The 55,894-nt window shown below is 67.5% G+C and carries 52 protein-coding genes and 1 tRNA gene (2 of these 53 running past the window's edge); 20 read left to right on the top strand and 33 right to left on the bottom strand.

Annotation, left to right across the window (positions count from 1 at the left end):
- The 4 genes from CXY91_RS05135 to CXY91_RS05120 form a co-directional block, all read right to left on the bottom strand.
- Nucleotides 1–1,049: the 5' portion of a GNAT family N-acetyltransferase gene (locus CXY91_RS05135; RefSeq protein ID WP_100959563.1), read on the bottom strand. 37 nt of this gene lie to the left of the window's left edge; only the first 1,049 of its 1,086 coding nucleotides appear in the window; it begins with the start codon at nt 1,047–1,049; its stop codon lies off the left edge, out of view.
- Between the two features lie 204 nt (nt 1,050–1,253).
- Nucleotides 1,254–2,387: a CobW family GTP-binding protein gene (locus CXY91_RS05130; protein ID WP_100959562.1), complete on the bottom strand. Its 1,134-nt coding sequence runs from the start codon at nt 2,385–2,387 to the stop codon at nt 1,254–1,256.
- Nucleotides 2,388–2,402: 15 nt separating this feature from the next.
- Complete coding sequence (locus CXY91_RS05125; protein ID WP_100959561.1) at nt 2,403–3,311, bottom strand: EamA family transporter; 909 nt, start codon at nt 3,309–3,311, stop codon at nt 2,403–2,405.
- A gap of 14 nt (nt 3,312–3,325) precedes the next feature.
- Nucleotides 3,326–4,894, bottom strand: coding sequence for a D-alanyl-D-alanine carboxypeptidase family protein (locus CXY91_RS05120; RefSeq protein ID WP_100959560.1), 1,569 nt, complete (start codon nt 4,892–4,894; stop codon nt 3,326–3,328).
- Nucleotides 4,895–5,080: 186 nt separating this feature from the next.
- On the opposite strand from CXY91_RS05120, the gene CXY91_RS05115 reads away from it, so the two are divergent.
- From CXY91_RS05115 to CXY91_RS05095, 5 genes are all read left to right on the top strand, one after another.
- Nucleotides 5,081–5,983 carry a DMT family transporter gene (locus CXY91_RS05115; protein WP_100959559.1) on the top strand — a complete coding sequence of 301 codons (903 nt, stop codon included), beginning with the start codon at nt 5,081–5,083 and terminating at the stop codon, nt 5,981–5,983.
- Between the two features lie 68 nt (nt 5,984–6,051).
- Complete coding sequence (locus CXY91_RS05110; protein WP_199777357.1) at nt 6,052–7,005, top strand: glycoside hydrolase family 19 protein; 954 nt, start codon at nt 6,052–6,054, stop codon at nt 7,003–7,005.
- Between the two features lie 11 nt (nt 7,006–7,016).
- Nucleotides 7,017–7,388 carry a DUF4087 domain-containing protein gene (locus tag CXY91_RS05105; RefSeq protein WP_199777356.1) on the top strand — a complete coding sequence of 124 codons (372 nt, stop codon included), beginning with the start codon at nt 7,017–7,019 and terminating at the stop codon, nt 7,386–7,388.
- Nucleotides 7,389–7,608: 220 nt separating this feature from the next.
- Complete coding sequence (locus CXY91_RS05100) at nt 7,609–8,778, top strand: acetyl-CoA acetyltransferase (RefSeq protein WP_100959614.1); 1,170 nt, start codon at nt 7,609–7,611, stop codon at nt 8,776–8,778.
- Between the two features lie 61 nt (nt 8,779–8,839).
- Nucleotides 8,840–10,033 (top strand): MFS transporter, encoded by a 1,194-nt coding sequence (locus tag CXY91_RS05095; RefSeq protein ID WP_158673267.1) that lies wholly within the window; start codon nt 8,840–8,842, stop codon nt 10,031–10,033.
- Between the two features lie 3 nt (nt 10,034–10,036).
- Here the strand turns inward: CXY91_RS05095 and CXY91_RS05090 are convergent, their stop codons facing one another.
- A complete protein-coding gene (locus tag CXY91_RS05090) occupies nt 10,037–10,300 on the bottom strand; it encodes a BolA family protein (RefSeq protein ID WP_091837072.1) in 264 nt (87 codons plus the stop codon).
- Between the two features lie 287 nt (nt 10,301–10,587).
- On the opposite strand from CXY91_RS05090, the gene CXY91_RS05085 reads away from it, so the two are divergent.
- Together CXY91_RS05085 and CXY91_RS05080 are read left to right on the top strand one after the other, a co-directional pair.
- Nucleotides 10,588–11,271: a J domain-containing protein gene (locus tag CXY91_RS05085; protein ID WP_349236577.1), complete on the top strand. Its 684-nt coding sequence runs from the start codon at nt 10,588–10,590 to the stop codon at nt 11,269–11,271.
- Between the two features lie 72 nt (nt 11,272–11,343).
- Complete coding sequence (locus CXY91_RS05080; RefSeq protein WP_248307360.1) at nt 11,344–12,213, top strand: urea carboxylase-associated family protein; 870 nt, start codon at nt 11,344–11,346, stop codon at nt 12,211–12,213.
- Nucleotides 12,214–12,395: 182 nt separating this feature from the next.
- Here the strand turns inward: CXY91_RS05080 and CXY91_RS05075 are convergent, their stop codons facing one another.
- Both CXY91_RS05075 and CXY91_RS05070 read right to left on the bottom strand, forming a co-directional pair.
- Complete coding sequence (locus tag CXY91_RS05075; protein WP_100959555.1) at nt 12,396–13,400, bottom strand: trypsin-like serine peptidase; 1,005 nt, start codon at nt 13,398–13,400, stop codon at nt 12,396–12,398.
- A gap of 369 nt (nt 13,401–13,769) precedes the next feature.
- Nucleotides 13,770–15,755: a protein meaA gene (locus tag CXY91_RS05070; protein WP_100959554.1), complete on the bottom strand. Its 1,986-nt coding sequence runs from the start codon at nt 15,753–15,755 to the stop codon at nt 13,770–13,772.
- Nucleotides 15,756–15,947: 192 nt separating this feature from the next.
- Between CXY91_RS05070 and CXY91_RS05065 the strand changes: the two genes are divergently transcribed.
- Nucleotides 15,948–17,180 (top strand): aminotransferase-like domain-containing protein, encoded by a 1,233-nt coding sequence (locus CXY91_RS05065; RefSeq protein WP_100959553.1) that lies wholly within the window; start codon nt 15,948–15,950, stop codon nt 17,178–17,180.
- Between the two features lie 31 nt (nt 17,181–17,211).
- On the top strand, nt 17,212–17,883 hold the full coding sequence (locus CXY91_RS05060; protein ID WP_100959552.1) for an RraA family protein: 672 nt from the start codon (nt 17,212–17,214) through the stop codon (nt 17,881–17,883).
- 7 nt (nt 17,884–17,890) lie between these two features.
- On the opposite strand, the gene CXY91_RS05055 is transcribed toward CXY91_RS05060, so the two are convergent.
- The 7 genes from CXY91_RS05055 to CXY91_RS05025 all read right to left on the bottom strand — a co-directional run bounded on the left by CXY91_RS05055 (nt 17,891) and on the right by CXY91_RS05025 (nt 23,102).
- Nucleotides 17,891–18,583, bottom strand: a complete 693-nt coding sequence (locus CXY91_RS05055) for an SDR family NAD(P)-dependent oxidoreductase (protein WP_100959551.1) — start codon at nt 18,581–18,583, stop codon at nt 17,891–17,893.
- Nucleotides 18,584–18,597: 14 nt separating this feature from the next.
- Nucleotides 18,598–19,911, bottom strand: coding sequence for an MFS transporter (locus tag CXY91_RS05050; RefSeq protein ID WP_100959550.1), 1,314 nt, complete (start codon nt 19,909–19,911; stop codon nt 18,598–18,600).
- A gap of 47 nt (nt 19,912–19,958) precedes the next feature.
- Nucleotides 19,959–20,357 (bottom strand): MarR family winged helix-turn-helix transcriptional regulator, encoded by a 399-nt coding sequence (locus tag CXY91_RS05045; protein ID WP_100959549.1) that lies wholly within the window; start codon nt 20,355–20,357, stop codon nt 19,959–19,961.
- Between the two features lie 204 nt (nt 20,358–20,561).
- The gene (locus CXY91_RS05040; protein ID WP_100959548.1) at nt 20,562–21,053 is read right to left on the bottom strand and encodes a DUF1178 family protein; all 492 of its coding nucleotides are present in this window, start codon (nt 21,051–21,053) and stop codon (nt 20,562–20,564) included.
- A gap of 66 nt (nt 21,054–21,119) precedes the next feature.
- On the bottom strand, nt 21,120–21,983 hold the full coding sequence (locus CXY91_RS05035) for a carbon-nitrogen hydrolase family protein (protein WP_100959547.1): 864 nt from the start codon (nt 21,981–21,983) through the stop codon (nt 21,120–21,122).
- Nucleotides 21,984–21,993: 10 nt separating this feature from the next.
- Nucleotides 21,994–22,254: a glutaredoxin 3 gene (grxC, locus tag CXY91_RS05030; protein WP_091836122.1), complete on the bottom strand. Its 261-nt coding sequence runs from the start codon at nt 22,252–22,254 to the stop codon at nt 21,994–21,996.
- 47 nt (nt 22,255–22,301) lie between these two features.
- A complete protein-coding gene (locus CXY91_RS05025; RefSeq protein ID WP_100959546.1) occupies nt 22,302–23,102 on the bottom strand; it encodes a ComF family protein in 801 nt (266 codons plus the stop codon).
- Between the two features lie 179 nt (nt 23,103–23,281).
- Between CXY91_RS05025 and CXY91_RS05020 the strand changes: the two genes are divergently transcribed.
- The 5 genes from CXY91_RS05020 (at nt 23,282) to CXY91_RS05000 (ending at nt 28,732) form a co-directional block, all read left to right on the top strand.
- Nucleotides 23,282–24,400, top strand: coding sequence for an alkene reductase (locus tag CXY91_RS05020; protein ID WP_100959545.1), 1,119 nt, complete (start codon nt 23,282–23,284; stop codon nt 24,398–24,400).
- A 121-nt stretch (nt 24,401–24,521) separates the two neighbouring features.
- Nucleotides 24,522–24,596: transfer RNA gene (locus tag CXY91_RS05015), tRNA-Glu, on the top strand.
- Between the two features lie 380 nt (nt 24,597–24,976).
- Entirely contained in the window at nt 24,977–25,726 is a 750-nt protein-coding gene (locus CXY91_RS05010) for an ABC transporter ATP-binding protein (protein WP_100959544.1), read from the top strand.
- A 1-nt stretch (nt 25,727) separates the two neighbouring features.
- Entirely contained in the window at nt 25,728–27,260 is a 1,533-nt protein-coding gene (locus CXY91_RS05005) for a hypothetical protein (protein WP_158673265.1), read from the top strand.
- Nucleotides 27,261–27,724: 464 nt separating this feature from the next.
- Nucleotides 27,725–28,732, top strand: a complete 1,008-nt coding sequence (locus tag CXY91_RS05000; protein WP_100959542.1) for a DUF2891 domain-containing protein — start codon at nt 27,725–27,727, stop codon at nt 28,730–28,732.
- Between the two features lie 120 nt (nt 28,733–28,852).
- Here CXY91_RS05000 and CXY91_RS04995 read toward each other — a convergent pair whose 3' ends face one another.
- The gene (locus CXY91_RS04995; protein ID WP_100959541.1) at nt 28,853–29,302 is read right to left on the bottom strand and encodes an RrF2 family transcriptional regulator; all 450 of its coding nucleotides are present in this window, start codon (nt 29,300–29,302) and stop codon (nt 28,853–28,855) included.
- Between the two features lie 38 nt (nt 29,303–29,340).
- On the opposite strand from CXY91_RS04995, the gene CXY91_RS04990 reads away from it, so the two are divergent.
- Entirely contained in the window at nt 29,341–29,748 is a 408-nt protein-coding gene (locus CXY91_RS04990; RefSeq protein ID WP_349236576.1) for an amino acid ABC transporter permease, read from the top strand.
- Nucleotides 29,749–30,066: 318 nt separating this feature from the next.
- Here the strand turns inward: CXY91_RS04990 and CXY91_RS04985 are convergent, their stop codons facing one another.
- Nucleotides 30,067–31,161 carry a YeiH family protein gene (locus CXY91_RS04985; RefSeq protein ID WP_100959539.1) on the bottom strand — a complete coding sequence of 365 codons (1,095 nt, stop codon included), beginning with the start codon at nt 31,159–31,161 and terminating at the stop codon, nt 30,067–30,069.
- 172 nt (nt 31,162–31,333) lie between these two features.
- Between CXY91_RS04985 and CXY91_RS04980 the strand changes: the two genes are divergently transcribed.
- Nucleotides 31,334–32,227: a LysR family transcriptional regulator gene (locus CXY91_RS04980; protein WP_100959612.1), complete on the top strand. Its 894-nt coding sequence runs from the start codon at nt 31,334–31,336 to the stop codon at nt 32,225–32,227.
- Nucleotides 32,228–32,257: 30 nt separating this feature from the next.
- Here CXY91_RS04980 and CXY91_RS04975 read toward each other — a convergent pair whose 3' ends face one another.
- Entirely contained in the window at nt 32,258–33,175 is a 918-nt protein-coding gene (locus CXY91_RS04975) for a LysR family transcriptional regulator (RefSeq protein ID WP_158673264.1), read from the bottom strand.
- A 148-nt stretch (nt 33,176–33,323) separates the two neighbouring features.
- Here CXY91_RS04975 and CXY91_RS04970 point away from each other — a divergent pair, with 148 nt between their 5' ends.
- The 4 genes from CXY91_RS04970 to CXY91_RS04955 all read left to right on the top strand — a co-directional run bounded on the left by CXY91_RS04970 (nt 33,324) and on the right by CXY91_RS04955 (nt 37,528).
- A complete protein-coding gene (locus CXY91_RS04970; protein ID WP_158673263.1) occupies nt 33,324–34,904 on the top strand; it encodes an ABC transporter substrate-binding protein in 1,581 nt (526 codons plus the stop codon).
- 65 nt (nt 34,905–34,969) lie between these two features.
- Nucleotides 34,970–35,923: an ABC transporter permease gene (locus CXY91_RS04965; RefSeq protein WP_100959537.1), complete on the top strand. Its 954-nt coding sequence runs from the start codon at nt 34,970–34,972 to the stop codon at nt 35,921–35,923.
- Complete coding sequence (locus CXY91_RS04960; protein ID WP_100959536.1) at nt 35,920–36,774, top strand: ABC transporter permease; 855 nt, start codon at nt 35,920–35,922, stop codon at nt 36,772–36,774. The genes CXY91_RS04965 and CXY91_RS04960 overlap by 4 nt, the downstream gene beginning before the upstream one ends.
- Before the next feature lie 82 nt (nt 36,775–36,856).
- Entirely contained in the window at nt 36,857–37,528 is a 672-nt protein-coding gene (locus CXY91_RS04955) for a GDSL-type esterase/lipase family protein (RefSeq protein WP_100959535.1), read from the top strand.
- A 21-nt stretch (nt 37,529–37,549) separates the two neighbouring features.
- Here CXY91_RS04955 and CXY91_RS04950 read toward each other — a convergent pair whose 3' ends face one another.
- The 16 genes from CXY91_RS04950 to CXY91_RS04875 all read right to left on the bottom strand — a co-directional run.
- Complete coding sequence (locus CXY91_RS04950) at nt 37,550–39,184, bottom strand: isochorismatase family protein (RefSeq protein ID WP_100959534.1); 1,635 nt, start codon at nt 39,182–39,184, stop codon at nt 37,550–37,552.
- 12 nt (nt 39,185–39,196) lie between these two features.
- Nucleotides 39,197–40,045, bottom strand: a complete 849-nt coding sequence (locus CXY91_RS04945; RefSeq protein WP_091838459.1) for an N-acyl homoserine lactonase family protein — start codon at nt 40,043–40,045, stop codon at nt 39,197–39,199.
- A gap of 18 nt (nt 40,046–40,063) precedes the next feature.
- Nucleotides 40,064–40,945: an amidohydrolase family protein gene (locus tag CXY91_RS04940; protein WP_100959533.1), complete on the bottom strand. Its 882-nt coding sequence runs from the start codon at nt 40,943–40,945 to the stop codon at nt 40,064–40,066.
- The gene (locus CXY91_RS04935) at nt 40,942–42,057 is read right to left on the bottom strand and encodes a vWA domain-containing protein (RefSeq protein ID WP_100959532.1); all 1,116 of its coding nucleotides are present in this window, start codon (nt 42,055–42,057) and stop codon (nt 40,942–40,944) included. The genes CXY91_RS04940 and CXY91_RS04935 overlap by 4 nt, the downstream gene beginning before the upstream one ends.
- Nucleotides 42,054–42,938: an AAA family ATPase gene (locus CXY91_RS04930; protein WP_100959610.1), complete on the bottom strand. Its 885-nt coding sequence runs from the start codon at nt 42,936–42,938 to the stop codon at nt 42,054–42,056. The genes CXY91_RS04935 and CXY91_RS04930 overlap by 4 nt, the downstream gene beginning before the upstream one ends.
- A 4-nt stretch (nt 42,939–42,942) precedes the next feature.
- Complete coding sequence (locus CXY91_RS04925; protein WP_091838469.1) at nt 42,943–43,986, bottom strand: xanthine dehydrogenase family protein molybdopterin-binding subunit; 1,044 nt, start codon at nt 43,984–43,986, stop codon at nt 42,943–42,945.
- 1 nt (nt 43,987) lies between these two features.
- Nucleotides 43,988–45,757, bottom strand: a complete 1,770-nt coding sequence (locus tag CXY91_RS04920) for a xanthine dehydrogenase family protein molybdopterin-binding subunit (RefSeq protein ID WP_248307359.1) — start codon at nt 45,755–45,757, stop codon at nt 43,988–43,990.
- Between the two features lie 199 nt (nt 45,758–45,956).
- Entirely contained in the window at nt 45,957–46,439 is a 483-nt protein-coding gene (locus CXY91_RS04915) for a (2Fe-2S)-binding protein (protein WP_100959531.1), read from the bottom strand.
- A 10-nt stretch (nt 46,440–46,449) separates the two neighbouring features.
- Nucleotides 46,450–47,271: an FAD binding domain-containing protein gene (locus CXY91_RS04910; RefSeq protein WP_100959530.1), complete on the bottom strand. Its 822-nt coding sequence runs from the start codon at nt 47,269–47,271 to the stop codon at nt 46,450–46,452.
- 1 nt (nt 47,272) lies between these two features.
- Nucleotides 47,273–47,725, bottom strand: a complete 453-nt coding sequence (locus CXY91_RS04905) for an SRPBCC family protein (protein ID WP_100959529.1) — start codon at nt 47,723–47,725, stop codon at nt 47,273–47,275.
- Nucleotides 47,726–47,727: 2 nt separating this feature from the next.
- Nucleotides 47,728–48,165, bottom strand: coding sequence for an SRPBCC family protein (locus CXY91_RS04900; RefSeq protein WP_100959528.1), 438 nt, complete (start codon nt 48,163–48,165; stop codon nt 47,728–47,730).
- Between the two features lie 11 nt (nt 48,166–48,176).
- Entirely contained in the window at nt 48,177–51,074 is a 2,898-nt protein-coding gene (locus CXY91_RS04895; protein ID WP_100959527.1) for a flotillin family protein, read from the bottom strand.
- 172 nt (nt 51,075–51,246) lie between these two features.
- A complete protein-coding gene (locus CXY91_RS04890; RefSeq protein WP_100959526.1) occupies nt 51,247–52,128 on the bottom strand; it encodes a phosphoenolpyruvate hydrolase family protein in 882 nt (293 codons plus the stop codon).
- A complete protein-coding gene (locus CXY91_RS04885; RefSeq protein ID WP_100959525.1) occupies nt 52,125–54,368 on the bottom strand; it encodes an ABC transporter permease in 2,244 nt (747 codons plus the stop codon). Before CXY91_RS04885 ends, CXY91_RS04890 begins: the two co-directional genes overlap by 4 nt.
- A complete protein-coding gene (locus CXY91_RS04880) occupies nt 54,361–55,149 on the bottom strand; it encodes an ABC transporter ATP-binding protein (RefSeq protein ID WP_100959524.1) in 789 nt (262 codons plus the stop codon). Before CXY91_RS04880 ends, CXY91_RS04885 begins: the two co-directional genes overlap by 8 nt.
- Nucleotides 55,146–55,894 carry the 3' portion of a branched-chain amino acid ABC transporter permease gene (locus CXY91_RS04875; RefSeq protein ID WP_100959523.1) on the bottom strand. It continues 340 nt past the right edge of the window, so the window shows 749 of its 1,089 coding nt (coding positions 341–1,089); its start codon lies off the right edge, out of view — the gene reads right to left on this strand; the stop codon is at nt 55,146–55,148. The genes CXY91_RS04880 and CXY91_RS04875 overlap by 4 nt, the downstream gene beginning before the upstream one ends.

The following is a 55,894-nucleotide window of genomic DNA, read 5'->3' as shown; positions in this document are numbered from 1 at the left end:
GGGCGGCGCGTAGCTTTCGCCGTCACGGAGAGGCGGACGTCACCGAGGCGCTGCGACAGCGTGACGGCGTTGAGGCCGGGCAGGTCGGCGAGAATCTCGCGCTGGCGGCCGCGGCGGCCGAGCCAGGCGACGAGCTGGGCCAACGGGGCGAAGCTGGCGAAGCGCTCGTCCTGCGCGCCCGAATAGAGCCAGAGGCGCGGGCTCTTGCCGATCAGGATTGCGCCCGCGACCGGCTTGTCGTCGAGGCTCAGCAGGCCGACCCGGCAGCGATTGCCGCGCGCCAGATTGCGGGTCATGGCGCGCAGGAAGGCGCTTTCGCGGATGTCCTGCAGCGCAGCGCCGCCGGCGCGCGCCAGCGATCCAGAGGCTTCGAGCGCCAGATGGAGCTCGACCATGTCGCGCAGGTCCTGGCGCGAGACCGATTCGGCAAAGGAGAGCTTGCCATGGCGTGACAGGCCGTGACGCAGGGCCGCGAGATCCGGCGTCGGCGGGGAGGCTGGTGCGGAGGCCGACTCAATGGCAGCGGCATGGCTGGTGCGCTGGGCTGCCTGCAACAGGCCGTGCAGCAGCGGGCCGTCGAGATCGAGACGGCTCAGCTGCAGGGTCTGCGTATCGGCGAGTCCCCAGCGGCCAGGCGCGTGGAGCAGGGCAGCGACGACGCGTTCCACCTGGTCGATGTCGATCAGCGGCGTGGCGAGGCCGAGCCGGGGATTGTTCCAGCCGATCAGCTCGTCCTGGCCCAGCAGCCTGCGCCTGAGGCGGGCCGGCACGAAGCCGAGCAGGCGACGTGGGGCGGTGGGGCCATCCCAGAACAGCAGCACGGAGACGTCTCGGAAATCGACGAGATGCTGCGCGGCGGGCAACGCGAAATCGGGCTCGCAGAACGGGTTCAGCTCGATGGCGCGGCCGGCGAGGTCGCGCCATTCGGCCTCGATGGCGGCGCAGGCAGCGAGCGGGCGGCGCTCGATCGTGAGGCCGGCCGGGCTGGAGACGGCAGTCTTCGGCACGGTCTCCTCCGGCGCAGCCGGGAATGCAGCGAGGTTCGGCATGGCGCAGCCCTTTCGCGGCTCGCCCCGCTTCGGTGCGCTTCCGTGCCGGATCGGCACGTGGACGCGGGGCGGGACAGGGTCTGCGCGTGACGAACCAAGAAGCGGGCCGTCGGGATGTTGAGAATAGCCACTCGGCGTCATTCTGGGCTCAGCCCTGCGGGCTGCCTCGGAAAGACGCAGGAGAGCCCCGGTGCTCGGAGCCAGTCAGGCGGGATGGTGGTGGTGAGGCTCGGACTGGGCGGGCGCGGCGCGGCCTAGGAAGGCCGACCAGAGGCGAGCCACCGTCTCTTCTTCCAGATCCTTCACGATCAGGACGAGGCGGGAGCAATGGTCGGTGTCGGGCCAAGCCGGCAGCAGCACCGGCGGGTGCAGGATCTGCTGGACGGCATGGACGAGGAGCGGGCCTTCGGGGTGTTCGGCGAGTGCGACCAGCCCCTTTAGCCGCAGCAGCTTTGCGCCATGGGTCGAGCGCAGCAGGGTCCAGAACAGGTCGAAGGTCGCCTCGCGGATCGGCGCCTCGGCGGTCAGGGTGAAGGCGCGGATGCTGGCGTCGTGGCGATTGACGTCGTGGTGATGATGATGGTCATCCCCGCCGTGATGATGGTGGTGCCCGTCGGCGTCGCCATGATCGTGGTCATGGTCGTGATCATCGCCGCCCAACGCTTCCGCTGCGAGCCAGCGGCGCAAGTCGTCCGGGCGTTCGGCGATGTCGTAGAGGCCGGCGCCGATGATCGCTTCGGCAGGGGCTTCGGGCGCGAGGATTGCAATACCCGGATTGAGTTCGCCCAGCCGCTTGCGCAGCGCCGCGACCGCTGCGCCGTCGGTCGCGATATCGGTCTTGCTCAGAACCAGCCGGTCGGCGGCGACGACCTGGCGGAGCGCCTCGGGATGGGCGTCGAGCGTCGCCATCCCGTTGACCGCGTCGACCAGCGTGACGACGCCGTCGAGCCTGAAGCGCATGGCGAGATAGGGGTGGTTGATCAGCACATTGAGGACCGGCGCAGGGTCGGCGAGGCCGGTGGTCTCGATCACCAGGCGCCTGAACGGCGCGACGCGGCCATTGTCGAGGCGGCGCAGCAGGTCCTCGAGCGTGACGATCAGGTCGTCGCGGATGGTGCAGCACAGGCAGCCCGAGGCGAGCAGGATCATGCCGTCCTCGATGCCCTCGACGAAGAGGTGGTCGAGGCCGATCTCGCCGAACTCGTTGACCAGCACGACCGTGTCGGCCAGTGCCGGGTCCTTGAGCAGACGGTTGAGCAGGGTGGTCTTGCCGGCGCCCAGGAAGCCGGTCAGCAGCGTCAGCGGGATCGGTTTGGGGCGGACGGACTGCTCGGACATCGGTGGTCAGTTTCCCTACACGGCCACCGCCGGCAATCGGCGGGCTCGCTTTTGTTCCAATATTACATTGGCGATGATCGCGGCGACGACAAGGGCACCGCCGGCATATTGCAGCGCGCCGACGCGCTCGCCGAGGAAGACCGCGGCGATCGCGACGGCGAAGACCGGCTCGGCGCAGAAAGCGAGCGCAGCTGGGCCGGGCGCGACGCGGGCGAGCGCCATCACCTGGAGCAGGAAGCCGATCAGATAGCCACCGATCGTCACCGCGACCGCGACCGGTGCGAGCAGCAGCGCCGAAGGCAGCTGGAACAGGCCGGTGAGAGCGAGGATCGCCAGCGTCACCGGCAGGATGACGAGATGCGACCAGAACAGTTTTGGAATGGTGCCGGTGTCGGCGCAGCGCGCTGCCGAGAAGAACTGCACCGCGGCCAGCACGCTGGCGGCGAGCGCGAGAGCCAGCCCGCGCGGGTCGAGCCCGTGCCAGTCGGGCCCGACCACCATGGCGACGCCGAGAAAGGCGACAAGCGCGATCACGACCCGGTCGAGGCTAAAGCGGGCTGGGGTGAGGAACGGCTCGGCGAGAACGATCAGGATGGGAAAGGTATAAAACACCACAGCCGCCACCGTGATCGGCAGGAAGGCGACCGAGGAGAGATAGGCGCAGGCGGTGAGCGCCGTGCTCAGGCCGAACAAGGCGAGCGCCGACCAGCGCCGGCGCGGCACGACGAGGCTGGCGCGCCAGATCAGAGCCGCGCCGATGACGAGCGCCAGCATCAGGAAGACGCGGTAGAAGACGATGAGCGGCCCGCTCAATCCGGCATGGCCGGCGAGCTGGGCGCTGACGATATTGGTGCCGAAGGCGGCGGCGGAGCCGAGCGCCAGCGCGAGGCCGCTCTGGGCCGAAGAGGCGCCGCGCTCGTGCATGTTAAGCCGTTGGATCAGGCGTCGGGCTTGGAGGCGTCAGGCTTGGCGGCGGGCTTCGTCCCAGGGCGGGCCGCAGGCTTCGCCAGCGGCTTGGCCTGCGCCTGACTCGGCTTGGCCTTGGCAGGCTCCGCCTTTTCCTGCTTCGACCTGGTCAGCAATGGCTTGGCAGCCGGCTTGTTCGCGGCCTTGATTCCGGCGGCTGCGCCCGGGCGCAGGCTGGCGGGCGTCGCGGCGCCGGGCTGGATCGCGCCCTGCAGGCGCATCGGGCCGGAGCCGAGCGCCGCAGTAGCGGGCGTCTCCTCCTGCGTCGGCGTGACCGGCGCGAAGGCGGAGGAGGCCGGCGGGATCGCGCCATTGCGCGAGAAGGTGCGGTTGCCGGCGACGAGCCCGGCGGCGACGGGCGCGCCCGGCTGGATCGTCTCGCGCGCGACCTGGGTGTCGGGCCTGGCCACGACATTGGCGGCGAGCGGCGCCGAGGCAGAGCCCGGCGTGCGGCCGAAGGAGACCTGGATCGGCTCGAACTTGGCGCGAGGGCCGAGCGTGATGCGGCCGGAGGGCGCGCGGGTCAGCACCGAGCCGGAGGAGCCGCCCTGCGGCACTGCCGCGGCAAAGCGGTCGGAGGTTCCCTCGGCATTGCCGCCGACGCCGCTGTTCGTCGAAATGAAGCTGATCGGCCCCGATGTCTCGGCGTCGTCGCCGAGCGCGTGGCCGCCGCGGCGGACGCTGTCGCAGATGCTGTAGGCACGCCCGCCATTGCCGGACGGCATGCCGGTAACGCTGCCGCCGAAGCCACCCCATTTGCCGAAGCCGTCGTCGAGCAATTGCGCTGCCTTGACGGTGCGCTCCGCACCGGAGCTGGCGCCCATCACGACGGCGATCAGCGTGCGGCCATTGCGCGTGGCGGTGGTGACGACATTGAAGCCGGAGGCGCAGACGAAGCCGGTCTTCATGCCGCTGACGCCGTAATAGCGGCCGACCAGTCCGTTGGTGTTGTTGAGCACCTGCTTGCCGAGCTGGACCGCGCCGGTGTTCCAGTAATCGGAGTAGCGACCGAATTCGCTCATCAGGGCCATGGCGAGCACGGCGAGGTCGCGGGCGCTGCTCTGCTGGTCAGGATGGTGCCAGCCATTCGGGTTGACGAAATGCGTGTCGTTCATGCCGAGCCGCTGGGCCTCGGCGTTCATCATCGAAACGAAGGTCTCGACATTGCCGCCGACACCCTCGGCGATGACATAGGCGATATCGTTGGCCGACTTCACCATCATGATGCGCATGGCGTTGTCGAGCGTGATCTCCTGGCCGGCCTTGATATAGACCTTCACGCGCGGCTGGCTGGCGGCGAGCTTCGAGGCCGGGATCGCGGTCTCAAGTCCGATCCTACCCTCGCGCACGGCCTTGAGCGCGAGATAGAGCGTCATCATCTTGGTGGTGGAGGCCGGATGCCAGGCCTGGGTCGGGTTCTCGCTCGACAGGACGGCGCCGCTCGAGGCGTCGACCACGATGCTGGTGCCGGCTTGCGCCGGGACGGCGGCAGCGAGGAGCGTGGCGAGCGTGACGCCGGCGGCGAGACGGAATGAGATCATCGGCTGAGGTCTGAACCTGTCTTGGCGGGGGCCTGGGGCTTCAACGCGACGCTTGAGGCATTTTCGAGACGGCGGGCGACAATCCTGCCTCGCTCATGACGCATACCTACCCTTCATCGGGTGATTTGCCTAGCGTGGCGTGGCGGTCCAAAGCAATGCGGTGCTCTTTCTACGGGACCTCCGCGCGTGAGCTTCAGCCTTCTGTGGATACCGGTGACGCTTGCCGCCTCGCTGCTCCAGACCGCGCGCAACCTGACCCAGCGCTCGCTGACCGAGGTGATCGGCGTCGTCGGGGCGACGCAGGTGCGCTTCCTGTTCGGCCTGCCCTTCGCGCTGCTCTTCCTCGTTCTGGTCTGCCTCGCCAGCGGCGCCCTGCCGCCCGTGCCCGATCTGCGGGCCTTCGGCTTCGCCGTCTTCGGTGCGCTGACGCAGATTCTCGCCACCGCGCTGATGCTGGCGGCGATGCGCGAACGCTCCTTCGCGGTGACGACAGCCTACACCAAGACCGAGCCAGTGCAGGTCGCGCTGTTCGGGGCGGCGCTGCTCGGCGACGCGCTAGGCTGGCCGAAGTTCGCGGCGATCGTCGTCGCCACGGCCGGCGTCGTGCTGATGTCGTGGAAGCCGGGCGACAAGCTCAGCGCGGCAGGGATGCGGCCGGCTGCGCTCGGGATCGGTGCCGGCGCCTCCTTCGCGCTGTCGGCGATCGGCTTCCGCGGGGCGATCCAGACGCTGCCGGAAGGGCACTTCCTGATGCGGGCGACGACGATCCTCGCTCTCGGGCTGGCGCTGCAGACCCTGCTCCTGACGCTTTACATGCTCGTCGCCAACCGTCCGGCGCTGATCCTCAGCCTGCGCAACTGGCGTCGCTCGCTCACTGCCGGCTTCCTCGGCGCTGCCGCCTCGCAATGCTGGTTCCTCGGCTTCTCGCTGACCACGGCGGCCAATGTCCGCACGCTTGCGCTGGTCGAGGTGCCGCTGGCGCAGATCGCCTCGCGCCGGATCTTCTCTGAAGGCACGAGCTGGCGCGAGCTCTTGGGCATGGCGATGATCGTCGCCGGCGTTGGCGCTCTACTGCTGCTGGCGATTTAAAAAACCGAGCCACTTATTTGTCGCAGTCGCTCCTTACGCCCGAACCGACGGGCCTATGGAGATGGATGATGGCGGCTACCTATCACTACGTCGGAACCTACGACGAACGCATCTTCGAGCGGGAATTCCGGGACCGTTTCGGCAAGAAGCCGCGCTACAACGCCAACGCGATTCCCGACCTTCTGGTGCTGCTCCGCCTGATCAACAGGGACACCAGCATCACCGATATCCGCTGGGCGGCCTATATGCTGGCGACCGTCGCCTGGGAGACGACGAGCCCGGTCACGCAGTTCGTCCAGGCCAAGAACAAGAAGGGCGAGCCGTTGGTCGACAAGGCCGGCAATGCGGTGATGCTGAAGCGTCGCGCCTGGCTGATGACGATGGCGCCGGTCGACGAGGTCGGCCATGGCAAGGGCCGCAAATATCACGAGCCGGTCAAGGTCGCGACGCTCGCCGATGGCAGCGTCCGCGTCACCGAGCAGGATGGCGACCAGTTCAAGATCACCGCAAGCGGTGCGATCTCGAAGCTGACCAAGGGTGCCAAGATGGGCACTGTCGATGGCGGCGCCGCGGTCAAGGCCTACAATGACGATAACGGCACCGAGCTCGCCTATTTCGGGCGTGGCTATGTCCAGCTGACCTGGTGGTCGAACTATGCCACGACCGGCGCCGCGATCGGGCAGGGGCTCAATCTGCTGCTCGACCCGGAACTGGTGAAGACCCCCGCCATCGCCTATGCGGTGATGTCGCATGGCATGCTCACCGGCGATGGGTTCGCCAATGGCCGGAAGTTCTCGACCTATTTCAGCGGCAAGTCCCGCAACTATGTCGGCGCGCGCGCCATGGTGAACGGATCCGACCACGCCAAGGACATCGCTGCGATCGCCGAAGTGTTCGAGGCGGTGCTGCTGGCGGCCGGACCGAACCGGCCCATCACCTTCGCGCCACCGATCGATTCCAGCCTCGCCGGCATGCCGCTGCCGGGAGCCCGGTTCACCAGCCAGTCGAGGTTCTTTCAATGATCGGCCGGTCAGTGGCCGCTGCTGCGGCCACCCTCATCTTCGCGGCCGGCGTCGCCATGGCGCAGCAGCCAGGCAGCGCGCAGCGCTGCGGCTGGCTCGACAATCCGAGCCCGGGCAATGCCTCGCTCTACGACAGGGACGGCGAGTGGACGATCGCCGTGCAGGGTGGGCATCAGGCGAAGGGCGACTGGCCGCCGCCCTACAAGGCGGGCGAATGGCGCAAGAGCGGGAACGGCAGCTATGGCTATGGCTGCGCCTGCATGACGGTGAAGGTAGACGCCGAGGAGAAGAACGTCATCGAGATCGTCTCGGCCAAGGCGCGCCCGCTGGCTGCGTGCCGGAAGGACAAGGCACTGTCGAAGGTCGAAAAGACGCTGCGCTAGCCTTGCGGGTCGGAAGTCGCGCGAGGGGGTCGCGTGACATCTCGTCATGTCCTGACCGCAGGGCCGGTCGGCGCTCGCTCGCCGCGGGCTCTTGATCCGCTTGACTTCGCCCGGTTTCGTGGGCCTTTCCTCGCACAGGAGGAATGCGCGCTTGACGGCTTGTGGCCACGGGTGCGTGGAGGCAGATGTAGTGTATCTGCACATCAACCAGGAGATGGCTATGAGCGCTGCAATCGTCGGCTGGGCCCACACGCCTTTCGGTAAGCAGGATACCGAGACCGTCGAGAGCCTGATCGTGCGCGTCGCCACCGACGCGCTGATCGATGCCGGCATCACCGCCGACCAGGTCGACGAAATCGTGCTCGGGCATTTCAACGCCGGTTTCTCGGCCCAGGACTTCACCGCCTCGCTCGTGCTGCAGGCCGACCCGGCGCTGCGCTTCAAGCCGGCGACCCGCGTCGAGAACGCCTGCGCCACCGGCTCGGCAGCCGTCCATCAGGGCGTGCGTGCCATCAAGGCCGGAGCGGCCAAGGTCGTGCTGGTCGTTGGTGTCGAGCAGATGACCACGACGCCCGGCCCGGAGATCGGCAAGAACCTGCTGAAGGCTTCCTATCTCGCGCAGGAGAGCGATGTGCAGGGTGGCTTTGCCGGTGTCTTCGGCAAGATCGCCTCGTCCTATTTCCAGCGCCATGGCGACCAGTCGGATGCGCTCGCCATGATCGCGGCCAAGAACCACAAGAACGGCGTCGACAACCCTTATGCCCAGATGCGCAGGGATTTCGGCTACGCCTTCTGCCGCGAGGAGAGCGAGAAGAACCCTTACGTCGCCGGCCCGCTGAAGCGGACCGACTGCTCGCTGGTCTCGGACGGCGCCGCCGCGCTGGTGCTCGCCGACGAGGAGACCGCCAAGAGCATGCGCCGCGCCGTCGGTTTCCGCGGCATGGCCCATGTCCAGGACTTCCTGCCGCTGTCGCGTCGCGACATCCTGAAGTTCGAGGGCGGCGCGCGCGCCTGGCAGCAGGCGCTGGCCGCTGCTGGCGTCGCGCTCGACGATCTCTCCTTCGTCGAGACGCATGACTGCTTCACCATCGCCGAGCTGATCGAATACGAGGCGATGGGCCTGACCAAGGAAGGTGATGGCGCCCGCGCCATCAAGGAAGGCTGGACCCAGAAGGACGGCAAGCTGCCGGTCAACGTCTCCGGCGGCCTCAAGGCCAAGGGCCATCCGATCGGCGCGACCGGCGTCTCCATGCATGTGCTTTCCGCTATGCAGCTCGTCGGCGAGGCGCCGGAGGGCATGCAGGTGAAGGATGCCCGCCTCGGCGGCATCTTCAACATGGGTGGCGCTGCCGTCGCCAACTACGTCTCGGTGCTCGAGCGGGTGAAGTGAGGCGAGGGGCTGCCGGCGAACTCACGTCGGCGGTCATCCAGAAATTGGCCGGAGGGGCGGCGTGATCATCTTCTTCGCGCTGCTGCCTGCCTATGTGCTGTCGATCTTCTATCGCTCCTTCCTGAGCGTGATCGCCGCGCCGGTGATGGGCGACCTGCGCATCGGGCCGGCGGAGTTCGGCATGCTCGGGGCCGCCTGGTTCATGGCTTTCGCGCTGGCGCAGTTCCCGGTCGGCTGGGCGCTCGATCGGCTCGGGCCGCGCCGGACGGTGGCGGTGACCATGGCGGTCGGCAGCGTCGGCGCCTTCCTGTTCGCGCAGGCCGGCAGCGCCAATACCGCCACAGCCGCGATGGCGCTGGTCGGAATCGGCTGCTCGCCGATCTTCATGTCGTCGCTCTATCTGTTCGCGCGGACTGAAGCGCCGGCACGCTTCGGCCTGTTGACCTCGATCTTCATCGGCCTCGGCTCACTCGGCAATCTCGTCGGTGCTGCGCCTTTGGCGCTGGCGGCCCAAGCCTATGGCTGGCGCCCGACCATGCTCGCCTTTGCCGTGGCCTTCCTACTCGCAACCGTGCTCGCAGCAGTGCTGGTGCGCGATCCACCTGAGGTCACCGACGCTTCGGGCAAGCATGAGGGGCTGCTGCAGGGGCTGAAGAGCATCGCAGCGATCGGGCCGCTCTGGCTGCTCGCGCCGATCACTCTCGTCGGCTACGCGATCATCGCGACGGCGCGGGGGCTCTGGATCGCGCCTTACATGATGCAGGTGCACGGGCTCGATGGCATCGCCGCCGGCCATGCCGCGCTGGGCATGGCGACGATGATGGTCGTCGGCGCCTTCGTCTATGGCGCGTTGCAGAAGCGGGCGGGCCGCAGCAAGGCGCTGGTCGCCTGGGGCACCGTGGCTACGGGTATCGGATTCGCACTGCTGGCAGTGATTGGTGCGCAGTCGCTGGCCGGCGCCATCCTGCTCTTTGCGATCGTTGGTGGCACAGGCTTCACCTATGCGATCCTGATGGCGCATGCGCGTGAGTTCTTCCCGGCGCATCTGGTCGGGCGCGGCATGACTTTCGTCAATTTCCTGTTCATCGCCGGGGCGGGGCTGATCCAGTGGGGCTCCGGCTGGTTCGTCGCGGCGCAGCGGGCCGATGGGCGCGATGCCGCACTCGCCTTCGCCAACATGCACTGGGGCTTCGCGGCGCTGCTGCTGGTCTCGACCGCGATCTATCTGGCTGCGCCGGAGCGCAAGGCGGCCTGAGGTTCAGGCCTCGCCCGGGGCACGCGCCGCGATCGCCAGTGCGTGCACGCTACCGGCGAGTTCCTCGGAGAGCGCAGCGTTGACCAGGCGATGGCGTTCGAGCCGGCTCTTGCCGGAGAAGGCGGGCGAGACGATCTCGACTCGGAAATGCGTCTCGCCGCCCTCGCGCCAGCCGGCATGGCCATGATGCTGGTGGGATTCGTCGATCACCCTGAGATGCTCCGGTGCCAGCTGCGCGGTGAGCTTGCCGGCGATCCGGTCGGCCATGGTCGGCATGGATGCTTCTTTCGTGAGTAGATGGAGCGCTGACGCCCCTTGGTGGCGAGAACACCCATTCGCGCTCGACGGTCAAGATCGAGCGTGTGCAGCGCTGCCTCATTGGAGCCGGATTCTCCGGGCTCTCATGTCGAAGCCCGCACTCGCGACCGGGGGCGATGCCGCGTGCGGCCGTTGAGTTCGAAGCGTGGAAATACTATCTAGGGGGCATCCCGGCCGCTTCGGCTGAACCGGGTTCCTTAAGCAATCAGGGTCAAGCTGCCGCCAAGGCGATCGGCTTGCTGCAGGCGCGGAGCGATCCGCGCGGCGGTCGGCTTGTCGGCGCAGCGTTCAACCCGCATAACCATGAGACGATGAACTTCAGCTCGCGCCTTTTCGACCGGATCAGGATCGGCCCTTCCGAGGCGGAAGAGGTGGTCGAGGCAGATGCGCGTCTTTGCGACCATCCGGGTTGCACGAAGGCGGGCGAGTTCCGCGCGCCGATGGGGCGCGGCAAGGAAGGCAAGTTCTTCCAGTTCTGCCTCGAGCATGTGAAGGCCTACAACGCCACCTACAATTACTTCGCCGGCATGAACGACGAGGCGCTCGCGGCCTATGCCAAGCAGGAGGAGATCGGCCACCGGCCGACCTGGAAGCTCGGCGTCAATGCCAGCGCCGCGCGGATGGCGCAGCGCGGGCGCGAGGCCGGCGGGCCGGAGATGCAGGATGCCTTCAACCTGTTCCGTGGCCGCGCCGGCCGCCAGCCGGAACGGGCCGAGCCCAGAGTCGGTGTCCTCGCTAAGAAGGCGCTGGAGACGCTCGACCTCGACGAGAGCGCCGACCGCGCCGCGATCAAGGCGCGCTACAAGGAGCTGGTGAAGCGCTTCCATCCCGATGCCAATGGCGGCGACCGCTCACGCGAAGGCCGGCTGCAGGAAATCCTCAAGGCCTACCAGACGCTGAAGAGCAACGGGCTGGCCTGACATGTCGCAGTCTGGACCGGGCTCGTCGGTCCCGATAGAAAACCGCGGACATATCAGTCGGCGGAGCACGTCATGGCCATGGATTCGCAGGTGATCGCCCCCGCCGATGCGGAGGAGCGTCGGCGCAAGCCGCCGGTCGTGGTCTACCCCAACGGCAGCCTGCCGGGTGCCGACATGGGGATGTTGGCGCGTGCCCGCCAGACCTTGACCAAGCGCGACGAGATCATCGTGCCGCCGCGCGAGGCCGGCAGTTTCCGCGTGCCGAAGGGCCACTTCTTTCGGGTCGTCAGCATCGAGGGGCCGCAGGTCGGCGACCTCAATCTGTGGAACGCGGACGATCTCGACGAGCGCTTCTTCAGCGGCAAGACGCGCGCCCTGCACGCGACCCATGTCGGACTGGGCGACCGGCTCTGGAGCAACCTGCCGCATCTGCGGCCGATGGCGACGATCACCCATGACACGCTCGGCTGGTACGGCTTCGACCAGGACGGCGCCGGCGTGCACGACGTGATCGGCACGCGCTGCGATCCCTATACCCACCGGCTGCTCGGCGATGGCGGCGACTACCATCATTGCTGCCATTCGAACCTCGCCCGCGCGCTGGGAAAGGCAAGGGGGCTGCCGGCACGTGAGGTCGAACATCACGTCCATGACGTGCTTAACGTCTTCATGTGCACGGGCTTCACCCGTGACACGCAGCAGTACTTCATGAAGGCGAGCCCGGTCCGGCCCGGCGATTTCCTCGAATTCTTCGCCGAGATCGATCTGCTCGGGGCGATCTCGGCGTGTCCGGGCGGCGATTGCGGCCAGACCCATTCGAGCGACGTCGCCGTCTGCCATCCGCTCAAGGTCGAGATCTACGAGGCCGATCCTGCCGCGCTCGCGGGCTGGCACTCGCCGAGGCGCAGCCCTTACGGGCGCAGCCATGGCGAGCAGGGCTAAGGCTGGCCGCTTGCGTCATGGTCGGGCTTGTCCCGACCATCCACGTCTTCGCTTCGTTGATCAAACTCGGTGTTCAAGACGTGGATGCTCGCCACAAGGGCGAGCATGACGCGCTGGAGAATCGTCGTGGTCATGGGTTCCGGGTTCGCCGTTCCACGGCGCCCCGGAATGACGAACCCGCTTCAGTTCTTCAGCAGCGAGTTCATCCCGTCGGTGTCGAGATTGTCGGAGCCGCGCACGCTGCTGCGCTCGGTCGAGCTCGGCTGGTCGTCCTGACCGCCGCCCGAGGCGACCGCGCCGCCGCCGTCCGCGGCCGGGGCCTGCCCGCCCGCGCCGGCCATCTTGCGCAGCAGCGGGCTGGCCTGGAGCAGTGCGGTCATGCTGGTCGCGGTGTTGTAGCTATTGGGGTCGTTGGGAGCGAGGCCGCCCTGCTTGTGCAGCGCGACGCCCGCATTGCCGGCGTTGTAGAGCAGCGAGCCCGACGAGCCGCCGAGCGTGTCGCAGCGATGGCGCATCTCGGCTGCGTCACCCTGCTGGCGGGTCGCCATGCAGCGGAAGCGGCTCATTACTTTCGGCCGCCCTGCCGGGTGGTGGATCACCATCAGCGAGGGGGCGCCGCCGGTCGGCGTCGCCGCGAGCTTGACCGAACCATAGGTCGCGGTCGGATTGCCCTTCGCCTTGGCGATGGCGTAGTCGAGATTGGCATTGAACTCGACGGGCTTGGGGTCGAGCTCGAAGACCTTGGCGCCTTTGCCATCCTGCGTCAGGAAATCCATGACGATGATGGCGCGCACCGGTGTCATCTCGCCGCTCTGCGGCAGGCAGTGATGGTTGGTGAGGACATAGTCGCCGGGGAGCAACTCACCCGTGCAATGGGCGCCTGACTGCTTGCCGGTCTTGTTGTCCTTCAGCAGGATGTCGATGCGCCCGACGGGCTTGGCCATCCTGGCGAGCGGGTCGCGCTGGTCGAGCTCCGCGATCGGCTCGAAGGCACCCTTGTTGTTCTCGATGTGGGTGGCGGCGTCGCCGGTGCTTTGGCGCCGGGGCATGCTCACCTTGCCGAAATCGCTGGGGTCGAAGCCCATCGTCTGAGCCGCGGCGGGCCCCGCCAGGGCAAGGCCCACGGCGCCGATGAAGGCGGCGCGGATGTTGGTCCCGGTCAAATTGGTCTGCAGCCATGCGGGCATGCGCTCATTCCTCTCCTCAGCGAATCCCTTGCGGCCCTGCCGCCTGCCGCCTTCCAGCCCGATCAGCGCCAGGACTATGGCGACAATCGGAGCGGTTTCGGGACGATAATCATCCGCACGCGCTTGGGGAAGCCTGAGCTCTTTTCGCGCCGGCGGAGAGCTGGGGACGCCGGTCGGGTCATGCGCTTGTCCCGCCTTGAAAAGCGCTGGTCATCCCGGGCGACCGCAGGGAGACGCGGGATCCATTCTGGAACCTCTTTCGGAAAGGCTCCGGAATGGATCCCGGATGGGCGCGGCTACGCCGCTTGTCCGGGATGACGATGATTGCTGTAGAGCCCTAACCTATTGCGAACTCGGTGATCCTAGCCCTCAGCCCTTCTTCGCCGAGAGCCCGGCGACGTCGGCGATGATGCCGTCGAGGGCGAAGTCCTTGGGCGTATAGACGCGCGCCACGCCCATGTTCTTCAGCGCGTTCTCGTCGTCAGGCGGAATGATGCCGCCGACGACGACGGGAACGTCCATGCCGGCAACACGCAGCCGGGCGGTGACGTCGCGCACCAGCGGCAGATGCGAGCCGGAAAGGATGGAAAGCCCGATGATGTCGGCTTGCGTCTCCCTGGCCTGCGTCACGATCTCCTCGGGCGTCTGGCGGATGCCGCCGTAGGAGACCTGCATGCCGGCATCGCGGGCACGCACCGCGATCTGCTCCGCGCCGTTCGAGTGGCCGTCTAGCCCCGGCTTGCCGACGAGGAAACGAGGTGGGCGGCCGAGCCGCTCGGCCGCCTTGGCGACGGCGGCCTTGACGGTGGCGAGCCCGGCGTCGTCGCCGAGCTTGGTGGTGTCGACGCCGGTCGGGGCGCGGTATTCGCCGAAGATTTCGCGCAGCGTTTGCGCCCATTCGCCGGTGGTGACGCCGGCCTTGGCGCAGGCGATCGAGGCCGGCATCACGTTGCGATCTTCTTTCGCCGCGCTGGCGAGCTCGGTGAGCGCGGCTTCGACCGCCTTGCCGTCGCGCGCGGCCCGCCAGGCCTTCAGCCGGCCCACCGCCTCGGTCTCGACCGAATCCGGCACTGTGACGACGGCGCCGTCGCCGGCCGAGAGCGGCGAGGGCTCGCTGGTGGTGAACTTGTTGACGCCGACGACGATCTGCTCGCCGCGCTCGATCGCCTCGATGCGGCGCGCGCCGTTCTCGACCAGCGCCATCTTCATGTAGCCGCTCTCGACGGCGGCGAGCGCACCGCCCATGGCGTCGATCTTCGCCAACTCCTCCAGCGCGGCCGCCTTCAGTTCCTCGACCTTGGCGTCGATCTCCTTCGAGCCGTCGAAGATGTCGCCGAATTCGAGCAGATCGGTCTCATAGGCCAGCACCTGCTGCATACGCAGCGACCATTGCTGGTCGAAGGGGCGGGGCAGGCCGAGCGCCTCGTTCCAGGCCGGGAGCTGCACGGCGCGGGCGCGGGCCTTCTTCGACAGCGTCACCGCCAGCATCTCGATCAGGATGCGGTAGACATTGTTCTCGGCCTGCGGCTCGGTCAGCCCGAGTGAGTTGACCTGCACGCCATAGCGGAAGCGGCGATGCTGCTCCTCCAGGACGCTGAAGCGCTTCAGCGTGATCTCGTCCCAGAGATCGACGAAAGCCCGCATCTTGCAGAGCTCGGTGACGAAGCGCATGCCGGCATTGACGAAGAAGGAGATGCGGCCGACGACGCTGCCGAACTCCTCGGGCGCGACCTCCGGCCGGGCCCTGATCGACTCGAGCAGGGCGATCGCGGTCGCCAAGGCGAAGGATAGCTCCTGCACCGGGGAGGCGCCGGCCTCCTGCAGATGGTAGGAGCAGACGTTCGTCGGGTTCCATTTCGGCAGTTCGCGCGCCGTGAACACGACGATGTCGGTGGTCAATCGCATCGAGGGGCGCGGCGGGAAGACATAGGTTCCGCGCGACAGGTATTCTTTGACGAGGTCGTTCTGGGTGGTGCCCTGCAAGGCAGCGCGGTCGGCGCCCTGCTCGTCGGCGGTGGCGATGTAGAGCGAGAGCAGCCAGGCCGCCGTCGCATTGATCGTCATCGAGGTGTTCATCTGCGCCAGCGGAATCTGGTCGAACAGCGCCCGCATGTCGCCGAGATGGGTGATGGGAACGCCGACCTTGCCGACCTCGCCGCGCGAGAGCACATGGTCGGGGTCGTAGCCGGTCTGGGTCGGCAGGTCGAAGGCGACGGAGAGGCCGGTCTGGCCCTTGGCGAGATTGGTCCGGTAGAGCTTGTTCGATTCGGACGCGTCGGAATGGCCGGCATAGGTCCGGAAGATCCAGGGCTTGTCGCGCTGGGCCTGATTCCGAAGCGGATCGATCGCGTTCATGGTCGCTCCCTGCCGTGCCGTCTTGCCGTGCTCGTGCAATCTCGATTGTTGCACTGCAGCGAAGATAACGCCAGTGGTTCGCGGAAGTCGCGCCAGACGTTCGGATAAGGCGCGCAGCCATGCGTCCAAGCGGGTTTCTCGCCGCGGCGCGGGTCTATAGCTTCGCCCGATCTCGTCTTCAGCAGAGTTTCGATGACGCAATCTCCTTCGCCTCGGCCGGCTTTCGCCAGCTGGCTCTCGACCGGCAACAGCATCACCCAGCAGTTCATGGCGATCGGCGGGCGGCCGGATGTCGTCAGCCTCGCCGGCGGGTTGCCTGCCTCCGAAATCTATCCGGTCGAGGCGATCGCCGCCGCCCAGGAGCGGGCGCTGACGCGCTGGGGCACGCAGATCCTCGAATACGGGGCGATCGAGGGGCTGCCGGCGCTGCGGGCGGCGATCGCCGAGCGCTTCAGCGCCACGACCGGGCGCCGCTTCGGATCTGAGAACGTGCTTCTGACGACGGGCGCGATGCAGGGGCTCGACCTCGTCGGCAAAACGCTGGTCGACCCCGGCGAGCTGATCCTCTCGCAGTTCCCGACCTATCTCGGAGCGCTCGACGCCTGGCGCCCGCGCATGCCGCGCTATGAGAGGCTCGACTGGAGCCTGGAGGCGCCTGGACAGAATGCGGCGCTGCGCCAGGCCAAGTTCGTCTATGCCGTGCCGAACTATTCCAACCCGACCGGCGTGCTGGTGCCGCAGGATCAGCGCGCTGCCCTGCTCGACAAGGTCGAGGCGGCCGGGACCTGGCTGCTCGAGGATGACCCCTATCTGCCGCTGCAGTTCGACGAACCGGCCGGACCGAGCCTTCTCGCCCATCATGCGCAGCGCCATCCGAACGGTGCCTATGCCGGGCCGGTGATCTATCTCGGCACGCTGTCGAAGAGCCTGGCGCCGGGCCTGCGCGTCGGCTGGGTCGTGGCCGAGGCCTCGCTGATTGCGCCGCTGGCGCTGGCCAAGCAGTCGACCGACATCGCCTCCAGCCTGCTGACGCAGGCGATCGCGCTGGAGATGATCGAGAGCAATTTCGAGGCGCAGCACATCCCGAAGATCGTCGCGACCTATCGCGAGCGGCGCGATGCGCTCTGCGCCGCGGCAACCACGCATCTCTCCGACTGGTTCGAGTGGGAGGTGCCGCCGGGCGGTATGTTCGTCTGGATGCGGGCCAAGGACGAGGCGATCGACACCGATGCGCTCTACACTCACGCTCTGGCCGAGAACGTCGCCTTCGTGCCGTCGAGCGTATTCGACCCGTCCGGTGGCCTGAAAAGCGCGATGCGGGTCAATTTCACCCGCTCGCCGCCGGAGGTGCTGGTCGAGGGTGTGCTTCGGCTGGAGCGGGCGGTGCGCCGCCTGCTCGCCGAGCGGACCGGCCGGGCGGCCTGAGTTGACTTAAAGAAAAACCGAGGAAACGCCGATGCCGACCCGTCTCGTCACGCCCGCCCATCCGCGCCTGCCGCAAGCCCTCATCGACGCCTGGCAGGCGGTGCCGAGCTCGGTGATCGCCGACCAGCTCGGCGGCAGCGGCCATGCCGATCCGGCCATCCGGCCGACCCGGTCCTTCGCGCCGGGCAAGCGTTTGGTCGGCCAGGCGATCACCGCCTGGTGCGAGCCGGCCGATTACGGGCCGGTGCATCATGCGATCAACGTGGCCGAGCGCGGCGATGTCATCGTGGTCGCTGCCGGCGGGCGCAAGGATGCGGCGATGATCGGCGACCTGCTTGGCGGTGCCGCCCGGCGCAAGGGCATTGCCGGCGTCGTGGTCGACGGTGCGGTGCGCGATGTCGGGCCGGTGTCGCAATGGCCGGACTTCGTCTTCTTTTCGCGCTGGATCATGCCGCGCGGCCCGTCCTCCATGGAGCGCGGGATCGTCAACGGGCCGATCGTCTTCGGCGGCGTCGCCGTCCAGCCGCATGACCTCGTCGTCGGCGACGATGACGGCCTCGTCTTCGTGCCTCATGGCCTAGTCGAGGCGAAGCTCGCGCCGTGCCTGGCGCGGGTGAAGGCCGAGGCCGAATGGGAGGCGCTGCTCGCCGGCGGTGCCTCGACGGTCGAGACCTTCAAGGTGCCGCCGATGGAGAAGGCCTGACCGGCCTCTAGAAGCTCTCGACCCAGGGCCTGAGCTCGACCTCGAGCGACCAGGCGCTGCGCGGCTGTCGGAGCACGTCGAGATAGCTCTGGGCGATGGCGTCCGGATCGAGCGTGTTGTCGTTCGCATCGGGGTGGCGGCTGCTGCGCACGGCGCCGTCTATGACGAAATGCGCGACATGGATGCCCTTCGGTCCGAGCTCGCGCGCAGCGCTCTGGGCAAGGCCGCGCAAGGCGAACTTGCCCATGGCGAAGGGCGCCGACAGCGCAAAGCCCTTGATGCCGGCGGTCGCGCCCGTCAGCAGGATGGCGCCGCGGCCATGCGGCTGCATGCGTTTCGCCGCCTGCTGCGTCACCAGGAAGGCGCCATAGGCCGTGACGGCGAGCGCCTGCGCGACCGCTGCGGGATCGAGCTCGGCGATCGGCCCACGCAGGCGGCCGCTGGCGTTGTAGATGACTACGTCGGGCTCGCCGATCTCAGCGTCCGCCGCTTCGAACAGATTGGCGACTGCAGTCGGATCGGACGCATCGACCTGGAAGGTCGCAGCGCCCGTCTCGGCTGCGAGCGCGGCGAGCTTCTCGGTATTCCGGGCGGCAAGGCCGACCTTGACGCCTTGCGCCGCCAGGGCGCGGGCAACAGACGCACTGATGCCTGAGCCGGCGCCGACGATCAGGGCGCTGCGATAGGGCAGGGAGGTCATCGCGAGGTCTCCGTTCAGGCGGTGGCTGGGATCGGCTTGGCCTCGCCGCCGCGCATCATGATGCAGAAGCCGGCGGCGAAGAGGCAGAGCGCGCCGGCGATGAAGAAGGCCGGCAGGTAGCTGTCATAGACGGTGCGGCTGAAGCCGGCGCCATAGGCGGCGAAGGCGGCACCGAGCTGGTGGCCGGTGAAGACCCAGCCGAAGACGAGCGTCGCCTTCTCGCCGAAGCGGTCGGCGGCGATCTTGATCGTCGGCGGCACGGTCGCGACCCAGTCGAGCCCGTAGAAGATCGCGAAGATCGAGAGGCCGTAGAAGGAGAAGTCGGTAAAGGGCAGGAACAGCAGCGAGAGGCCGCGCAGGCCGTAATACCAGAACAGCAGCCAGCGGCTGTCATAGCGGTCCGAGAGCCAGCCGGAGCCGACCGTGCCGAGGAAGTCGAAGATGCCGATGACTGCGAGCACGCTCGCCGCCGTCACCGCCGCCATGCCGTAATCGCCGCAGAGCGCGACGAAATGGGTCTGGACCAGCCCGTTGGTGCTGGCGCCGCAGACGAAGAAGGTGCCGAACAGAATCCAGAAGGTGCTGGTCTTCGCCGCGTCGCGCAGAGCGACGATCGGCGAGGCGAGCATCGCCCCGAGGCTGGCGGCTTGCGCCGGGGCCGGCACGATCTGCGTTGCGCCAAACGGGGCAAGGCCGACATCGGCAGGCCGGTCGCGCATCAGAGCGAGGATGCCGACCGCCGCAAGCGCGATCATGCCGAGCACGAAGGTCATGGCTGCGCGCCAGCCGACCTGCTCCGTCAGCGCTGCGAGCAAGGGCAGGAAGACGAGCTGGCCGGTCGCGGTGCTGGCGGTGAGCAGGCCGACGACGAGGCCGCGGCGCTGTACGAACCAGCGCGTCGCGACGGTGGCGCCGAGCACCATGGCGGTCAGGCCCGTACCGAAGCCGAGCACGAAGCCCCAGAGCACCACCAGCTGCCAGAGCTGCGTCATGAAGAAGGAGCCGATGATGCTCGCCGCGATCAGGCTGAGCGCCACCAGCGCGACGGGGCGGACGCCGAAGCGGTTCATGAAGGCTGCGGCGAAGGGCGCCATCAGCCCGAACAGCAGCAGCCGGACCGCCAGCGCCGAGGAGATCTCGGAGGTCGCCCAGCCGAATTCCTTCTGCAGCGGCAGGATCAGCACGCCCGGCGCGCCGACGGCGCCGGCGGTGACCAGCATGGTCAGGAACGTCACCGCCGCGACGGCCCAGCCATAATGGATGCCGCGCCGGGCGAACGCGGCGGCGAGGCCGACAGGTTGAACTGGTTCTGCGAGATCGGTCGGCATGAAAGGCCCCTTCTTTGCGGGTATATACCCGTATCTGTTTCAGAAAATCAGAGCGAATCGAGCGCGGTGTGCAGTTGCCGCATGAATTCGACGCCGAGACGGTCGTCGAGCGATTTCTGGGCGCCGTCCCAGAGAGGGGCGCCATCTTCCAGAACCTTGTGGCCGGCCTCGGTCAGGGTGACCGTGGCCTCGCGCTGGTCCTCGCCGCGGCCAAGTTCGACCAGACCCATCTTCTCGAGCACGCGGACATTGCGGCCGACGGTTGAGCGATCGAGCTCGACCCGGCGGCCGAGCGCGGTCAGCGTCACCGGCTCGACCCTTGCGATCGAACGCATCAGGCTGAACTGCGCGATGTTGACCCCGACCGGAGCGATCGTCTCGTCATAGAAGGCGATCATCCGGCGGGAGGCGGAGCGCAGCGTGGTGCAAATGCAGGGAACCGACATGGGTTGCGGGTATATGCCCGTTACGAGAGGAACGCAAGAGGCGAACGCCGAATCCATGAGCGTTCGGGTGTCATCCCGGAAAAGCCGCGCAGCGGCTGCGGTCCGGGATCCATGCCGGAACCATCATCGGATTTGTTCCGGAATGGATCCCGGGTCTCCCTTCGGTCGCCCGGGATGACTCGATCCTAGGAATGCAGCAGGGAGCTAGTTCCGCCCTTCCGGCAGGCGCGGCAGGGGCAGGAACTCGACGCCTTCCTCGTGCAGCATCCGGGCGTCCTCAGCGGAGGCCTCGCCATAGATGGCGCGGTTCTCGGTTTCGCCGTGATGGATCTTCAGCGCCTCCTCGGCGAAGCGCTTGCCGACAGGTTCGGCATTGGCGGCGACATGCTCGTGCAGCGCCGTCAGCATGGCGCGAAACGCCATCTCCTTCTCGCCCATCAAGGCCGCTGGCCGCGGTGCCGGGGAGGGGACGGGGGCAGGCGAGGGCGCCGTAGCCTCCGGCGCTGGCTCTGCCGGGCGCGGGCCGCGATCGGTCCGGGCCACGGCGGGTGCCATCACCGCACGCTCGACCTTGGCGCTGTCGCAGACCGGGCAGGTGACAAAGCCGCGCTTCGCCTGCTCGTCGAAGCTGGCGGAACTCGCGAACCAGCTCTCGAACTCGTGGGCATTGTCGCAGATCAGGGTGTAACGGATCATCTCAACTCAAAGCCGGCGGTGAGGGCAGCAAATAGGGACGCAGCCGTCCACCGGCAAGTTTCACGCTCATTCGGCCGCATCGAGCTGCGGCGTTTCACTCTTACGCGTCGCGACCGCGAAGGAGCGGGTATGGCGCAGGGTCGGGATGCGCTGGCGGGCGTCCGCGACCAGAGCCAGATCGATCTGCGCCATGATCAGCCCGGGCTCGTTGCCGGCCTCGGCCAGCACGCGGCCCCAGGGATCGACGATGATCGAGTGGCCATAGCTCTCGCGGCCGTCCTCGTGCAGGCCGCCCTGCGCCGCCGAGACCATGAAGGCGCCGTTCTCGATGGCGCGGGCCCGTTGCAGCACCTGCCAATGCGCCTCGCCGGTCTGGCGGGTGAAGCAGGCCGGCGCGGTCAGCATGAAGGCGCCGGCCTCGGCCTCGGCGCGGTAGAGATAGGGGAAGCGGACGTCGTAGCAGATCGACATCCCGACCAGCCCCCAGGGCGTCTCGACCAGGGTCGCCTGGTCGCCGCCGGTGAAGGTGTTGGATTCGCGCCAGGTCTCGCCATTGGGCAGGTCGACGTCGAAAAGGTGGATCTTGTCGTAGCGCGCGACGATCTCGCCCTGGGGATCGATCATATAGCCGCGGTTGGCGATCTTCTCGCCGGCCTTGACCGAGAGCGAGCCGATCTGCAGCCAGATCCTGGCCCCGCGCGCTGCGTCGCGCAATCCGGCCAGCACCTCGTGCCTATCCTCGTCCTGGCTGATCTCGCGCAGGACCTTGGTGTCGCGCTCGCAGAGATTGGTGACCTCCGGCGTCTGGACGAACTGCGCCCCGGCCGCCGCAGCCTCGCGGATCAGGCGCACCGCATCGTCGCGATTGCGCAGGGGATCACGCGTCGAGCGCATCTGGACGCAGGCGGCGGTGAAGCGTGGGGCGGTCATCGGGCTCTCCTCAGGCGGCTTTCAGCAGCGGGTCGAGCTCGCCGCGCGCATCGAGCGCGTGCAGATCGTCGCAGCCGCCGACATGACGTCCGTCGATGAAGATCTGCGGCACGCTGGTCCGCCCGCCGGCCTTAGCCGTCATCTCCTGGCGCAGCTCCGGCTTGCCGTCGACGCCGATCTCATCGAAAGCGACGCCCTTCTTCGTCAGCAGCGCCTTGGCGGCATGGCAATAGGGGCACCAGCCCGTGGTATAGATCGTGACCTGCGGCATCGGCCTATCCTGCAAAGACTATCTTCGCATCGCAATATAGGGAGCCGTCACGCTTCCGTCACGACCCGGGCGAAGGTCAATACGTCGACCGCACTCGCTCCGCCGCGCAGCAAGGCGCGCGACGCGGCGTTGACGGTCGAGCCGGTGGTCAGCACGTCGTCGACCAGCAGGATGCGCCGTCCCTCGACCAGCGGGCGCATGGCCGGCAGGACCTTGAAGGCGCCCTGCAGGTTGTCGGCGCGCTGCGCCCTGGTCAGCCCGACCTGCTGCCTGGTGCGCTTGACGCGGGCAAGCGCTTGCGGCGCGCATGGTCTTCCTGATTGCCCGGCGATGGTCGCGGCCAGCGCCGCTGCCTGGTTGAAACGCCGCGTCCATAGCCGGAAGCGATGCAGAGGCACGGGGACGATGAGATCGGCATCGACGATCAGTTCGCGGCCGGCCTGAGCCATCATCCGCCCGAGCATCAGGGACAGCTCGGTCCGGTCGCCATATTTCAGCCGGTGCACCAGCTCCCGTGCGGTGCCGTCGAAGCGGCAGGCGGCGCGCGCCCTTGCGAAGACGGGCGGGTCGGCGATCGCCGCCGGCGAGACCAGCCCCGGTCCAAGATCGACCTCGAAGGGCGTGCCGAGCCGCTCGCAATAGGGCCGCTCGATCAGGCCGAGTCCTGCCCAGCACTGGGCGCAGAGCCCCTGCGCCTCGCTCGTGGCCGCCCGGCAGCCGACGCATGAGGGCGGGTAAACCAGGCCTATGACGCTGGTGACGCCCGTCCGCAGCCAGCCGCCTCCGCGCTGCAGCCAGCGCAGGGAGAGGGTTTTTCCTGTCTTTTCTGGATTTTCGGAAAGGCTCATGCGCGGCGGCTATCGCGAAGAGAGCATCTTCGCTTTCTCGTGAGCGGGGCAGGGCGGCCCCTGCCATTCCCTGCCATCTTGCCTATCTTGCTTGCGACGGCTCCGGCATGCTTGACGGCGACCGGCGCCATGGATGCTTCCCCCGGCCTTGCGGCCGTTTCGCGACAAGGATCGCCACGATGAGCCATGCCTCCTCCGCCAAGCTGTTTACGCCGTTCCGCCTCGGCGATCTCGAGCTGAAGAACCGCGTCGTGATGGCGCCTTTGACGCGCAACCGCGCCAACAAGCACGATGATGCCCCGAACGCGCTCAATGTCGAGTACTACCGCCAGCGTGCCGGCGCCGGGCTGATCATCACCGAGGCGACGCAGATCTCGCAGCAGGGCCAGGGCTATATCTGGACGCCCGGCATCTATCGCGACGCGCAGGTCGCCGGCTGGAAAGCGGTGACCGATGGCGTGCATGCTGCCGGCGGCACGATCTTCGCGCAGCTCTGGCATGTCGGGCGCGTCAGCCATGTCTCGCTGCAGCCGGGCAACCAGGCGCCGGTCGCGCCCTCGGCGGTGCTGGCCAAGACCAAGACCTATATCGAGAGCGGCTTCGCCGAGGTGTCCGAGCCGCGCGCGCTCGGTCTCGACGAGATCCCCGGCATCGTCGCCGATTTCGTCAGGGCGGCTGAGAACGCCAAGGCGGCCGGTTTCGACGGCATCGAGCTGCACGGCGCCCATGGCTACCTGCTCGACCAGTTCCTGCGCGACGGCTCGAACCAGCGGCAGGACGCCTATGGCGGCTCGATCGAGAACCGCGTCCGGCTGACGCTGGAGGTGGTCGATGCGGTGAGCAAGGTGTTCCCGAAGGAGCGCGTCGGCATCCGCATTTCGCCAGTAAGCCCAGCCAACGATGCCCGCGATAGCGATCCGCAGGCGCTGTTCGGCCATCTCGTCGGCGAACTCGACAAGCGCGGCATCGCCTTCATCCATGTCGTCGAGGGCGCGACCCGCGATGCGCGCGACTATCTGCCGTTCGACTACCAGGCGCTGCGCAAGGCCTTCCGCGGCGCCTACATCGCCAATAACGGCTTCACCCGCGAACTCGCGATCGAGACGGTGGAGAAGGGCGAGGCCGACCTCATCGCCTTCGGCCGGCTCTTCATCGCCAATCCCGACCTGCCGGAGCGGCTGAAGCTCGACGCCCCGCTCAACACGCCGGATGTCGCGACCTTCTATGGCGGCGACGCCAAGGGCTACACCGACTATCCGGCGCTGGCGCAGGCCGAGCGCTCGCACGCCGCCGGCTGAGGCGAGACGGAAAGTCCCTGCGGGCGGTGCTCCGGCCTACCCGCAGGTTTTTCGGCTTCGGCTGCACGGAGGGGCTTGCGGCGCGGGCCGGCGCCGATTATACGGACGGCCTTGCCGCGCTGCTCCCATCGTCTAGCGGTCAGGACGTCGCCCTCTCACGGCGAAAACTGGGGTTCGATTCCCCATGGGAGCGCCATTTGCGGCCTAAGTCCTTGAAGGACCTAAATTCTCGAAAAATCAACGGTTTCCCTAGCTCGGGCTGTCACACATCGTGGCATATGTGAGCAGCGAAACCGTGCCTAGAGAGCCATGAATCCGGTTGCGGGTTCATCCCGATGGCGGATGTCCGTTGCTGAGCCGGTGTCGAATGGCCGCTCATAGCGCTATGCCACCGCGGGCGCTGGCTGCAGGCACCTCCGGCTTCACGAAACATCTCATCTCGGTGTCCACGAAGCCGGCCGCAGAACGGCTCCGAGCTGTTCAGACAAGCGAGCGAGCGCTATTCGCAGGCTATCAGTTTAACCCGAACGTCACCAGCGATGCCGCATAACGCCCCACAATGACGGGAGCGTTCGAATGAGTGGCCATGATGCCCTGGTTGTTCGCGGTTTGGTGAAGCGCTTCGGCGGCTTCACTGCTGTCAACGGCCTCGATCTCAGCGTTCGGCGCGGCGAGCTCTACGCATTGCTGGGGCCGAACGGGGCGGGCAAGACCACCTCGCTCAGGATTGTCGCAGGGCTGCTCTCTCCGGATGTGGGCGAGATCAGCATTTGCGGGATCAACCGCCTGCGTGATCCGGTTGCGGCAAAACGTGTGGTGGCGTGGCTCCCGGATGAACCGATGGTTTATGACAAGCTCACGCCTGTCGAATATCTCGATTTTGTCGCTGGCCTTTGGCAAGTCGAGCAAAGGGTTGCAAAGCTGCGCCGCGACGCCCTGCTTGAGACCCTCGACCTGACCCGCGTCGCAGATCAGCGCTGCGAGGGCTTTTCGAAGGGTATGCGCCAAAAGGTTGCTCTTGCCGGCGCGTTGATTCACGAACCCGAGCTGCTGATCCTCGACGAGCCGCTGACAGGCCTCGATGCGTCGATGGCGCGCCACGTGAAGGAGCTGCTTCAGGACCGTGTCGCAACCGGCGTGACGGTGATCCTCACCACGCATATCCTCGAAGTCGCTGAACGGCTCAGTGACCGCATCGGTATCATTCGCAATGGCAGGCTGGTCTGCGAGGGTACGATGACCGAACTGCGCAATGGTGGCACCTCCCAGGGTTCTACCCTCGAAGATGTTTTCCTCGATGTCGTCGGGCGCGAAGAGGCCGCCTGAGATGAAGGCCCTTGTGTCCGGTGCAACCCGCGCCGTGCTGGCGCTCGAGGCCCGTCTGGCATTGCGCGGCATTGCCGACATGGCAGGCCCGAAAACGGCAATGCGTCCCTGGCGCATCGCGGGCGTACTGGCTGTGGTCTGCACGATCATCTTCGGCGTGTCGCACCTTCTTCTGACGACTGCCGGCGAACTGGACCCTGCCGATCCGCGCCTTCAGATCACATTGACGATCAATCTTGCCTTCCTGTTCGTCCTCATGATCTCAGCCGCTCTCGATTCAGCCGCCTATGCGCTTTATGCGCGCGGCGACTATGATCTGGTGTTCTCCGCGCCGCTGCCTCCGCAAACGGTGCTGCTGGTCAGGGCCCTCAACGTCTTTGGTTTCACGCTGACAAAAGCCGATCTTTATGGCGCGCCGATGCTGATCCTGCTGGCGGTGCAGCGAGGACCTCATTGGTTGGCTGGCCTGCCCCTGATCCTGGCCCTTGCGCTCAGCGCGACGGCCATCGCGATCGGACTGGCAATGGGCCTGGTTCGCCTTATCGGTATCCGCAGCACGCGCGTCGCGGCGCAGGTGGCGGCGGCGCTGGCCGGCCTGCTGGTGCTTGTGATGGTACAGTGGGACGCGATTTTCGGGCCAGGTCCAAAGGACGCCCTCGTGGCGGACTATGTGGCCAACCCTCTGTCTCTTGTCTGGCAATTGGCGATGCTGCCTGCTCGCGCCGTGACGGGCGATGTCCTGGCCCTCTTGGCCGTGATTGCTTTCGCTGCGCTGATGGCCGCGCTGATGTTCATCGGCCTTGCCGAAAGCTTTGTGCGCAATGCGGTCCTTGCAGCAGGGTCGGCGTCTGCAGTTCAATCTCGCACGAGGCGTAGTCGCGCATCCTTCGGAACGTCACCAGTGGCTGTCCTGATGCTCAAGGAACGGCGCATCATTCTGCGCGATCCGTGGCTGTTGTCGCAGATCCTGATGCAATGCATTTTTCTGATCCCGATCGCCGTCATAACAGTCTATCGGGTCGCGAGCGGGGCGAGTGATGCCTCGGCGCTCGTGCCGGTTCTGATCGTTCTGTGTGGCCAGATTGCCGGTGGGCTGACCTGGATCGCGATGTCGGCAGACGAAGCAGCCGAACTTGCCTTGACCGCACCGCTGGACCCCCGCGTGCGCGAGCGCGCCCGTTTTGGCGCCATATCCTGGCTTGCAGTCATGTTCGCTGCACCGCCGTTGATGCTCTTGCTGATGTTCGATGCCTGGGCCGGTCTGGTCAGTCTGCTCGGCGTTGCGTGCGCCATCGCCTGCGGCATCTTCGTCAACATCTGGCATCAGCCTAGGGTGGCGAGAACCGGCATGATCAGGCGGCGCATGAAGAGTCCCATCTCCGTAACACTCATAGAGCTTCTGGCCCTGACGATGGTTGCGGTCGCAGTCTGGCCCTTGCTGAAGGGCGACTATCTGGCGGCGATCCTGGGCGCGCTCCTGGCCGTTGCAACGATGGGCGCGCTCTATGTGGCGCGCCCACGCACGGCAGCCTGAGCAGGGGACTGTCAGGATTTCCGTGTGCCGGCGTCGGGTTGAAAATCAGCCCCATGGCTTGGTGAAGCTCTCAACCGTTCCACTTTCCGCCATCCATTGTCTTCGCTTGGCTCTTTGGCTCTCCATGGGAACGTCATTGTCCCCAGTCTGAGCTTTTGGAAGATTGCCCCTCGCGGGGCGACCCGCAAAAAGCTCATGGTGCCAGCTGCCGTCAGGCCTGCCTGGCATGTGGAAGCGATTCCGCTTCAGCCGAAAGCGCTGGCAGTTCAAGGTTGGCGCGGAAGCTGCCCCCGACATAGTCGTCATCGATCAGGGAGCGGCGCCGCAGTTCCGGCTACATCACCGGAAGCGTCATTCGCGTCGATGGCGGCCTGATCGCCAGCATCTGACGTGCTTCTGGCGAGCCTTGTCAGCAACCAGCTATTGAGGCAGGCCGGAAGGCCGCCAGCGAGAAAGGACCAGTCATGGCAAAATCGACTCTCACGCCCGAGCTGGCGGCCAGATTTGCGAGTATCGCGCTCGGGCACGTCCGGCGCGAATACCCCAACAAGCCCGACCACACCCTGGCCGGTCCGCAAGACGCCCAGACGCCGAGTCAGCTGCACCCGGTGTTCTACGGCAGCTATGACTGGCATTCCTGCGTCCACAGCTACTGGATGCTGGCGCGGCTGCTGCGGCTCTTTCCGGACTTGCCGGTTGCAGCCGACATCCGGGCGCTCTTTGACGAGCAGTTCGTTGCCGAGAAGATCGCGGTCGAGTGCGCCTATCTGGCGGCTCCGACGGCGCGCGGCTTCAAGCGCCCCTATGGCTGGGGCTGGCTGCTGAAACTCGCCGAGGAGCTTGCGCTTCACGACGACAGGCGCTGGTCGGAGCGCTTGCGGCCGCTGGCCGAGATCTTCGCGCAGCGCTTCCGCGATTTCCTGCCGCTCGCCACCTATCCGGTGCGGGTCGGCACGCATTTCAACACGGCCTTCGGACTGCGGATGGCGATGGACTACGCCGTCGTGACCGATGATCGCGATCTCGCGGCGCTGCTCGGCGAGACCGGCCGGCGCTGGTATGGCGCCGATGCCGACTGCCCGGCCTGGGGCGAGCCGAGCGGCGACGATTTCCAGTCCTCGGCGCTGATCGAGGCCGAATGCATGCGCCGCCTGCTGCCGGCGGAGGAGTTCCTGCCCTGGTTCGACCGCTTCCTGCCCCGCATCGCGCAGCGAGAGCCCGCGACCCTGTTCCGGCCGGCGGCCGTGACCGATCGCTCCGACGGCAAGATCGCTCATCTTGATGGCCTCAATCTCAGCCGCGCCTGGTGCTGGCGGTCGATTGCCTCGGCACTGCCGGAGAGTGATGCGCGCCGCGCCATCGCCGAAGAGACCGCGGACCGGCATCTGGCAGCCGGCATGCCGCATATCGCCGGCGACTATATGGGCGAGCACTGGCTGGCGAGCTTCGCGGTGCTGGCGCTGGAGGCCTAAGCAGGGCGGAAAAGGCCGCATATCGGCGACGGGCCGCTGTACTCAAGCCATATTGCTGATTTTATGGATTATCCAAGTGTGCGGTGGCGCGCTTCGCCTCGGGCCCTAACGAAACAGATTTTAGATCGCAAAGTCGATTTCGGGCTTGTGCGCTGCGGCACGGCCGACGAGATCGGCGATCGTCGTGTTGTCGACGACCGCCGCCATGGCGTCGCGGACCTCCCGCATCACCCCGCGGACGACGCAGGCTTCGATGTCGCCGCAATCCTGGCACGGCTTGAACGCCGACTGGCTGGCGCAATCGATCGGCGCGATCGGCCCTTCCAGGGCCCGGATGACCGCTCCGACCTTGATGGTCCGGGCTGGTTTCGCCAATGCGTAGCCGCCGCCCGGCCCCTTCTTGCTGCGCAGCATGCCGGCATTGCGCAGATCCAGCAGGATCGCGTCGAGAAACTTCTTCGAGATGTTGTTGCGCTGCGCGATCTCGGCGATCTGGGCGGTCTCGCCGGCATCGAGCCGGGCGAGGTGGACCATGGCCTTGATGCCGTATTTGCCCTTGTTGGTCAGCACTGCCTGTCCCCCGCTTAGAAGTACAGTATATCGATCTATTGGCGCTGACGCTGTTCGTCGCCGCCTATCTCGCCGAGGTCGTCCGCGGCGGGTTGCAGGCGGTTCCCGTAGGCCAGTATGAGGCGGCCAAGGCGCTGGGCCTGTCCTATTGGCAGGCCATACGCCTCGTCGTGCTGCCGCAGGCTCTGCGCGCGGTGATCCCGCCGCTGGTCAATCTTGCGATCGGCATCTTCCAGGATACGACGCTGGTGATCATTATCGGCATGTTCGATTTCCTGAACACGGCGCGCGTCTCGGCGACGGATCCGAACTGGCTCGGCTTCTACCGGGAAGCCTATGTCTTCGCGGCCATGGTCTACTTCATCGTCTGCTTTTGCGCCTCCAGATACAGCCTTTGGCTGGAGGCAAGGTTGGCAGCAGGCCAGCGGATGCGGATCGGCGGCTAGAGCAATGCCGCAGTTCCTTGAATCGCGGACATGTTCCAGGCTCTTGGTTTATCGCGTTGTCTACACGCGAACCGTTGCCCACTTCGCTCGACCATACTCTAGCTGCTCGCCGCATTTACCCAGGGCGGCGCCGATGATGGGCCGCCATGCCCCAATCCATCTGCCGGCGCTTCCACCGCAGGTTCCTATGGTCGCATCACGGGGCCGATCGCTGCGAATTTCGGGATTGGCGCGGTCATGGCCTTCCTGGCCATCATTCTCATCGCGACGGCAAGCGCATTTGCTGTCCCTCGCGAACCTCATGCTGACGGGCCGGGCTCAGGACACGGCGAGCAGGCGGATGAGGCCGAGCGAGATCGCCCCGAGCGCGAGCAGCGAGAGGACGACCGTGGCGGTGACGCGCGGGCCGGCCTGGGCGACGGACCGGATGTCGACGCTGAGCCCGAGCGCCGCCATCGAGACGATCGTCAACACGTTCGCGACGGTAGCCAGCGGCGGCAGCAGAACCGCCGGAATGAGCCCGGCCGAGCGAAACGCCGCCATCACCACGAAGCCGACGATGAACCAGGGCACCAGGCGATGGATTCCGACCGGGCGCGGCGCGGGACGCTCTGCCGCGATCTGCCCGGTCGGCTTGCCGGTCTCCTCGCGCAGGTGGCTCGACAGCAGCGAGAGTACGAGGATGACGGGTCCCAGCATCAGCACGCGCACTAGCTTCACCAGGGTGCCGATCTGGATCGCGGCGGCGCCCGCCGGTGCCGTGGCGGCGAGCACCTGGGGAACGGCGTAGACCGTCAGGCCCGACAGGATGCCGAACTGATGGACGCTGAGGCCCAGCATCGGGATCAGGAGCGGCAGCCCGAGCACGACCACGACGCCGAGCACCGCGGTGAAGGCGATCGAGGCGGCGACGTCCTCGCCATCTGCGCCGATGACCGGGGCCGTGGCGGCGATTGCCGAATTGCCGCAGATGGAATTGCCGCAGGCAACGAGGATCGCCATGCGCTTCGACAGCCCCAGCAGGCGGCCGATGCCATAGCTCAGGCCGATTGCGAGGAAGACGACGGCGGCGATGCCGAGGAGCAGCGGGCCGCCGGTGGCGGCGACTGTGGCGGCGCTCAGGGAAGCGCCGAGCAGCACGACCGCAATCTCCAGCAGCGTCTTCGCCGAGAAGGATATGCCGGAGCGCCAGCGGCTGTCGGGCTTCCAGAGCGTCCTGATCGCGGTTCCCAACAGGATCGCCAGGACGAGCGCTTCGAGCCAGGCGCGCCCAAAGAACAGGGCTTCGAGATGCTCGGCGGCGAGAGCCACAACCGAGACGGCCAAGCACAGCAGCAGGCCGGGGCCGATGCGCTTTGCGCCCGAGGTTGTGCGGGCAATCAAACCGGTCCGATCAGGGCTTTCAGGGGTCATCACGATACCCGGCAATTCGATGTGCCGGCTTTTGACCTTGTTTGCTTAAGCGATCCAACGTGTTGTTTCGCTTGTTTCGATCGATAATATCGATCATTCTTTGCCCAGCCCGCCTGGCGGTCTGAAATTTAGGCCAGTCAGAGCCTGTCCGGGCGTGGAATGGTCGGCGCTCATGACGCTTGAACAGCTTCGCATCTTCGTCGCGGTCGCCGAGCACGAGCATGTCACGCGCGCTGCCGCGGAGCTGAACCTGACGCAATCGGCGACGAGTGCGGCGATCGCGGCGCTCGAGCATCGCCATGCCGTGAAGCTGTTCGACCGCGTCGGGCGCCGGATCGTGTTGACCGATGCCGGGCGCCTGTTCCTGAACGAGGCTCGCGCGATCCTCGCACGCGCTGCGACGGGCGAGCGTGTCCTGTCGGATCTTGCAGGGCTGAAGCGCGGGCGGCTGTCCCTGGCGGCGAGCCAGACGGTCGGCAATTACTGGCTGCCGCGGAGGCTCGCTCTGTTTCGGGCACGGCACCCGGGTATCGAGACACCGCTGGTGATCGGCAATACCGAGACGGTCGCGGCCGCCATCCATGATGGGCTCGCCGATATCGGCTTCGTCGAAGGCGAGATCGACGATCCGCTCCTGGCGCAGGAGACTGTCGCGAAAGACGACCTCGCGATCGTCGTCGCGCCCGGCCATCCCTGGGCGGGGAAGGAGCGCGTCGCTCCAGCGGAATTCGTCGAAAGCCGCTGGGTCCTGCGCGAGCCCGGTTCAGGCACCCGGCAAGTTCTCGAAGCGGTTCTCGCCGGCGCCGGGCGCTCGGTCGCCGATCTCGACGTCCTGCTGGAACTGCCCGCCAACGAGGCGGTGCGCAGCGCCGTCGATGCCGGCTCCGCCGCCGCCCTGATGTCACGGCTCGTCGTCGCCAACGCCTTGCGCTCGGGCCTGCTTGCGGAGGTCGCCACCGACATCCCGTCCCGCCGTTTCGTCATGCTGCGGCACAAGGAACGCTATGTCGGCCGGCCCGCGCAGGCTTTTCGCGCGCTGCTCGCCGAGGAGCCTGCGGCTCGGTAGCTCGCTCTGGCCCATGGATATCGTATCGATTCAATTCCGGAACTCGCCGTCGAACTGCCCGGCCTGGGTTGCACCAGCAACCGCGGACCTGATCACATCCGCCAAGCTCAGAACGGCGGGGCGGCTGCGTTTCACCTTTGAGACGGCGAGGTGGAAGTACAAGGTGAGCTCCGGCTCCGTCACGCGCCGCACGGCGAGCCTTGTAGAGTCGTCGCCGGAGAGCAGGCTGCGCGGCACGATCGCCGCCGCTCGCCCCTGCTCGATCATCGGTCGGACCGCCAGGAAATCGTCGACCTCGGCATAGATCTTCAAGGGTATGTCGTGCTCGCGGGCGCAGGCCTCGACGATGCGCCCGAGCGCATTCTGCCGGCTGTGGACGAAGAGGGGGCCGGCGGCGGCTTCCGCGAAGGTGATGGTCGGCGGCACCGGCCCATTGGCCCGCGCGACATGGAACAGGGGCGCAAGGGCCAGCGTCTCGACGAGCGCCCCGTTCGCCGGGCGCTCCGAATTGAAGATGCCGATATCGATCTCGTCGCGCGCCACCCATTCGGCGATCTGGAGGCTCGATCCGCCGCGGGCGTGCAGCTCGGTCTCGGGAAAGCGCTGGGTGAAGGCCGAAATGATCGGCGTCGCCAGTGGGATGCTGATCGTTCCGGTCCAGGCCAGGCGGATCGAGCCGGCATGGCCGGGGCGCCGGCCGACCAGGGCCTGCTTCGCCGCATCGAGCCCGGCGATGTGCGGGGCGATCGCAGCCTGGAACGCCGCCCCGTCGCGCGTCAGCGAGACGCCGCGCCCGTCGCGGTGGAACAGGCGGGTCGCGAGCTCTTCCTCCAGCAGGCGCAGGTCCCGGCTGAGCGCAGGCTGCGCCACGCCCAGATGCAGGGCGGCCTTCATCAGGCTGCCGGTCTCGGCGATCACCAGGAAGTTCTTGAGCTGCCGCAGCTTCACTCCGGTTATGCCTTCCGGATATAACAATTTGCTATATCTGAAACACAACTCCGGGCCTAGGTGCAAGCGGCAAGCTTCGCTAGCTTCGGCGCACAACGACAGGCCCGGCGAGCACCGGGCGGCACTGGGACATGCCGGGAGAGAGACGATGCTGAGAACCGTGATGGCGGCCTGGCTGGCCGGGTCGCTCTGCCTTGCGGCGTCCATCGGCCCAGCCAGGGCCGAAACCGTTCTCAAGATCAAGAACACCGGCGACATCAAGCAGCTCGATGCGCTCTTCACCTCGGCCTATCCGGTCCGGGACATGGCCTATCTGATCTACGACACCCTGTTTTCGCTCGACGGCAACTATCGCGCCCAGCCGCAGATGGTCGAGAGCCACACCCTCTCCGAGGACGGCAAGACCTATGTCTTCAAGCTGCGCCAGGGCCTGACCTTCCATGACGGCAAGCCCGTCACGGCTGCGGACTGCATCGCCTCGATCGAGCGCTGGATGAAGAAGGACAGCCTGGGGGCCGAGATCGATAAGCGGCTCGACGCGATCAGGGCGATCGATGCGACCGCGTTCGAGGTCCGGCTGAAGGAGCCTTTCGCCCGCCTGATCGACGGCTTCGCCCGCATGACCGCCTATCCGCTGTTCGTCATGCCGGAGCGGCTCGCGCGGACGCCGGCGACGACCGAGCTCAAGGAGTTCGTCGGCTCCGGTCCGTTCAAGCTCTTGCCGGACGAGTGGGTCCCGGGCGTCAAGTTCGTCGTCGCCAAGCATGGGGGCTACAAGCCGCGCGGCGAGGCGCCGAGCGGTCTTGCCGGCGGAAAGACCGCGGGGGTCGATCGCATCGAGCGCATCCAGTTCAGCGACGATCTCAGCGCGGTCAACGCGCTGCTGGCCGGCGAGATCGACTATGTCGCCGAGGTCCCGGCCGAAATGCTGCCGGTGCTGGAGAAGGACAAGTCGATCCAGGTCGCCAAGGCGCCCATCCTCGGCAAGAACTTCCAGGTGGTGATCAACCACACCCAGCCACCGATGGACAACGTGAAGGTCCGGCAGGCCCTGCAATACGCGATCAGCCAGTCGGATTCGATGCAGGCCGTCTTCGGCGGCCGCAAGGACCTCTACCAGCTCTGCCCGGCGCTGTTCATGTGCGGCAGCCCCTACGAGACCGATGTCGGCAGCGAGCGCTTCATGAAGCAGGACTTCGAGAAGGCGAAGGCTCTGCTGAAGGAGGCCGGCTATGACGGGACGCCGATCGTCTATCTCCATCCGATGGACGCCAAGGTCCAGCGCGACGTCGGCACGGTGATGGTCAATGCGATGCGCAAGGCCGGCTTTACCGTCGAGGATGTGCAGATGGACACGGCGACGATGTTCACGCGCCGCACCAACAAGAATCCGCCGAAGCAGGGCGGCTGGAACGTCTTCATCACCGGCTTTGCCGGCGATGCGCTGATGGACCCGCTGACCAACCCTTACGTCACCGGCGCCTGCGAGAAGGCCTTCGTCGGCTGGCCCTGCGACAAGCCCCTGCAGGAGCTCTGGCAGACATTCCTGCTGGCCTCCGACGACGCCGCGCGCAAGGCGATCGCGGTCGAGATGCAGGCGCGCTCGAACGAGATCGTCACCTACATCCCGCTCGGGCAGTTCAACGATCTCTCGGCCTGGCGCAAAAGCGTGTCGGGCTTCGTTCCGGGGCCGACCCTGACCTATTGGAACGTGCGCAAGTCCGACTGATCCTGCCGCATCTCCTGCTCGGCGGGCCAGGGTGAATATCCGGCCCGTGCCTTCAAGGTCTGCTCATGGCGCGCTTTCTGTTCTCGCGGCTCCTGGCGACGCTACCAGTCATGCTGACGGTCCTGGTCGTCGTCTTCATGCTCCTGCATATCGGGCCGGGCGATCCGGCGGCGGCGATGGCGGGCGACAATGCCAGCGCCGAGCAGATCGCGCAGATCCGCCAACGGCTGCATCTCGACCAGCCGCTCGTGGTGCAGTTCCTGATCTATCTGCGCCAGCTGGCGCAGTTCGACCTCGGCGTGTCCGTCTATTCGGGCCGACCCGTCGCGACGATGATCCTGCAGCGGGCCGAGCCGACCCTGATGCTGGCGCTGACCACGACGCTGCTGTCGGTGCTTTTGGCCGTCCCGGCGGGCGTGTTCGCCGCCCGGCGCCTCGGCCTGGTCACCGACTATGTCGTCATGGCGCTCTGCGTCGCCGGCTTCTCGATTCCCGTCTTCGTGATCGGCTATGCGCTGATGCAGGTCTTCGCGATCGAACTCGGGTGGTTGCCGGTGCAGGGCTATCGGCCGCTGGCGAGCGGCCTCTGGAACAGCCTGCGCAGCCTGACGCTGCCGACGGTCGCGCTCACCTTGCTCTTCGCTGCGCTCGTCGCCCGGATCACGCGCGCAACGCTGCTCAACGTCCTGTCCGAGGACTACATCCGAACCGCGCGGGCGAAGGGGCTGCCCGAGCGCAAGGTGGTCGCGACGCATGCGCTGAAGAATATCGGCGTGCCGGTTGTGACCGTCGTCGGCACCTCCTTCGCCGCCCTGCTCGGCGGAGTGGTCGTCACCGAATCCGTCTTCAACCTGCCGGGAATCGGGCGCTTGACCGTCGATGCCATCCTGTCGCGCGACTATCCGGTTGTGCAGGGGGTGATGCTGGTCTTCGCCTTCGTGCTGGTTCTGGTGAATCTGCTCGTCGATCTCAGCTATGCGCTGTTCGACCCCCGCATCCGGCAGGACATGCGCTCATGAGCGCGCAGCCGCAGACGGCCCGCGCCGGGCGCTCCCTCAAGGCGTCGACGGTCGTGATCGGCCTGAGCTTCGCCATCGTCGCGATGGTTACAGCCTGCGCGCTGCTGGCGCCGCCGATCCTCGGCTACAGCAGCGATCTCAACATGGGCGAGGCGCTGCAGTCGCCGGGCTCGCCCCACTGGTTCGGGACAGACAATCTCGGCCGCGACATCTTCGTGCGGACGCTGTCGGGCGCCAGGACCTCGCTCATGGTCGGGCTCGGCGTCTCCGTGCTGACGCTGCTGGCCGGCGGCCTGATCGGGCTCGTGGCCGGCTATGTCCGGCTGGCCGACACGGTGCTGATGCGCATCATGGATGGGCTGATGGCCATTCCGGGCGTGCTGCTGGCGATCGCGCTGGCGTCGCTGCTCGGCGGCGGACTCCTGACCGTGATGATCGCGATCAGCGTGCCGGAAATCCCGCGGACGGCGCGGCTGATGCGCGGCGTGGTGCTGAGCCTGCGCGAGATGCCCTATGTCGACGCGGCGATCGCGATCGGATCGAGCACGCCGCGCATATTGCTACGGCATATCCTGCCGAACGCGACCGAGGCGCTGGTGGTCCAGGCGACCTTCGTCTGCGCCTCGGCGATCCTCGCCGAAGCCATCCTCAGCTTCATCGGCGTCGGCATCTCGCCGGACCTGCCGAGCTGGGGCAACGTCATGGCCGGCGGCCGCCAGTTCTTCCGCGTCGCGCCCTGGATCATCGCCTTTCCCGGCCTGTTCCTGTCGCTGCTGGTGATCGCGATCAATGTGCTCGGCGACGCCTTGCGCGAGCGCATCGACCCTCGCCTTTCGGGACGGAGGGCGTGATGAGGACCCGTCGAGGCGCTCCCCCAGATCTTGGTAATCACCGGCTTTCCTGCCGCCTTTCCCTGCTCATGAGGCCCGTTCCGTGAACCGGCATCCCTCGATCTCTCCCGTTGCTCCGTCGCTCGTGGCGGCGGAATGGACCACCACGCGCTACGACGACGACGTGCTCGCCGTACGCGGCCAGATCATGCGCCGGCGCTTCGCCGGCAAGCCGGTCGTCTTCTTCGGCTCGTCCTCCTTCCGCTACTGGGACCGGATGGCCGAGGATTTCGGCTCGCTCGAGGTCGCCAATCTCGGCTTCGGCGGCGGCACCGCCGAGAGCGGCCTGCGCTATTGCGACGCTCTGCTCGATCTCGTCGAGCCCGGGCGGATCGTGCTCTATTTCGGCGAGAACGACATCGCCAATGACGGGCTCGACGCCGGCTCGGCCTTTGAAGCACTGGAGCGGCTGACGCAGCGGCTTCGGGAGAAGTTCGGCCCCATCCCGATCCACCGCCTCTCGATCAAGCACAGTCCTGGACGCTGGCTCCATGCCGGCGAGTTCGACGCTTTCAACGCGATGCTCAGGGACAGCCACGCAGGCGATCAGGCTGGCGGGTATGTCGATGTCGGCAGCTGCCTGATCGGGCGGAACGGTCGGCCGATGGGACGCTACTACGAGGCCGACGGCGTCCATCTGAATGCGGCGGGCTATGCGCTCTGGGCGAACGTGCTCGCCGGTGCCGTGGGGCTGTCCACCGAAGAGGTCAGTTGATCGCCTGCCTGATGGCAGCCGTTACGCCCCTGCGTCCGTCGCCGCGATGACGGCGTCGACATCCGTCACGACGCAGACGTTCTGCATGGCGTAGTTGACCGAGGCCGTGTGCCATTCGGCGTTCATTGTCGAGCAGGCATCCTCCGGCACCAGCATGAAATAGCCCTTGTCGGCGCCGGTGCGGGCGGTGTGCTCGATCGACATATTGGTCCAGGCGCCGGTGACGATGACGATGTCGCGGCCGAGCGCCCTGAGCACGGTCTCCAGCCGCGTGCCCTCCCAGGCGCTCATGCGCTGCTTCTCGACGACATGGTCGCCGCCTTGTGCCTCCAGGCCGGGCACAGGCGCAGCACCCCATGTCCCACGCACCAGCGCCTTGGCATCGGCGAGCCCCTCGAACAACGGCGCGTTCATGGTGACGCCGGGCGCGCCGGCCTCGACGATGAACCAGACATGGATCACCGGGATGCCGCGCGCCCGCGCCGCCTGTGCGAGGCGGGCGCCGTTGGCGATCGCGTTCTGCTGCTTGCAATGCTCCGGCGAGCCCGAACTGGCGAAGGCGCCGCCCTCCATCACCACGTCGTTCTGCATGTCCTGAATGATCAGGGCGCAGCGCGACGGATCGAGCCGGTAGCCGGAGGCCGCCTTCTTGGTGCCATTCGCCGAGACGGAAGCGGCGGAGCTGGCGTGTGCGGCCGGTCGCTCTGCCGCAGCGCGGCCATGGTTGGAACTCCCGGCGCCGGCCGTACCCGCCTTCATGTAGGGCTCAAGGCGTGGCCCGACCTTGGTCTCGACCGCATAGAGTGAATGGCTCGCGGTGAGGAAGAGTGTGCGCCAGTCCGGTCCGCCCCAGGTCAGGTTGCCGACGAGCTCGGGCACGCGCAGCTTGCCGATCAGCTCGCCCTTGATCGAATAGACCCAGACGCCGCCGGGGCCGGTGACCCAGATATTGCCCTGCGCATCGCATTTCATCCCGTCGGGGACGCCGGGCTCAGGTCCGACGATGCCGGTGGCGAAGATGCGGCCGGGGCCGAGCCGGCCATCCGGCTTGATCTCGAAGACGCGGATATTGTGCTGGACGGTGTCGTTGACGAAGAGCCGGTCTTCCGTAGGGCAGAAGCAGAGCCCGTTCGGCTGGTCGAAGAGATAGCGATCGACCAAGAGCTGCGGCGCTCCGCCCTCCGGGGGAATGCGGTAGACGCCCTGGAAGCCGAGCTGGCGCGGCCGCTCGACCCCGAACACCGGCATGCGGCCATACCAGGGATCGGAGAAATAGATCGCGCCGTCGGACTTCACCACGACGTCGTTCGGGCTGTTGAGCTCCATGCCCTCGAAATGCGAGGCGATGACCTCGCGCCGGCCGTCCGGCCGCTCGCGCACCAGCGAAGAGGTCGCGTGCTCGCAGACGATCAGGTCGAGCCCGGCATCATAGGTCATGCCGTTGCACTTGTTCGCCGGCCGCCTGACCTCGCGCACGCCGTTTTTGTCCCAGCGGCGGCGCACGTCGCCCGGCATGTCCGAGAACAGCAGATGCTGCTCGCGCGGATGCCAGATCGGACCCTCCGAGAATTCGAAGCCGGTACCGAGCTGGCGGACCGGCGCCCAGAGATCGATCAGGTCGGCGAAGCCGGGCTGGACGGCGACGTGCGTGGTCATTGGCGACCCCCGTCAGGCCGCGAACCAGTTGCGCGCCGGCAGCGACTGCACGACTGGGCCCGGCACCGCCATGTCCATGCGGCCGACGACCTGGCCATGGGCGATCTTGGCCGGCTTGTCGTGCACCGGCAGCAGGAAGGCGCCGGTGGCGAGCAGCTTCTTGATCGCCGCCTTCTCCTCCCGCTTGGAGACACCGTGATTGCCGGTGGTGCGCGGCTCGTTGGCATGCAGCTCGTGGAAGGGCGAGACGATCTGGTCGTTGAAGTCGTAGATCACGTCGCCGCAGATGATGGCGCGCCCCTCGTTGGTGTCGACATGGACGTTCATCGAACCCTCGGTATGGGCGCCGGCGGCTTCCAGGTAGCAGCCGGGAAAGAGCTCGATCATTCCCGAGAGTTCGAGGTCCTCGAAGCGCAGCGCGTCGCGCGTGTGCAAACGGTCGATCAGGTGCTTGATGTCGGGCGCCGGATATTGCGGATGCATCAGCCCGGAGACCGAGTATTCGAGCTCGCGCCGATTGACGAGCACCGTCGTGTTCATCGGGAAGAGTTCGTCCTTGCCGGCATGGTCGATATGGAGATGGGTGTGCATGACATAGCGCACATCGCCCATCCGCACGCCGTGCCTGGCGAGCTGGTTCTCGATCATGTTCTCATGGAACTGGAGGCCGCGCATGCCGAGGCTCTCCATGATCTGGTTGTGGCGGTAGCCGGTGTCGACCACCACCGGCCATGGTCCGCCGAGGATCAGGAAGCCATAGGTCGGCACGCGGCGGGTGCGGCCGCAATCGCGGCCGAGCACGAGGAAGCTCGATTCCAGCTCGATGTCGCCATAGTCGAGGATCTTGATTTCGAGGGCCATGAACGTCCTCCCCTTTGATTATCGGCCGAGGCGGTAGACCCGCCTCGCGGTCTCGTTGAACACGGCTTCCTGCGCGGCTTGCGGCACGGCAGCGCGATGCGCGGCGATCAGCTCGGCATAGGACGTCCAGAGCTTCTCGATCGGGAAATTGGAGCCGAACAGGCAGCGCTCCGGCCCGAACAGGGCAAGCGTCTCGCCGATGATGAAGGCGATCTGCTCGGGATCGTTGCGGCGCAGGAAGGTGCCGAGACCCGAGAGTTTGCTCACGATGTTGGGCTGAGCTGCCAGCAGCGCCATGCCCTCGCGCCAGGCGGCGATGCCGTCCGGCGACAAGTCCTCCAGCATGCCGGCATGCTGGAGCACGAAGGTCACGTTCGGGCAGGCGGCGGCGAGCTCGGCCGCGCCCGCCATCTGGCCGGCGAAGACCTGGAGGTCGAAGCTGAAGCCATACTCCGCCAGCCGCCCGACATTGGCGACCAGGCGGGGATCGCGGGCGAGATCGGGTCCGCTGGCGAAGCGGTAGAGCGTGTTCTCGTGCCAGTGCAGTTGCATGCGCACGCCGCGCACCGGGGGGTTGCGCGCTAGCTCATCGAGTTGCGGGCGGACATCCGCGGCCAGCATGTCGGCATAGGCGACGATGGCGATCGGGAAGCCGGATTCGTCCGAGGCCTGCGAGACGTAAGTCACCTCGTCGAGATAGCGATCAGTCGCCCAATTGGCCTGGACATAGACGGCCTGCGTCACGCCCGCGGGCCGGCAATCGCCGAGATATTCGGCGATCGGATAGTCGCGCCGGATCGGCTCGTAGGGGCCGAAGATGCGCGGCTGCATCGGGCCGAGCAGCCAGGGCAGATCGGCCTGCCGCCAGATGTGGAAATGGGAATCGACGAGACCGGTCATGCCGCCAGCGAGCCTCCGAGTGACAGGATGTGCCGGCAGATCCGCGCCGTGCTGCCGCCGTTCGACAGGCTGGCAAGGCGCGGCGCGATCAGCCGGAGCGCTTCGGTCTCCGGCCGGTAGCCGGGATCGGCCGCCAAGGGCGTCAGCCAGTCGATGCGGTGGGCGCGCTGCGCCAGCCTCGCGACCGCCGTGACCAGCGCCGAGGGATCGCCGCGTTCGAGGCCATCCGAGAGCACGACGACGACCGCGCCGCGCGCGTAAGCAGCGAAGCGCGGCACGGCGAGGAAGGCCTGCAGCGCATCGCCGATGCGGGTGCCGCCATCCCAATCGGCGACGAGTCCGGAGGCTTCCGCAAGCGCCTGCTCGCGGCGCTTGCGCCGGAGCGCCCGCGTTACGCGGGTGAGGCGGGTGCCGAAGGTGAAGACCTCGACCTGCCTGGTCGCATGGACGATGGTGTGCGCCAAAGCGAGATTGGCGTCGCTGCGCTGCTTCATCGAGCCGGAGACGTCGATCAGCAGCAGGATCGGCCGTGGCCGCGTCACGCGCCGGAGACGCTTCAGGCTCATCACCTCGCCGTCATGGCGGATCGCATCCTTGAGGCTGCGGGCGAGGTCGACCATCGGCCCGCGGCGCGCCGCCCGGTGGCGATAGCCGCGCCGACGGGGCAGGGCGGCCGGCAGCGCCCGGCCGAAGCGGCGCAAGGTCTCGCTGTCGTCGAGCGGCTTCAGCTGGCGGATCGAGAGGGCTTCCGCGCCGGTCGCGGCCTGGCCGGTCTCGTTGGCCTCCTCGCCGATCAGCACTTCGCGCGAACCGGCATCCTCCTGGATGGACATGTCCTCGTCCGGCGCGAAATCATCGTCGCCGGGCTCGGCCAGGGCGCCGCCGAGGAAGTGCAAGTCAAACAGGGCATCGAAGAGCGCGCGCTGCTCGGGATGGGGCGCAAGCGTCGCAAGCGCGGCCTTGCGGATGTGCTCGACACTGCGCGGGCCGAGCAGTTCGATCGCCATCAGGAAGCTGGTCGTCTGCTCGGGAGCAGCCGCGATGCCGTGCTCACGCAGCAGCGCCGGGAAGGCGACGAACAGCCGTGCGGCAGGGGGAAGCGGCGCGATCATGCCGCCAGCCCCGGGATGAAGAGCGGCAGGCGCGGGCGCAGATGGGCGAGGTCCTCCTCGTCCTTGATCGCTGCGCCGAGCGAGCGGCGGAAGGCTTCCGGCCAGGGTGCCCCGCTCTGGGCCAACGCCGTCGCGGCCTCGGCCCAGTCGACCGCCTCGGCGACGCCCGGCGGCTTGGCGAGAGGTTCCTGCCGCAAGAGCCCGACGGCGTGGACGACGGCGCGGGCCGTACTCTCGGCAACGGCAGAGGAACGCAGCATGATGATCTGCGCTTCGCGCTCGGGCTCGGGATAGGCGATGTAGTGGTAGACGCAGCGCCGCCGCAGCGCTTCGTGCAGTTCGCGGGTGCGGTTCGAGGTCAGGATCACCACCGGCCGCTCGGGCGCGCGCAAAGTGCCGCGCTCGGGGATCGAGATCGAGAAATCCGAGAGGAATTCGAGCAGGAAGGCCTCGAACTCATGGTCCGAGCGGTCGATCTCGTCGATCAGCAGCACGACCTGGTCCGGCCGCCGCAGCGCTGTCAGCATCGGCCGCTCGATCAGGAAATCGTCGCGGTAGATGTCGAGCTGCTCGCCTTCCTTGGCCTGGCGGATGGCGAGCATCTGGCGCGGATAGTTCCATTCGTAGAGCGCGGCGGCCGCGTCGATACCCTCGAAGCATTGCAGGCGGATGAGCTGGCGTCCGAGGATGCCGGCGAGCGCCTTGGCGGCCTCGGTCTTGCCGACGCCGGGCGCGCCCTCCAGCAGCAACGGCTTGCCAAGCGCGAGCGAGAGGTAGCCGGCCGTCGCGATGCCGTCATCGGCGAGATACATCGCCGCCTGGAGGGCCTCGGCGAGGTCCTCGGGGCTGGAGATGCCGGCGACGGTCGTTCTCAGCGCCATCGCGTCACCGCCAGTTGACCGGGCCGCCGCGGCGCGGACCGGGCTTGGCGCCACCATTGGCCTTGATCCCACGCAGGATCTTCTCGGGCGTGATCGGCAACTCGTCGACCCGGACGCCGACAGCGTTGTAGACGGCGTTGGCGATCGCCGGCAGCACCGGATTGGCGCACATCTCGCCCGGACCCTTGCCGCCGAACGGCCCGTCCGGCGCCGGTCGCTCCAGCACCGTGACGTGATAGGGCGCGATGTCGCCCGGCCCTGGCATCAGGTACTCGTTGAAGTCGCGCGGGCCATGCTCCGGATTGGGATAATACGGTTCCGGCGTTTCGTAGAGCGCGTGGCTGATCCCCATCCAGGCGCCGCCGACCAGCTGCTGCTCGACCATGCGCGGATTGATGACGCGGCCGAGCTCATAGGCGCTGGTCATGCGGAGCACCTCGACCTCGCCGGTCTCGTCGTCGACGGCGACATCGGCGACGAGGCAGGCATGGGCGAAGGCGGTGTTCGGGTTCATCTCGCCGGTCTCGGCATCGACGGCCGAAAGCGGGATCAGGAAGATGCCGCGCCCGGCGATGGTCTTGCCCTGCTTGAATTGCGCCGCCTGCGCCGTCGCCTTGACGGTGATGCTGCGCGAGGGCGCGCCTCGGACATGGATGTTGCCGCGCCCGTCGGTGACGAGGTCGGCGGCATTGACCTCCAACTCCTCGGCCGCGGCTTCGAGCAGCACGCCGCGGGCCTCGCGGGCGGCGACGATGATGGCGTTGCCCATGCGGTGGGTGCCGCGCGAGGCGAAGGAGCCCATGTCGTGCGGGCCGGTGTCGCTGTCGGCGGTGTCGACATACACATCCTCGATGGGCACGCCGAGCGTCTCTGCCGCGATCTGGCGCGAGACCTGCTTCATGCCCTGGCCGAGATCGATCGCCGAGAGCGCGACGGTGAACTTGCCGTCCGGGTTGGAATGGATCAGCGCCTGGCTTGGATCGCCGCCCAGGTTCATGCCGATCGGGTAGTTGACCGAGGCCATGCCGCGGCCTTCGTGACGTGCCATCTCAGCGCCTCCTCGTGCCGAAGACCGACGAGAACCGCACCGCGCCATGCTGGGTCTGCGCGGGTGCGGCCGGCGGTGGCGAGGCAGGCGGCGGGCTCGCCGGTTGGTGGCCGGGAGCTGGCGAATATGAACTGGCCGGCTGATAGGGCGGCGGCGCCGGCTGGTAGGCCGGAGGTGGCGGTGGCGCTGCCGGCCGCTGCGGCTCGTAGCGCGGCACCTGCGTCGGCGTCGCGCGGCCGTCGCGCGCGCCCTCCATCACCGGCTGCTTGCTCGGCGCGATCCGGCTCGTCCCAGCAGGCAGAACCTGCGTCACCGGCCCGCTGCGCGTGTCCGGCCGGCCGATCTGGCCGCGGGCATCGAGCTGGGTCGCCGGGATCTGCGCGCGTTCGCCGGCGCCGCCGCCGATCAGCGAAGACGCCCGCTTCGCCTGTTCCGACAGCGGCCAGTTCGCCTTCTCGGCCGCGACCTGCACGCATTCGACCAGCGCCGTGTTCTTGGCGGCGCGCCGATGCGGTTTCATGTCGCCATCGCGATAGGCGTTGAGAATCCGGAACTCCATCGGGTCCATGCCGGCGGCCTCAGCGAGGCGGTCCATCTGGACCTCGAGCGCGAAGTCGACCGCGGTGACGCCGAAGCCGCGCATCGCGGTCGAGGGGCAGCGATTGGTGTAGGAGACGTAGATGTCGGAGGCGACGTTGGGGATCCAGTACGGCCCCGGCACATGCGCCGTGCACTTGATCGCGGCGTAGCTCGACAGGCGCGTATAGGCGCCGGCGTCGAAATAGCTGCGGATATGGCGGGCAACAATCCGCCCGTCGCGCATCAATCCGTCCTTGACGTAGATGCGCTCGGCGCCGCGCGGCGAGCCGTAGAGCATCTCCTCCTCGCGATCGAGCACGAAGCGCACCGGGCGGCCGGTCAGCATCGCACCGAGCACGGCGAGCGGCTCGGTCAGCGAGTCGACCTTGCCGCCGAAGCCGCCGCCGACCGTGCCGCCGATGAAATGCAGCTGGTTCGACTCGACGTCGACGATCTTGGCGGTCGTGCCCAGCGCGAAGAACAGGCCCTGGGCGCAGGAGTGCACGACATAGCGGCCGTTCTGTTCGGGCGCCGCGATCGAGCCGTTGGTCTCGGTCGGCGCGTGCTCGATCGGCGACATCTGGTAGCGATGTTCCATCACGATATCGGCGCTGGCGAAGCCGCGCTCGACGTCGCCGAAGCGCAGCTTCTGATGGTCGAAGCGCTCGTGATATTCGAAGTAGTTGCCGGGATAGGTCTCGTTGACCACCGGAGCGCCGGGCTTCAGCGTCTCCTCGACATCGAAGACGGCCGGAAGCGGGTCGTAGTCGATGCGCACCAGCTTGCGCGCGGCCAGCGCCTGCGCCTCGCTGTCGGCGAGGATCGCGACGACCGGCTCGCCCTTGTAACTGACCTTGCTCACCGCCAGCGAGGGCTCGTCGTCCTTGCCGAAATTGATCAGGCTGAGCAGCGTGTTCTTGTTGACCGGCACGTCGGCGCCGCGCAGCACGCGCTTGACGCCCGGCGCGCGCTCGGCCGCCGAGGTGTCGATCGAACGGATGCGGGCATGATGGTGCGGGCTGCGCACCACCTTGAGATGCAGCATGCCGTCGAAGGCGTGATCGTCGAAGAAGCGGGTGCGCGCCGTGACGTGGCCCGGCATGTCCTGGCGCTGCACGCCCTTGCCGATGACGTTGAGATTGTCGTCGCGCTCGTCGGCGAAGAGGTCCTTGCGCATCTCCATCGTTGGCATGACGACCTCCTTCATTGATCCAGAGAGAAGAGAGGCGCTACCCGAGCCCTCATCCTGAGGAGCAAGCGAAGCTTGCGTCTCGAAGGATGCTCCAGTTGGTTCCGGAGACTCCTGGAGCATCCTTCGAGAGGCGCTCCTACGGAGCGCTCCTCAGGATGAGGGCTGATGGTGGGAACCGATGTGATCGCGGTCGAATCGCTCATGCCCGCCTCGCGCTGGTTCCGCTGGCGGCTGCCAGGATGGCGGCGATGATCGGCTCGTAGCCGGTGCAGCGGCAGATATTGCCGCTGATCGCCTCGACGACCTCCTCCCGGCTCGGCTGCGGGTTCTTCGCCAGCAGGGCCCGCGCCGCGGTCAGCATGCCCGGCGTGCAGAAGCCGCACTGGGCGGCGAAATGGTCCATGAAGGCGTCCTGCAGCGGGTGCAGGTTCGGGCCATCGGCCATACCGGAGGTGGTCTCGATCTGGCGACCCTCGCAGGACACCGCGAGGGTCAAGCAGGCGAGCTGCGGCTCGCCGTCGACCAGCACGGTGCAGACGCCGCAGGTGCCCTGGCCGCAGCCATATTTCGGGCCGAAATCGCCGAGTCCGCGCCGAAGCGTATCGAGCAGGTTGCTCGCCGGGTCGACGAAGGTGGCGCGGTCGCTGCCGTTGAGGCGGAACTGGATGGGGAGCTTGGCCATCGGCGCCTCCTCAGCGCGGCTCGCCGGCGAGCAGCCGGCCGAGATGGACGGGGAGGATCTCGCGCCGATACCACTCGCTCGCGATCGCGTCGGTCGACGGGCGGCAGCCTTCGAGCGCCGCCTGCTCCGCCACCTGGATCGCGCTCTGGTCGAGCGGCTTGCCGTCGAGCGCGCGCTCGACGCCGCGGGCGCGGATCGGGGTCGGCGCCATCGCGCCATAGGCGACGCGCGCCTGCGCGATCCGGCCGCCCGCAAGCGGCAGATGCGCCGCGATCGAGAGTAGCGAGATGCCCTTCGGCTTCACCCGGCTGATCTTGCGGAAATGGAACTCGGCCGGGTTCTGCGGCCGGGCGAACTGCACAGCCGTCACCAGCCCCTGGCCGCCGCGCTCGCGGGCGCTGAGGAAATCCTCCAGCGCCACCGCCCGGCCCGAGCCATAGCCGGATTGCAGCACGACCTGCGCATCGAGCGCCAGCAGCGCCACGGTGAAGTCGCCATAGGGCGCCGCGGCGAAGAGATTGCCGCCGATCGTCGCCATCGTCCGGACCGCCGGACCGCCGATGGCGCGCGCCGCGGCATGCAAAAAGGCGAGCTCGCGATTGGCCAGCACCATCGCCATGGTCACACCGGCGCCGAGCTCGATGCGGGCACCGCCGCTGCTCATCTGGCGGAAGGCCGGATCGGTGACGCGCACCAGCGTGCCCTCGGTCAGACGGCCCTCGTTCACGTCGCGCATCACGAGGGTACCGCCGCCGATCAGCAGCGCCTGGCGGTCGCCGGAGAGGATGCCGGCGGCTTCCGAGAGGCTGGCGCAGGTTCGCAGATCGAGCATGTCAGGCCTCCTCGCCGACGATCGCCGGCAGGCGGCGCACCGCCTCGATGCCGTTGGTGTAGACCTCGTCGCCGACCAGCCTGGCGAGCTCGGCCTCGCGTCCCGGCGGCGTGGTGAAGCGGCTCTCCCAGTGCCAGAAGCTGCGATTGCCATCGGTCACCGGCAGCAGACGGACATGGGCGACGTAGTTGAACAGCGGGATCGGCGTATCGAGCAGGCAGTAGCTGAAGGTCATCTCGAGGTCTGAGAGGGTCAGCAATTGCTCGCGCAATTCGCTGCCGTCGCGCAGCTGGAAGCGCCGGATGCAGCCGACCCGGTCCGGCGGAAAGGCGCGCTCGATCTCGCTCCTCGCCACGATCGGGTGCCAGCGGTCATGCCCGTTGAAGTCGCGCAGGACCGACCAGAGCCGGTCCACCGGCGCATCGATGATCGTGCTGCGGACCACATGGGGCATGGCTATCCCCCGAAGGCGCGCTTGAGGGCGTCGAAGCCGCCCTGGAAGACATTGGCGCCGATGCCGGCGACGAGCTCGGCCTCCTTGTCCGGCGCGCAGTCGAAATCCGCCGACCATTCGATGAAGGTGCGCTCCTGGTCGGTGATCGGCGTCAGCCTGAGCGTCGCGACGTAGTTGGTCAGCGGCATCGGCGAGTCCAGGATCGAATAGGTGCAGAACATGTCGTAGTCGGAGAGGCCGAGCAGCTGCTCGCGCAAACGATCGCCGCTGCGCAGCGAGAAGGCGCGGATGCAGCCGACCTTGTCGGCCGGCTCGCCGTTCTCGATCCGGCTCTCGGCGATGCGCGGATGCCAGTTCGGCAGCCCGTTGAAGTCGCGCACCCGGGCCCAGACCTTGGCGGCCGGAGCGGCGATGACGCTGGAGACGTAGACGCGGGCCATCGCTCAGCGCCTCACGACTTCTTGCTGGAGCCGGAACGGCCGCCGCCTTCAGGAGCGGGAGGCGGCTCGCCAGCCTCCTTCGGCTTGGCCGGCTGCGCTTCCTTGGCGACGCGTTGCATGTCCGAGGCCTCGCGCATCAGCCCACCCATCCTGGCGAGATTGCCGCCCTCGATGCCGATCTCCTTCAGCACCTGGTCGATCATCGGCGCCTGGACCCGGTAGCGCAGCGCCGATTCGATCACCTCGTCGGTCGGCGAGCGCGCTGCGCCGCCGGCGCCGCTCGCTCCCGCCCCGCCGGCGAGCCCGTCGACATGCAGGATGCGGATGCCCTCGATTTTCTCCATCGGCTTGACGCTCTCGCGCACGATGCCCTCGATCTTGTCGAGCAGGCGGCGCCGGAACAGCCCGTAGCGGGCGCCGTCGCTGAGCACGTTCTCGGCCTCGTAAAGCAGCTTCTGCGCCTCGGCCTCGACGGCACGGCGCACCTTCTCGGCCTCGGCCGCGATGCGGGCCTCCTCTGCGGCCTTCTCGGCGAGCAGGATTTCGACGGTCTTGCGCCGCTGGGCGCTCTCGCTCTCGCGGACGGTCTTGACCTTCTCCTCGGCCTCGACCGCCTTGGCGCGGGCGATCTCGGCACTGGCCTGCGCCGCCGATTCCTCCAGCGACTTGGCGTAGAGCGCGATCGCCTTGTCCATGGCGGCCGTCTCGACCTCGCGCTCGCGCCCGATCTCGAGCTTGCGCAGCTCGCGCTGGCGGCCGATACGGGCTTCGTCGAGTCCGCGATCGGACGAGATGCGGGCGCGCTCGACTTCCTCGTTCGCGACGATCTGCGCCTCCTGCAGCGCCTGGTTGCGGGCGATTTCCAGTTGTTCCAGCGCGCGGCGGCGCTCGATCCTGACCGCTTCCAGCGCCTGCTCGCGGGCGATGTCGACGGTCTCGACCTGCTGGCGCGCCGTGATCTCGGCCTGGCGGAGCGCCTTGTCGGCGTCGGTGCGCTCGACCTTCTTGGTCGCGAGGACGATCGCGCGCTGTTCTTCGGCGACCTCGATCGCCTCCTTCTGGGCGATCTGCGCGATCTCGCGCGTCCTGGTCGAGGTGATGCGCTCCTGGTCGAGCTTCAGCTCGATCGCAATGCGCTGGCGCTCGACCGCGTCGCGGCGCTTGAGCTCGGCACCATCAAGTTCGGCCGCGCGCTTGATCTCCAGCTCCTTTGTTGCGAGTTCCGCGGCGATGCGCTCGGCGGCGACGGCCTTCTCCTGCGCGATCCTGGCGGCTTCCGTCGCCTCGCGCGCGGAAATCTCGGCGGTGTCGATCGCCTGGTTGCGAGCGATTTCGAGGCTGCGCACATCCTCGTCGCGGCGGATGCGTGCGCTCGAAATGGTTTGCTCCTGCGTGATGCGAGCCTTCTCGGTCGCCTCGCGCGAGGCGATCTCCGCCGCCTCGATCGCTTCGGTGCGCCCGATTTCGAGCAGGCGGGTACGCTGGTCGAGCGCGATGCGGTCGGCCGCAACCGCATTCTCCTGGGCGATGCGGGCCTTCTCGATCGCTTCGCGGGCAGCAATCTCGGCCTCGTCGAGCGCCCGGTTGCGCGCGATCTGAAGCGCGCGGACACGCTCCTCCTGCGAGATGCGGGCGGTCTCGACCGATTCACGCGCCGCGATGTCGTCCTGCTCCAGCGCGCGGGTACGCTCGATCTCGCGATTGCGGACCTCCTGTTCGCGAGCGATGCGCTCGGCATTCACCGCGCTCTCCTGCAGGATGCGCGCCTTCTCGGTCGCCTCGCGGGCCTCGATCTCGGCTGCTTCCAGCACTCGGGTGCGCTCGATCTCCTTCTGCCGGATCTCGCGCTCGGAGGCGATGCGGGCGGCGTTGATCGCCTGTTCGTTGGCGATGCGCGCCTTCTCGACCTGCTCACGCGCGGCGATCTCGGCTTCTTCAACCGCCTGCGTCCGGGCGATCTCCTGCTGACGAATGTCGCGCTCCGAGGCGATGCGCGCCTCACTGATCGCGCGCTCATTGGCGATGCGCGACTTCTCGATCTCCTCGCGCGAGGTGATCTGTGCCTGCTCGGCCTCGGTGTCGCGGACGGCGCGCTCGCGGGCGACCTCGGCGCGCTGCATGGCGCGCTTGATCTCGATCTCGCGCTGCTGCTCCAGCCGCGCCGCCTCGCTCTCGCGCTCGATGTCGAGCGCCTGGCGCTCGGCTTCGAGATTGCGGGTGCGGATGCGGATCATCGAGTCCTGCTCGATGTCGTTGCGCAGCTTCCGCTTGTCCTCGATCTCCTCGATGATCCGGGTCAGACCGGCGGCGTCGAAGCGGTTGGACGGGTTGAAATATTGCAGGTCGGTCTGGTCGAGATCGGTGAGCGCGACCGATTCCAGCACGAGGCCGTTCTGGTCCAGCGCCTCGGCGGCAGCGTCCTTGACGCGCTGGACGTAGGAACCGCGCTGCTCGTGCATCTCCTCCATCGTCATCTCGGAGGCGACGGTGCGCAGCGCCGAGATGAACTTGCCGGAGAGCAGCGCATTGAGCTGGTCCGGCTGCAAGGTACGCCGACCGAGCGTCGCGGCGGCGACCGAGACCGACTGCCGCTCCGGCTTCACCCGGACATAGAATTCGGCGTCGATGTCGACCCGCATGCGGTCTCGGGTGATCAGCGCGTCGTTGTTCGCCCGCGTCACCGCAAGCTGCAGCACGTTCATGTTGACCGGCGTGACGTCGTGGATGATCGGCAGCACGAAGGCGCCGCCATTGATCACCACCTTTTCGCCGAACAGGCCGGTGCGGACGAAGGAGACCTCCTTCGAGGAGCGGCGATAGAGCCAGTTCACCAGATAGACGACGATGGCGATGACGATCACCGCCACGATCAGCCAGAGGATCAGCGATCCGATCAGTTGCCCGGTCATGGTCACGTTCTCCCCGCCAGCGTCGCGTTCTCTTTTTTCTCAGCCCTCATCCTGAGGAGAGCCGCAGGCGCGTCTCGAAGGATGCTCCAGCGCGATCCGAAGACATCTGGACCATCCTTCGAGACGCCGCTCCGCGGCTCCTCAGGATGAGGGCTGAGGAAGAGCCGAATGCTCATGGTTTCCTGCTCCCGCCGGCCTTGCGCGCCGGCTTTCCCGTCGCCGCCGAGCGGCCGATCCGCTTGAAGGCGCGGGTCTGGTCGCGGATCGCGACCTCGACCGGCAGGCGCTCCATCGAGGACGCGCCGTAGAAGCCGTGGCAATGCGTCGTGTTCTTCATGATGAAGTCGGCATCGGCAGGCTCGGCGACCGGCCCGCCATGGACGAGGATGATCGCGTCCTTCTTCACGGCGAGCGCGGCCTTGGCCCAGCGCTCGACCAGAGCCGGGCAGTCTCCCAGCTTCAGCGCTGTCTCCGCGCCGATCGAGCCGCCGGTGGTCAACCCGAGATGGCAGACGATGATGTCGGCGCCGGCTTTCGCCATGGCGCGGGCATCCTCCTCGCAGAAGACGTAAGGCGTGGTCAGCAGGCCCTTGGCATTGGCCAGTGCGATCATTTCGACCTCGAGCCCGAAGCCCATGCCGGTCTCTTCGAGATTGGCGCGGAAGGTGCCGTCGATCAGTCCGACGGTCGGGAAGTTCTGCACGCCGGCGAAACCGAGGCGCTTCACCTCGTCGAGGAAGACGTCCATGCGCCGGAACGGGTCGGTGCCGCAGACGCCGGCGATCACCGGCGTGTGCTTCACCACCGGCAGCACCTCGGCCGCCATCTCCATGACGATCGCGTTGGCATCGCCATAGGGCATGAGGCCGGAGAGCGAGCCGCGCCCGGCCATGCGGTAGCGGCCGGAATTGTAGATCACGATCAGGTCGATCCCGCCGGCTTCCTCGCATTTGGCCGAGAGGCCGGTGCCGGCGCCGCCGCCGACGATCGGCTCGCCCTTGGCGATCATCGCCCGGAAGCGCTTCAGCAGGGCCTTCTTGTCGAAGCTCGTCATGATCTGCCTCCGCCGGCCCGCTCGCGGCGCCGGCCGGCATGCAGTGTGCGGAACTGCTGCACCAGAGCGGCGGCGAAGGCGGGGTCGTTGATGTGGAGCGGCAGGCGGATCAGCTGCCGGTTGGGGCCGGTGCGCACGGTCTGTTCCAGCGCCTGGAACAGGGCGGTGTCGGCGGCCGGATCGTGGAAGGCCTGGCCGGGCGCATCCAGCGCGGAGACGCCGAGCTCGGGCAGCAGGAAGCGGACTGGCCCTCCCATCTGGTTCAGCCGTTCGCCGATCCAGCGGCCCATCCGGGTGTTCTCCTCCGCCGTCGTCCGCATCAGCGTGATCTGCGGGTTGTGCGGGTAGAGCAGCCGGCCGCGATAGCGCTCCGGCACCGTCTCGGGCGCGAAGAAGTTGACCATGTCGAGCGCGCCGACCGAGCCGACATAGGGGATGCGGGTGCGGATGATCGCGCCGAAGCGGTCCTCGGTCGCCGGCAGCAGGCCGCCCATCAGCAGGTCGCAGATCTCGGTGGTCGTGACGTCGATCACCGCGCCGACGAGGCCGGACTCGACCAGCTTCTCCATTGCGCGCCCGCCAGTGCCGGTGGCGTGGAAGACGAGCGGCTCCCAGTCGTCGGCGAGGAGCCTGGAGACCTGCTGCACGCAGGGCGTGGTGACGCCGAACATGGTGAGCCCGACCAGCGGCTTCTCGACCTCGCGGCGGCGCGAGGGCTCAGGCTTCAGCTCGGCGAGGCGGGCCTTGGCCATGGCGGCAATGGCGTGCGCGCCATTGCCGAGCACGAGGCGGGAGACACGGTTGACGCCTTGCACGTCGGTAACGGCGTGCAGCATGGCGATGTCAGTGGCGCCGACATAGGCGCGGACGTCGCCGGAGGCCATGGTCGAGATCATCAGCTTGGGCAGGCCGACCGGCAGCGTCTGCATCGCCGGCGTCACCATCGCGGTCGCGCCCGAGCCGCCGGCCGAGATGATGCCGAGCAGCCCTTGCTGGCGCGGCAGCCAGGCCTTGAAGGCCTCGGTCATCGCCGCCACCGCAGTGCCGCGATCGCCGGAGGAGATGCCGGCCGAACCTTTCGGCGAGGCGAGTGCGATCTCTTGCGGAGTGACGTCGCCGCCGGCACTGCGGCCCGAGGTAGAAAGATCGACGAGACGGGTGCGCAAGCCCTCGGCGCGGATCAGGTCGCGGATGAAGCGCAGTTCCTCGCCCTTGGTGTCGAGCGTGCCGGCGACGACGACATAAGGCTCGCTGCTCGCCGCGGCGGCGAGCGGCCGGATCGCACCGACAGGCTGGCCATCGCGCGTTGCCAATGTCGGGCGCGAGATGGTGCGGGCCTGCGCCTCGATCCGCGCCGCCGGCACGGCTTGAGACCAGCGGTTCGGGATGGCCGGGTTCGAAACGTAGACACGGATCGGTCCGGCCGGCACGGGAGCGGCAGACCGTGAGGTTCCTGCTGCCGGGGCCGCGTCCGCCGCCGCATCGGTTTCGTCATGGCCATGGCGGCCGACGCCGAGCAGGCGCTGCTGCAGGTCGCGGTCGCCGGCCAGCGTCGCCGAGGGGATGATGCGGTTGATCCGGCCGTTGACCATGATCGCGACGGGATCGGACATCTGCGTGGCGACGCCGATGTTCTGCTCGATCACCAGGATCGCGACGTCGCCCTGCTCGGCGAGGCGGACCAGCATCTCCTCGACATGGGCGACGATGACCGGTGCCAGCCCCTCGGTCGGCTCGTCCATGACGAGAAGGCGCGGGTTGAGCAGGAGCGCGCGGCTGATCGCCAGCATCTGCTGCTCGCCGCCGGAGAGCTGTCCGCCGCCATTGTTGCGGCGCTCGGCCAGGCGCGGGAAGACTTCGTAGATGCGCTCCGGCGTCCAGGCGCCGCGCTTGCCGCGCTGCATCAGCCGCAGATGCTCGTCGACCGTCAGCGAGCGCCAGAGCCGGCGGCCCTGCGGGACATAGCCGATGCCGAGCCGCGCCACCTCGGCCGGCGAGCGGCCGGCGATCTCCTCGCCGAAGAAGCGGATCGAGCCCGACGCGATCGGCACCAACCCCATGATCGCCTTGCACATGGTCGTCTTGCCCATGCCGTTGCGGCCTACGACGGAGAGGACACCGTGCTGCAGCGTGAGATCGACGCCCTGGACGGCGTGCGAGCGGCCATAGAAGACGTTCAAGCCTGCGATCTGCAGGATCGGGATGCCGGCCGGGGGCGGGGCTTTGAGGCGCTCAGCCATGACCGCCCCCGAGATAGAGTTCCTGCACCTCGGGATCGGATTCGATCTCGTCCGGCCGCCCCTCTTTGAAGATGCGGCCGTTATGCATCATCGTCACGCTCTCGACGACGCGCAGCGCCACGTCCATGTCGTGCTCGATGATGATGTAGCCGATATGGGCCGGTAGCGAGGTCAGGATCTGGACGAGGTCGGCCCGCTCGGTCGGCGACAGGCCGGCCGCCGGCTCGTCGAACAGGATGAAGCGCGGTGCGCCCGACAGAGCGAGGGCGATCTCGAGCTGGCGCTGCTGGCCATAGGCGAGTTCGCCGACCAGACGATTCCTGACCGCAGTGAGATGGACGGCGTCGACCAGGCTCTCGGCCGTGTGCTGGAGCGTGTCGTCGCGCCGCGGCCGGCGCAACGAGAAGCGGTTCCGCGAGACCCCGCGACAGGCGAGATAGACGTTGTCGATCACCGACAGGCCGGTGAAGAGCGAGGAGATCTGGTAGGTACGCCTGAGGCCGCGGCGAATGCGTTCATGCGGCGGGAAGGCCGTCACGTCCTCGCCGAAGAAGCGGATGACGCCGGAGCTCGGCGAAAAATCGCCGGTGACGCAGTTGAACAAAGTGGTCTTGCCGGCACCGTTCGAGCCGAGTACGGCGCGCCGCTCGCCGGGGCGGACCGAGAGCGTGACGTCGGACAGGGCCGCCAGCGCCCCGAACAGTCGCGAGACGCCGCGCAGCTCAAGCGCATTGCCCGAGCTGGCAGTGCTCAAACGTTCCAGGCTCGGCACGGCGCTCATGGCGCGCCTCCGCCGGTCCGCATTTGTGCATCCTGCGCCTCGCGGCTCTTGCGATAGCGTTCGCGCAGGCGCTGCCAGATGCCGATCAGTCCGTCCGGCGAGAACAGCACGATGACGAGGAAGCCGAAGCCGATCAGCAATTGATAGCGCTTGCCTTCGAGCCCGACCCAGTCGAGCAGATCGAGGGCGAAGGTGCGCAGCAGGACATAGACCAGCGCGCCGATGAACGGGCCGAGCGGGCGGCTGAGGCCGCCGACCACGGCTATGATCAGCATGTCGACCACCGGGCCGACGCCGCCCGTGCCCGGCGAGACCTGACGCTGGTACCAGACCAGAAGCACGCCGGCAAAGGCCGCGATCACCGCGGCGAAGGCGTAGGCGGCGATGCGATGGGCGACGACGTCGAAGCCGAGCGCCGCCATGCGCCTGGGATTGTCGCGCGTGCCCTGCAGAGCGAGGCCGAAGGGCGCACGCGAGACGTAGACGACGACCGCATAGGCGAGGGCGGCGCAGCCGAGCGTCAGATAGTAGAACGGCACGGTACTGCCCCAGTCGATGCCGAGGAAGACCGGCGGCATCACGCCGTTGAAGCCGCTGAAGCCGTTGAAGATCGTGTAGTTCTGCAGGGTCAGGTAATAGAAGGCCGAGCCGATCGCGAGCGTGATCATGATCGTGTAGATGCCCTCGGTCCTGACCGAGAGCGCTCCGCCCAGCGTGCCGAACAGGGTTGCGAGCAGGATGGCGA

This window comes from Allobosea sp. FBZP-16, assembly GCF_002831785.1.
GTDB classification, from domain to species: Bacteria; Pseudomonadota; Alphaproteobacteria; order Rhizobiales; family Beijerinckiaceae; genus Allobosea; species Allobosea lupini.
The sequence above is the reverse complement of the archived record's forward strand: the minus strand, read 5'-3'. Positions and strand labels throughout refer to the sequence as shown.

What these genes read in the sequence shown, in the direction of transcription:
- CXY91_RS04910 (WP_100959530.1), bottom strand. Translation starts at nt 47,271, where the DNA reads ATGCTCGATCTGCGAACCTGCGCCAGCCTCTCGGAAGCCGCCGGCATC.
- CXY91_RS04965 (WP_100959537.1), top strand. Translation starts at nt 34,970, where the DNA reads ATGGCGCGCTTTCTGTTCTCGCGGCTCCTGGCGACGCTACCAGTCATG.
- CXY91_RS05070 (WP_100959554.1), bottom strand. Translation starts at nt 15,755, where the DNA reads ATGAACGCGATCGATCCGCTTCGGAATCAGGCCCAGCGCGACAAGCCC.
- CXY91_RS05090 (WP_091837072.1), bottom strand. Translation starts at nt 10,300, where the DNA reads ATGGCCGACCGGATCGCCGGCAAGCTCACCGCGCAGCTGGCACCGGAG.
- CXY91_RS05100 (WP_100959614.1), top strand. Translation starts at nt 7,609, where the DNA reads ATGAGCGCTGCAATCGTCGGCTGGGCCCACACGCCTTTCGGTAAGCAG.
- CXY91_RS04970 (WP_158673263.1), top strand. Translation starts at nt 33,324, where the DNA reads ATGCTGAGAACCGTGATGGCGGCCTGGCTGGCCGGGTCGCTCTGCCTT.
- CXY91_RS05005 (WP_158673265.1), top strand. Translation starts at nt 25,728, where the DNA reads ATGAAGGCCCTTGTGTCCGGTGCAACCCGCGCCGTGCTGGCGCTCGAG.
- CXY91_RS04960 (WP_100959536.1), top strand. Translation starts at nt 35,920, where the DNA reads ATGAGCGCGCAGCCGCAGACGGCCCGCGCCGGGCGCTCCCTCAAGGCG.
- CXY91_RS05065 (WP_100959553.1), top strand. Translation starts at nt 15,948, where the DNA reads ATGACGCAATCTCCTTCGCCTCGGCCGGCTTTCGCCAGCTGGCTCTCG.
- CXY91_RS05000 (WP_100959542.1), top strand. Translation starts at nt 27,725, where the DNA reads ATGGCAAAATCGACTCTCACGCCCGAGCTGGCGGCCAGATTTGCGAGT.
- CXY91_RS05035 (WP_100959547.1), bottom strand. Translation starts at nt 21,983, where the DNA reads ATGACCGCCCCACGCTTCACCGCCGCCTGCGTCCAGATGCGCTCGACG.
- CXY91_RS04950 (WP_100959534.1), bottom strand. Translation starts at nt 39,184, where the DNA reads ATGACCACGCACGTCGCCGTCCAGCCCGGCTTCGCCGACCTGATCGAT.
- CXY91_RS04940 (WP_100959533.1), bottom strand. Translation starts at nt 40,945, where the DNA reads ATGACCGGTCTCGTCGATTCCCATTTCCACATCTGGCGGCAGGCCGAT.
- CXY91_RS04930 (WP_100959610.1), bottom strand. Translation starts at nt 42,938, where the DNA reads ATGGCGCTGAGAACGACCGTCGCCGGCATCTCCAGCCCCGAGGACCTC.
- CXY91_RS04915 (WP_100959531.1), bottom strand. Translation starts at nt 46,439, where the DNA reads ATGGCCAAGCTCCCCATCCAGTTCCGCCTCAACGGCAGCGACCGCGCC.
- CXY91_RS05080 (WP_248307360.1), top strand. Translation starts at nt 11,344, where the DNA reads ATGGCCATGGATTCGCAGGTGATCGCCCCCGCCGATGCGGAGGAGCGT.
- CXY91_RS04925 (WP_091838469.1), bottom strand. Translation starts at nt 43,986, where the DNA reads ATGGCACGTCACGAAGGCCGCGGCATGGCCTCGGTCAACTACCCGATC.
- CXY91_RS05075 (WP_100959555.1), bottom strand. Translation starts at nt 13,400, where the DNA reads ATGCCCGCATGGCTGCAGACCAATTTGACCGGGACCAACATCCGCGCC.
- CXY91_RS04945 (WP_091838459.1), bottom strand. Translation starts at nt 40,045, where the DNA reads ATGGCCCTCGAAATCAAGATCCTCGACTATGGCGACATCGAGCTGGAA.
- CXY91_RS04935 (WP_100959532.1), bottom strand. Translation starts at nt 42,057, where the DNA reads ATGATCGCGCCGCTTCCCCCTGCCGCACGGCTGTTCGTCGCCTTCCCG.
- CXY91_RS05125 (WP_100959561.1), bottom strand. Translation starts at nt 3,311, where the DNA reads ATGCACGAGCGCGGCGCCTCTTCGGCCCAGAGCGGCCTCGCGCTGGCG.
- CXY91_RS04985 (WP_100959539.1), bottom strand. Translation starts at nt 31,161, where the DNA reads ATGACCCCTGAAAGCCCTGATCGGACCGGTTTGATTGCCCGCACAACC.
- CXY91_RS05025 (WP_100959546.1), bottom strand. Translation starts at nt 23,102, where the DNA reads ATGAGCCTTTCCGAAAATCCAGAAAAGACAGGAAAAACCCTCTCCCTG.
- CXY91_RS04880 (WP_100959524.1), bottom strand. Translation starts at nt 55,149, where the DNA reads ATGAGCGCCGTGCCGAGCCTGGAACGTTTGAGCACTGCCAGCTCGGGC.
- CXY91_RS05050 (WP_100959550.1), bottom strand. Translation starts at nt 19,911, where the DNA reads ATGCCGACCGATCTCGCAGAACCAGTTCAACCTGTCGGCCTCGCCGCC.
- grxC (WP_091836122.1), bottom strand. Translation starts at nt 22,254, where the DNA reads ATGCCGCAGGTCACGATCTATACCACGGGCTGGTGCCCCTATTGCCAT.
- CXY91_RS04890 (WP_100959526.1), bottom strand. Translation starts at nt 52,128, where the DNA reads ATGACGAGCTTCGACAAGAAGGCCCTGCTGAAGCGCTTCCGGGCGATG.
- CXY91_RS05040 (WP_100959548.1), bottom strand. Translation starts at nt 21,053, where the DNA reads ATGATCCGTTACACCCTGATCTGCGACAATGCCCACGAGTTCGAGAGC.
- CXY91_RS05045 (WP_100959549.1), bottom strand. Translation starts at nt 20,357, where the DNA reads ATGTCGGTTCCCTGCATTTGCACCACGCTGCGCTCCGCCTCCCGCCGG.
- CXY91_RS04980 (WP_100959612.1), top strand. Translation starts at nt 31,334, where the DNA reads ATGACGCTTGAACAGCTTCGCATCTTCGTCGCGGTCGCCGAGCACGAG.
- CXY91_RS05060 (WP_100959552.1), top strand. Translation starts at nt 17,212, where the DNA reads ATGCCGACCCGTCTCGTCACGCCCGCCCATCCGCGCCTGCCGCAAGCC.
- CXY91_RS04920 (WP_248307359.1), bottom strand. Translation starts at nt 45,757, where the DNA reads ATGCCAACGATGGAGATGCGCAAGGACCTCTTCGCCGACGAGCGCGAC.
- CXY91_RS05020 (WP_100959545.1), top strand. Translation starts at nt 23,282, where the DNA reads ATGAGCCATGCCTCCTCCGCCAAGCTGTTTACGCCGTTCCGCCTCGGC.
- CXY91_RS05110 (WP_199777357.1), top strand. Translation starts at nt 6,052, where the DNA reads ATGGCGGCTACCTATCACTACGTCGGAACCTACGACGAACGCATCTTC.
- CXY91_RS04885 (WP_100959525.1), bottom strand. Translation starts at nt 54,368, where the DNA reads ATGGCTGAGCGCCTCAAAGCCCCGCCCCCGGCCGGCATCCCGATCCTG.
- CXY91_RS05120 (WP_100959560.1), bottom strand. Translation starts at nt 4,894, where the DNA reads ATGATCTCATTCCGTCTCGCCGCCGGCGTCACGCTCGCCACGCTCCTC.
- CXY91_RS04900 (WP_100959528.1), bottom strand. Translation starts at nt 48,165, where the DNA reads ATGGCCCGCGTCTACGTCTCCAGCGTCATCGCCGCTCCGGCCGCCAAG.
- CXY91_RS04895 (WP_100959527.1), bottom strand. Translation starts at nt 51,074, where the DNA reads ATGACCGGGCAACTGATCGGATCGCTGATCCTCTGGCTGATCGTGGCG.
- CXY91_RS05055 (WP_100959551.1), bottom strand. Translation starts at nt 18,583, where the DNA reads ATGACCTCCCTGCCCTATCGCAGCGCCCTGATCGTCGGCGCCGGCTCA.
- CXY91_RS05010 (WP_100959544.1), top strand. Translation starts at nt 24,977, where the DNA reads ATGAGTGGCCATGATGCCCTGGTTGTTCGCGGTTTGGTGAAGCGCTTC.
- CXY91_RS04905 (WP_100959529.1), bottom strand. Translation starts at nt 47,725, where the DNA reads ATGCCCCATGTGGTCCGCAGCACGATCATCGATGCGCCGGTGGACCGG.
- CXY91_RS05130 (WP_100959562.1), bottom strand. Translation starts at nt 2,387, where the DNA reads ATGTCCGAGCAGTCCGTCCGCCCCAAACCGATCCCGCTGACGCTGCTG.